Source organism: Streptomyces luteolus (assembly GCF_029968015.1).
Lineage (GTDB): Bacteria > Actinomycetota > Actinomycetes > Streptomycetales > Streptomycetaceae > Streptomyces > Streptomyces luteolus.
Window position 1 is genome coordinate 1 of record NZ_JASCIS010000005.1, and the last position, 57,671, is coordinate 57,671.

Consider the following 57,671-nt stretch of genomic DNA (forward strand, 5'->3'; position numbering starts at 1 on the left):
GACTTTCGGGAAGGGGCGGGTAGGGGACAAGCTCCTCGGCTAGCCCTCGTCCGCCTCAGCCTTGGACGCCGACGACGACGCGCCCTCCGGAACCGCCCCCTCCGGAACCGCCTCCTCCGGGACCTCCACGCCCGCCGTTTCCGCGGCCGCCACCGCCGCGGTCAGCAGGACCGTGTCCTGCGGGGCCTGGTCCTCGGCGTTCTCCGGGTGGTGGCAGGCGACCTGGTGGCCCGTGGCCAGGGAGCGCATCGGGGGCTCGGCCGTCTTGCAGATCTGCGTCGCCTTCCAGCAGCGCGTGTGGAAGCGGCAGCCGCTCGGCGGGGCGATCGGGGACGGCACGTCGCCGCGGAGCAGGATGCGTTCGCTCTTCGCCGCGCGGCGCCGCGGGTCCGGCACCGGCACGGCCGAGAGCAGCGCCTTCGTGTACGGGTGCATCGGCGACTCGTACAGCGACTTGCGGTCCGCCAGCTCGACGATCTTGCCGAGGTACATCACCGCGATCCGGTCCGAGACGTGCCGGATGACCGACAGGTCGTGGGCGATGATCACGTAGGTGAGGCCGAGCTCTTCCTGGAGGTCGTCGAGGAGGTTGACGACCTGCGCCTGGATGGAGACGTCCAGGGCCGAGACCGGCTCGTCGGCGACGACCAGCTTCGGCTTGAGGGCCAACGCCCGTGCGATGCCGATGCGTTGGCGCTGACCGCCGGAGAATTCGTGCGGATAGCGGTTGTAGTGCTCGGGGTTGAGGCCGACCACCTCCAGGAGGCGCTGGACCTCCTTCTTGATGCCGCCCTCGGGCGTGACGCCCTGGAGCTTGAAGGGGGCCGAGACGATCGCGCCCACGGTGTGCCGGGGGTTCAGCGACGAGTACGGGTCCTGGAAGATCATCTGGACGTCGCGGCGCATCGGGCGCATCCCGCGCACGCCGAGGTGCGTGATGTCGCGGCCCTCGAACTCGACCGTGCCCGCGGTGGGTTCGAGCAGCCGCGTGATCAGCCGGCCCATGGTCGACTTGCCGCAGCCGGACTCGCCGACGACGCCCAGGGTTTCGCCCGAGCGGACATCGAAGTCGAGGCCGTCGACGGCCTTGACCGAGCCGACCTGCCGCTTCAGCACGCCCTTGCGGATCGGGAAGTGCTTCTGCAGGCCGGTGACCTTGAGCAGGACCTCGCCCGGCGCGGGATCCTTGCTCAGCACCGCGGAACCGGAACCGGAGTCGGCGCTCTGCTCGGGAATCGTCACGGGCGTGCCCTGCCCCTCGGGACGGTCTTCGCGGTTCTCGCGCATCTCGCGGAGTTCACTGTCTTCGCTTCGCTCTTCGCTTCGCTCTTCGCGTCGCGCTTCGGGTCGCTCTTCGCGTCGGTCTTCGCTCACAGCTTGGGCGCAATCTCTTCGGTCCAGATACGTTCCCGCTGCTCCGGGGAGAGGTGGCAGGCGCTCCAGTGGCCGCTGCCGGTCTCGGCCAGCTCGGGGCGCACCTCGCGGGTCACATTGCCCTTCGGCACGTCCGCGTACGGGCAGCGCGGGTTGAAGGCGCAGCCGGACGGGATGTTGATCAGCGAGGGCGGGGAGCCCTTGACCGGGATCAGACGCTCGGTCTGCTCCTTGTCGATCCGCGGCATCGAGCCCAACAGGCCCCAGGTGTAGGGGTGTTGGGGCTCGTAGAAGACCTTCTCCGCAGGGCCGCGCTCGACGCAGCGGCCGCCGTACATCACCAGGATGTTGTCGGCGAGCTCGGCGACGACGCCCAGGTCGTGGGTGATGACGATGACGGCGGAGCCGAACTCCTTCTGCAGATCGCGGATCAGGTCCAGGATCTGCGCCTGCACCGTCACGTCGAGCGCGGTGGTCGGCTCGTCGGCGATGAGGAGTTCGGGGTTGTTGACCAGCGACATCGCGATCATCGCGCGCTGCCGCATACCGCCGGAGAACTCGTGCGGGTAGGAGTCCACGCGCTTGTCGGGCTGCGGGATGCCGACCCGGTCGAGCATCTCGATCGCCCGCTTGCGCGCGGCCTTCTTGTCGACGTCGTGGTGGACGCGGTACGCCTCCACGATCTGCTTGCCGATCGAGTAGTACGGGTGCAGCGCGGAGAGCGGATCCTGGAAGATCATCGCCATCTCGCGGCCGCGCAGGCGGCGCACCTCGTCCGGGTCGGTGGTGAGCAGCTCCTGGCCGTCCAGCCAGATCTCGCCGGAGATCCGCGCCTTGCGCTTGCCGTACTGACCGGCGGTGTGCAGGCCCATGATGCCGAGCGAGGTGACGGACTTGCCGGAGCCGGACTCGCCCACGATGCCGAGGGTCTGCCCCTTCTCCAGCTGGAAGCTGAGGCCGTCGACGGACTTCACGAGGCCGTCGTCGGTGGGGAAGTGCACCTTCAGGTCGCGTACTTCGAGGAACGCGGAGGGTGCGGGAGAGTCGCTCGCGACCGGCTCGCCGACGGCGGCTCCGGTCTTCTTCAGGTCGCTCATCCGAGCCTCACTCGCGGGTCGATCACGGCGTACATCAGGTCTACGACGAGGTTGGCGAGGGCGATGGCGAGGGCCGTGCACAGCGTGACGCCGAGGATCATCGGCAGGTCCTTGCCCTCGATCGCCTTGACCGCCTCCTGGCCGAGGCCCGGCAGGTTGAAGGTGGTCTCGGTGAGGATGGCGCCGCCGATGAGGATGCCGAGGTCCAGGCCGAAGACGGTGAGGATCGGGGTCATCGTGGAGCGCAGGGCGTGCCGCCGGATGACCACGGGCTCGGTGACGCCCTTGGCGCGGGCGGTACGGATGTAGTCCTCGCCGAGCACTTCGAGCATGGTGGCGCGGGTGAGCCGTGCGTACATGGCGGCCTGGAGGAAGGCGAGCACGATCCAGGGCAGGATCATCGTCTCCACCCAGGTGCCGATCGAGTCGCCCGTGGTGAGCGAGTCGTCGAGGCTGAACCAGCCGAGGCTGTGGACGAAGACGCCCATCGCGATCATGCCGGTGAAGAAGATCGGCATGGAGACACCGCCGAGGGCGGTGATCATCGCGGCGCGGTCCCAGACGGTGCCCCGCTTCAGCGCGGAGACGACGCCGACCGTGACACCGCCGATGAGCCACAGGACGGCCGCACCGCCGGCGAGCGCGAGCGTGACGGGCAGGGCGTCCTTGACGGTCTCCCAGACGGGGAGTTCCGTACGGAACGAGTAGCCGAGGCAGGGCGCGCCACAGTGCGTGACGTCGTCACCGCTGCCGTAGTCCCGGCCGAGCGGGATGCCCTTGACGAACTCCCAGAACTGGACGAGCAGCGGATCGCTCAGGCCCAACTTCTGCCGGATGCCCTCCAGTTGCTCGGCGCCGGAGTTCTTGCCGGCGAAGAGCACGGCGATGTCCTGGCCCGACCACTTGGGCAGCATGTAGAAGATGACGAAGGTCGTCAGGAGGACGACCAGCACCATCACGAGGACGGCGCCCAGGCGCCGGATGAGATAAGCAAGCACTGTGCGCGGCCCGCCGGCGGCCGGATCTCCGGGTCGCGGAGCTCCGGCCGCCGACCGGGGCCATCACCTGCCCTTCGGACTGGCGGGGTTCGGCGGTTGGGAGGTGGTGGCTACTACTTCACGCCGAGCGAAATGTAGTCGTAGCGACCGCTGTAGGCGGCGGAGGTGTAGACGTTGGTCACCCTCGAACCGCGCCAGGTGATGTTCTTCTCCTGGAGGAACGGCATCCACACGGCCTGGTCGATCACGCGGTGGCTCAGGTCGGTGTAGATCTTCGCGGCGTCCTCGGGCGTCTCGGCCGCGATGGCGTCGTCGAACATCTTGTCGATCTTCGGGTCGGCGACCTGCGCCTCGTTGTAGTTGCCGTTCTCGAAGATGAAGCGGCTGTCCCAGAGCGGCTGGCCGAAGCCCTGGCCGGACGGGAAGTCCGGGCCCCAGCCGGCCATGATCATGCCGTAGCCGCGCTTCTCGACGACCGAGGGCGAGCCGGTGATGCTGGAGGACTCGGAGCCGACGATCGTGTCGACCTCCACCTTGATGCCGACCTTCGCGAGGTCCTGCTGCAGCTGCGTGGCCGCTTCCTTCTCGTGCGGCTGGTCGCTGCGCGCGCTGATCTTGGTGGAGAAGCCGTTCGGCTTGCCGCACTTCTTCAGCGCGTCCTTGGCCTTGGCGACGTCCGGCTTGCCCTTGCGCTCCAGGACGCCGTACGGGTCGTAGCTGGGGTCCGAGCCCGGGATCGACTTGGGCAGCGGGCTGACCGCGATCTCACCGGCGGCGAGCTTGCCGCCGCGGGTCTTCTGCAGCGCGGCGAAGTCCGTGCCGTAGAAGACGGCCTTGCGGCACTCCAGCTTGTCGAAGGGCTTCGTCTTCGTGACCAGGGCGACGTACCGGATGAAGTCCGTCTCCATGTTGTCGACGTTGTCCTTGTGGTCCTGCATGGCGCTGATACGGCCCGACTGGGTCATACCGGTGCCGTTCATGTCGATGTCGTACTTGCCCTCCATCAACTTCTTGTCGTTCTCCTCCTTGTTGGTGGAGAACGTCACCGTCACCTTGTCCGGCAGGGCCGGCCGGACCGGGTCGGAGGACTCGTTCCACTCGGCGTTGCGCACGAGCGTCAGGGACTTGCCGGGGCGGTACGACTCGAACTTGTACGGGCCGGAAGAGAACGGCATGTTCGCGTACTTGGCCTTGGTGTCCTTCTCCTGCTTCACGGGGGAGCCGGAGGGCATGGCCAGCATGTTCTCGAAGTCGCTGTTGGGCTTCGGGAGCTTGAAGACGATGGTCTGGTCGTCGGGCGTCTCGATCGCCTTCAGACCGAGCTTGTCCTTCGACTTGTCCTTGTACGGGCCCTCGTACTCACCCTTGGGGTCGAGCACGTTCTTCAGGTACGCGGGACCACCGGTGATGACCTCGGTCGCCCAGATGCGCTCGATGCCGTACTTGATGTCCTTGGAGGTCAGCTTCGAGCCGTCCTCCCAGGTCAGACCATCACGCAGCTTGTACGTGTAGGTCTTGCCGTCCTCGCTGATCTCGGCCTTTTCCTTGGCCAGGTCGGGGACCAGGTTGTTGGACGCCTCGCCCGGCTTGGTGTCGTACGTGACCAGGGTGCGCGTGTAGAAGCGCATGAAGTCCCAGGTCATGCCGTAGTAGGCGCGCTGCGGGTCGGCCGAGTCGATGGGCTGCTTCGCGATGAACCGCAGCGTGCCGCCCTTCTTCTTCGACGGGTTGGCGACCTTGTTGATGCCCGCGTTGTAGCCGGCACCCTTGCTGTCGTCCTCGGTGTCGCCGCCGCCACAGGCCGTGGTGGTCATCAGCGCCGCGACGACCAGGGCCGCACCTGCGGTGAACCTTCGTTTCGTGGAAGCTCTGGGCATTTGTCTCGCATCCTCCGAGATTCTCGGTCCTTGGCTCTGGCGGCCTAGGAGCCTTTGGGAAGAAGCCACCTGACGGTGCGGCAGGGGCAGGTCAGATGAGGGTCAACGGGTTCCCTTGGGGTCCAGGGCGTCGCGCAGCCCGTCGCCGAAGAGGTTGAAGGCAAGCACGGTCAGGAAGATCGCCAGACCGGGGAAGACCATGAACATCGGATCGTGCTCGTAGACCTGGAGCGCGTCCCTGAGCATGCCGCCCCAGGAGGCGGTCGGCGGTCGGACACCCACGCCGAGGAAGCTCAGGGCCGCTTCGGTGAGGATGTTGGTCGGGATCATCAGCGTGGTGTAGACGGTGATCGGCGCGACCAGGTTCGGCAGCAGTTCGCGGAAGAGGATGTGTCGCGATCCGCCGCCCAGGCTGCGCGCGGCCTCCACGTACTCCCGCTCGCGCAGGGACAGCGTCTGACCGCGCACGATGCGCCCGATGTACGGCCAGCCGAAGAGGCCGATCACCATGATCAGGGTGACGATGCGCACGCCGCTGCCGGAGAGGCCGAACAGGTCGTCAGGGAGCACCGAGACGAGGGCGATGATGAAGAGCAGCTGCGGGAAGGAGAGCAGCACGTCCATCACCCGGCTGATCAGGGCGTCCACCCAGCCGCCGAAGTACCCGGCGATGATGCCGAAGAGCGTGCCGAGGACGACGGCGACGAGGGCGGCGAGCACGGCGACCAGCATCGAGATGCGGGCGCCGTAGACGATCCGGCTGAACACGTCGCGGCCGGTGTTGGGTTCGACGCCGAAGAGGAAGTCTCCGCTGATGCCGCCGAGCACGCCCTTGGGCAGGTTGGTGAGGTCTTCCAGCTGATCCAGGTTGCCCTCGTTCGGCGGGTGGCCGAGGAGGCCGACGATCACCGGGGCGAAGACGCTCACCACGACCAGGAGCACGACAACGATGCCACCGGCCAGGGCGACCTTGTCCTGCTTCAGGCGGTTCCAGGCGATCTGCTTGAGGGAGCGCCCTTCGACCTTCTTGGCCCCGGACCCGTCCGCGGCCTCGACGGGCGCGGCCTTCGCCACGTCCGTGGGTGTGTCATGCATTGGCGCCGTCATCGTGGCAGGGACCCCTCTCAACCGGTGGTGACCGGCCCACACTTGCCGCTGTAGCGACTGGTTCGTATGCGTGGCGCAAGCGGCACCGGCCCTCGGGCCGGCTTGGTCTGGCAGCTCGCACACAGGCCCGAAAGGCCGTACATCCGGGGAGTCTTCAATGTGGTCGCGATCACCCGCCAGCCCTGGCCGTGAATGGATGCGCAACCGTGATGTGGCCAGCGGGCTTCCGTTATGCGAACGCGGTGCGCGGCCGCGCGGGGGTGCGAATGAGGGTCAACTTGACGTAAGTGGACGTAAGTTGTGGGCCGTCCCACTACGCGAGCCGACACGGGGGCCAGCCCCCGGGCCCCCCGCTCCTCAATCGCCGGAGGGGCTCAATTTTGAGCCCCTCCGGCGATTGAGGAGGCGTCAGTACGCGCCCTGCTGCGGGTAGCCGTAGCCCGCGCCGCCCGGGGCCACGTGGGCCTCTCTGTCGTAGAACGGGCGGGAGTTGGCGCGGAGCCACATCGCGACCGGGTCGTACTCGTCGGAGAGCGCGACCGTCGAGACGGGCAGGCCCTCCGGCACCGCCGCGATCGACTGCTGCATCATCGCCCGCACCGCGTCGACGGACGCCGCGTCCGTGCCGTACACATCCAGGCCGATCGCCAGATAAGGGGCGCCGAACGCGGGCTGCACCCAGGCCCGGCGCAGCGAGCGGACCACCGGCGTGCGGTGGGCGTTCTGGGTGAGATGGGCGTAGAACTGCGGGATCTCCACGGCCGGTTCGGACAGCCGCAGAGGGCCGGCGGGGGCCTTGTCCAGGCCGGTCGCGACGCGCCGCAGGTCCAGCCACGGAATGCCGACGCCGCCGCCGGGCGCGTGCGGGTTGAGCCAGAGTCCGTACTGGTCGGGGAAGAGCGTGCGAGCCACGTCGACGCCTGCGACGACCTCGTGCGCACGGTTCCAGCCGGAGGCGGCGAGCTCCTGCGCGGAGGTCACACAGGGGGCGTAGCCGAAGCCCTCCACGTCCATGTTCCCGTACTGCGCGTCCGGGGATCCGGCCTGGCCGTGCCAGAGGAGCATCCACACCCGGCCCTCGGCGATCGCGCCGAGCAGCGCTTCGTAGGCGTCGTACCGCCCGGGTGTGACCTGGCGCAGCAGGTGCTCGACATGCCCGACCGCAGCCGTGCCCGACGCACTCACTAGTTGACCGCCCCTTCGCCCCGTACGCATCGACTGCCGTCCCCGACTTCTCCCGACCCGGGCACCCGGGCCGCGCTGGGGACACCCGGGTCATCAAACCAGCTTATGCGGCGCGGTTCGCAGCGGCGCTCCACAGCCGGAAATCCCGCCCACAACCCGCCCACAAGAGGAATACGGTGCTCCGCCCGTCAGTGGCCGTCGGTGTGGAACGGCCGCGTCTTCTCCCGCATCCAGTCCGCCACCGGGTCCTGGGTGACGTCAAGGAGGACCAGGTTCACCGGCCACGCCACCGGCACGCGGCCGAGCGCACGGCCGAGCGCGTCCATCGGCGGATTCCTCCCCCAAGCTCTCGACTCCGCTCGACCAGGGGGGACCCCCATGCTGCCCTCCCAGTTCGACAGCTCGACGCCGACGAACAGCACCGGGCTCCCGCCCTCGATGCTCGCGAGGCAGCGGCGCGCGCTGTGCACCACGCCCGTGGCGGCGAACTCCTCGCCCGCGGCGGCCAGGAAGTCCACCGGGTCGTCCTGCCAGTCCGGCTCGAACAGCCGGACCCGGCCGCCGGTCGTCGGCCCGTCCAGCTCGGTGCGGCCGGTGCGGCACAGCTCCGCCACCGCGGGCGGCGGCAGCGGCACCCCGACCGCGCCCTCGGGGTTCACGGCGATGCCGAGCAGCGGCGGAAGGCCGCGGGCGAACTCCACGGCGGGCGCGACGGTGTACGGCATGTGCTCACCGGCGACCCGGCGCAGCTGTTCCTCGGAGCTGAAGACCGGTACGTAGGCGGCGCCGCCGATGTCCATCGTGGGCAGGTCCAGGTTCGGGCTGTCCTGGCTGCCGCCGTTCGGCAGCGGGACCCAGACGCGGCTGCGGCCGAGCACTTGCAGGATCCGGCCGCCCGCCGACGCGGGACCGGGCTCGGCACCGGCGCCGAGCGAGGCCGCGAGGACCTCCTCCAGCTCGTTCGCGGGCCAGCCTCCGTACGGATGCCCCTGAGGTCCCTGAGGATCCTGCGACCCCTGAGGCCCCTGCGACCCCTGAGGTCCCTGCGCATCCTGTCCCGGAATGTCCATCTCGTACCTCTGCCGCCCTGCTTCACCTGCGCGTCCGCACCTGCGTCCCCGACCCTAGCTGTTCGGGTTGGGGCGGCGCGGAGCCGTCCACGGGCGCTCCCGGCGGTGGTCAGCGCCCGAAGCCGATCCCCCGCAGCCGGTCCGCCGCGTCCCGGTCAAGCAGCACCGCCGAGGCGCAGCCCGCCGGGATACGGCCCCGCTCCGCGTCCCGGACCAGGCGGCCGACGGCTCTGCGGTGCCGCGCGAAGGCGTACCGCGAGACGCCGCGACCGCGCTCGCGCTGGCCGGCTAGGGCCGTGTCCGGGTCGACGTCGAGCAGCAGCAGATGCAGACCGCGGCCGCGGCGCAGCGCCTCGCGGGCGAGCCAGCGGCGCACCCAGGACTGCGTACCGCAGTCGTGCACGACGACGCTCGCGCCGGAGCGCAGGGCGCGGCGCAGACCGGCGTAGTGCGCGATCCGGACCAGGGGGCGGTACAGCGCGTACGGCAGGAAGCCGGGCATGCGGCGGGCCCAGCGGTCGCGGGCGTTCTGGGAGTCGAACCGGGGCGAGGCCACCACGCGGTCGATCAGCGTCGTCTTGCCACTGCCGGGCAGGCCCGAGACCACGACGAGGTCGCCCGCGCCGAAGCACAGCTGCCGCGGCGCCCGCCCCGCGCGGTCCCGCAGGTCACGGACCACGGGCGCGGGACCGAGCGCCTCCGCCGCCGCAGCGCCCGGCTGCTCGGGCACCGCGACACCACTCGTCGCGGTCATCGCCGGATACGCGCTGGCCTTGTGCACCGTGATCGTCCTCCCCGTTCGGTCACGCGACTCTTCCCCGCCCACTGTAAAGAGACGGTAATGCGGCACAAGCGGATTACCCCATTACCTGTGTCACCACCCTCGCCCACCTGTGACCTGGCCGTCGCCGTGCACCGGCCCGGTCACAGATCCGCAGCGGCCCGCTCCGCGCGGCCGCGGGCGTGCAATGATGTGCGGGCCAACTCCATACCGGCCGCTTGAATCCGCGCGGGAGAGCCCCCAGCCAGCATCGGGGCGCCGAAGGAGCAAGATCCTCCCTTGAATCTCTCAGGCCCAGTTACCGCGCGGGCGAGGCAGATCTGAAAAGCGAGCCGCGCTGCGTGGCTCCACCCAAGGTGCAAGCCGGGCTCCCGGCGAACCTCTCAGGTTGTGAATCCCCGGTTGTGAAACCGCGGGTTCCGATGACAGATGGGGAGGACGACCTCGCCAGTCATGCCCCGGGAGCCACACACATGAGCCAATCCGTATCGCCGCGCCGTACGGCGCTCGACGCGCTGCACCGTTCGCTCGGCGCGACCATGACCGACTTCGCGGGCTGGGACATGCCGCTGCGCTACGGAAGCGAGCGCGACGAGCACAACGCCGTCCGCACCGCCGCCGGCCTCTTCGACCTCTCCCACATGGGCGAGATCACCGTCACCGGCGTGCAGGCCGCGGACCTCCTCGACCACGCCCTCGTCGGCAACATGGGCTCCATCAAGCCCGGCCGCGCCCGCTACACCATGATCTGCCGCGAGGACGGCGGCATCCTCGACGACCTGATCGTCTACCGCCTGGAGGCCGACACCTACATGGTCGTCGCCAACGCCTCCAACGCCCAGACCGTCCTGGACGCCCTCGCCGAGCGCGCCGCCGGCTTCGACGCCGAGGTCCGCGACGACCGCGAGGCGTACGCGCTGCTCGCCGTGCAGGGCCCGCACTCCCCCGCGATCCTCAAGTCGGTCACGGACGCCGACCTCGACGGCCTGAAGTACTACGCGGGCCTGCCCGGCACCGTCGCGGGAGCCCCCGCCCTGATCGCCCGCACCGGCTACACCGGCGAGGACGGCTTCGAGCTGTTCCTCGCGCCCGAGCACGCCGAGCAGGTCTGGCTGGCGCTCACCGAGGCCGGCCAGGAGTACGGCCTCGTCCCGGCCGGCCTGTCCTGCCGCGACACCCTGCGCCTGGAGGCGGGCATGCCGCTGTACGGGCACGAGCTCAGCACCGCCCTGACGCCGTTCGACGCCGGGCTCGGCCGCGTCGTGAAGTTCGAGAAGACCGGTGACTTCGTGGGGCGGGGCCCCCTCGCGGAGGCCGCCGAGCGCGCCGAGAAGAACCCGCCGCGCAAGCTCGTCGGCCTGATCGCCGAGGGCCGCCGGGTGCCCCGCGCCGGCATGGCTGTGGTCGCCGACGGCGAGGTCATCGGCGAGGTCACCTCCGGCGCCCCGTCCCCGACCCTCGGCAAGCCGATCGCGATGGCGTACGTCGACGCCGCGCACGCCGAGCCCGGCAGCAAGGGCGTCGGCGTGGACATCCGCGGCACCCACGAGCCGTACGAGGTCGTGGCGCTGCCCTTCTACCAGCGGCAGAAGTGACACACCCGCTCCGCACTCCCCTCCCCTCGTCCCTCAGCACTCCCCCGCGTACAGGAGAATCCAGGCCATGAGCAACCCCAAGGAACTGCGTTACAGCAAGGAACACGAGTGGCTGTCCCCGGCCGCCGACGGTGTGTCCACGATCGGCATCACCGAGCACGCCGCGAACGCCCTCGGCGACGTGGTCTTCGTCGAGCTGCCCGAGGTCGGCGCGACCGTGACCGCCGGCGAGACCTGCGGCGAGCTGGAGTCGACCAAGTCGGTCAGCGAGCTGTACTCGCCGGTCACCGGTGAGGTCGTCGAGGCCAACGAGGACGTCGTGAACGACCCGTCGCTCGTCAACTCGGCCCCGTTCGAGGGCGGTTGGCTCTTCAAGGTCCGCGTCTCCGAGGAGCAGCAGGACCTGATGTCCGCCGACGAGTACACCGAGTTCTCCGGAAGCTGAGGCGCCGTACCCATGTCTGTGCTGAACACCCCTCTCCACGAGCTCGACCCCGACGTCGCCGCCGCCGTCGACGCCGAGCTGCACCGCCAGCAGTCCACCCTCGAAATGATCGCCTCGGAGAACTTCGCTCCGGTCGCCGTCATGGAGGCGCAGGGCACCGTCCTCACCAACAAGTACGCCGAGGGCTACCCGGGCCGCCGCTACTACGGCGGCTGCGAGCACGTCGACGTCACCGAGCAGATCGCGATCGACCGGATCAAGGACCTGTTCGGCGCCGAGTACGCCAACGTCCAGCCGCACTCCGGCGCCTCCGCCAACCAGGCCGCCCTCTTCGCGATCGCCCAGCCCGGCGACACGATCCTCGGCCTCGACCTGGCGCACGGCGGGCACCTCACCCACGGCATGCGCCTGAACTTCTCCGGCAAGCAGTTCAACGTGGTCGCGTACCACGTGGACGAGGCCGGTCTGGTCGACATGGCCGAGGTCGAGCGCCTCGCCAAGGAGAACCGGCCGCAGGTGATCATCGCCGGCTGGTCCGCCTACCCGCGCCACCTCGACTTCGCCGAGTTCCGCCGGATCGCCGACGAGGTCGGCGCGAAGCTGTGGGTCGACATGGCGCACTTCGCCGGTCTCGTCGCCGCCGGACTGCACCCCAACCCGGTGCCGTACGCGGACGTGGTGACCTCCACCACGCACAAGACGCTCGGCGGCCCGCGCGGCGGCGTCATCCTTGCCCGCACCAAGGACTTCGCCAAGAAGCTCAACTCCGCGGTCTTCCCCGGCTTCCAGGGCGGCCCCCTGGAGCACGTGATCGCCGCCAAGGCCGTCTCGTTCAAGGTCGCGGCGAGCGAGGACTTCAAGGAGCGCCAGCAGCGCACCCTGGACGGCGCCCGCATCCTGGCCGAGCGTCTCGTCCAGGACGACGCCAAGGCCGTCGGCGTCGACGTCCTCTCCGGCGGCACCGACGTGCACCTGGTCCTCGTCGACCTGCGCAACTCCGAGCTCGACGGGCAGCAGGCCGAGGACCGCCTCCACGCGGTCGGCATCACGGTCAACCGCAACGCCGTCCCGAACGACCCGCGGCCCCCGATGGTCACCTCCGGCCTGCGGATCGGCACCCCGGCGCTCGCCACGCGCGGCTTCGGGGCCGAGGACTTCCGCGAGGTCGCCGACATCATCGCCGAGGCGCTCAAGCCGGACTTCGACGCCGAGTCGCTCAAGGCCCGCGTGACCGCCCTCGCCGAGAAGCACCCGCTCTACCCCGGCCTGAAGTAAACCGGGACTATTTCGTACCCTTTAGTTCGTACGTACGAAAGGTCGGGGCACCCCGCACACTGGACAGTGGCAGTGAGCGAGGTGCCCCGCACCGCGTCCACGTTCCCCGCACGTCCTGCACCGCCCTTGTTTCTCTGCGTCACCCCGGCAGACAACGGCGTCTACCAAACACCCCTTGGAGTTCCCCGTGGCCATCTCGGTCTTCGACCTGTTCTCGATCGGCATCGGCCCGTCCAGCTCCCACACGGTGGGCCCGATGCGCGCCGCCCGGATGTTCGCCCGCCGCCTCAAGAACGAGGGCCTGCTCGCCCACACCACCGCCGTCCGCGCCGAACTCTTCGGCTCCCTCGGCGCCACCGGCCACGGCCACGGCACCCCCAAGGCCGTCCTCCTCGGCCTGGAGGGCGACTCCCCGCGCACCGTCGACGTGGAGAGCGCCGACGACCGCTTCGAGCACATCAAGCAGAGCGGCCGCATCAACCTCCTCGGCGCCCACGAGATCGGCTTCGACTTCGACGAAGACCTGATCCTGCACCGCCGCAAGGCCCTGCCGTACCACGCCAACGGCATGACGATCCACGCGTACGACAACGAGGGCGCCCTCGTCCTGGAGAAGACGTACTACTCCGTGGGCGGCGGATTCGTCGTCGACGACGATGCCGTGGCGGGCGAGAACCCGATCGTCCCCGAGGACACCGTCCTCAAGTACCCCTTCCGCACCGGCGACGAACTGCTCCGCCTCGCGAACGAGACCGGCCTGTCCATCTCCGCCCTCATGCTGGAGAACGAGAAGGCCTGGCGCACCGAGGACGAGATCCGCGAGGGCCTCCTCGACATCTGGCGCGTCATGCAGTCCTGCGTCTCCCGCGGCATGTCCCGCGAAGGCATCCTCCCCGGCGGCCTCAAGGTCCGCCGCCGCGCCGCGAACAGCGCCCGCAAGCTGCGCTCCGAGGGCGACCCGGCCGCCCTCGCCATGGAGTGGATCACCCTCTACGCCATGGCCGTGAACGAGGAGAACGCCGCGGGCGGCCGCGTCGTCACCGCCCCCACCAACGGCGCCGCCGGCATCATCCCCGCCGTCCTGCACTACTACATGAACTTCGTGCCCGGAGCCGACGAAGAGGGCGTCGTACGCTTCCTCCTCGCCGCCGGCGCCATCGGCATGCTCTTCAAGGAGAACGCCTCCATCTCCGGCGCCGAGGTCGGCTGCCAGGGCGAGGTCGGCTCCGCCTGCTCCATGGCCGCGGGCGCCCTCGCCGAGGTCCTCGGCTGCTCCCCCGAGCAGGTCGAGAACGCCGCCGAGATCGGCATGGAGCACAACCTCGGCCTCACCTGCGACCCCGTCGGCGGCCTCGTCCAGATCCCCTGCATCGAGCGCAACGGCATGGCCGCCGTGAAGGCCGTCACCGCCGCCAAGATGGCCATGCGCGGCGACGGCTCCCACAAGGTCTCCCTCGACAAGGTCATCAAGACCATGCGGGACACCGGCGCCGACATGTCCGTCAAGTACAAGGAGACCGCGCGCGGCGGACTCGCGGTGAACATCATCGAGTGCTGAGACAGCCGGCCGTACGAAGAGGGCGCCGTGGTCGTTCGACCACGGCGCCCTCTTCGTACGTATCGACCCCTCGTCGTACGTACGTCGTACGTATCGACAGGCCCGCTCAGTGCAGCGCCTTGAGGCCGATCACACAGCCCACGATCCCCGCGAGCAGCAGCAGCTTCAGCAACGACACCGGCTCACCGCCGAACACCATCCCGTACACGACGGTCAGCACCGCGCCGATGCCCACCCACACCGCGTACCCCGTGCCCACCGGCAGCGTGCGCAGCGCGAAGGCCAGGCCGGCCATGCTCAGGACGAGACCCACACCGAAGACCACGGTGGGCGCGAGACGACTGAACCCCTCGGACTTGCCGAGCGCGGTCGCCCAGACGGCCTCGAGGACACCGGAGACGACAAGAACGATCCAAGCCATGACGGAACGGCTCCCTTCGGCGCCGTCGTCGATACCGGGTACGGCGCACCTCGTCCGGGAGCCGGTCGGGCTCTGCCTCCAGAATCGCACAACCCGCGCAGGTCAGAGCGGTGACTCCGACCACAGCGCCCCGCTCCGCGCCCGCACACCGGCCCCGATCCCCGCCAGCGCCTCCGCCACCGGCAACGGCTCCAGCCGGCGCCCACCCCGCAACCGCAACGCCACCCGCCCGTCCACCGCCTCCTCGGGCCCGATCACCGCCTGATACGGCACAAGGCGTGCCGCCCTGATCCGCGCCCCCAGACTCCCCCGCTCCGGCCCGACGAGCTCCGCCCGCAGCCCGGCCCGCACGAACCGCTCCACGCACCGCTCCGCCTCGGGCACCTGCGCCTGGGACAGCGGCACCACCGCCACCTGCAACGGCGCCAGCCACGCCGGAAACGCACCCCCGTACACCTCGATCAGCCGCGCCACCAACCGCTCCACGCTCCCGACGACGCTCCGGTGCACCATCACCGGCCGGTGCCGCGCCCCGTCCGCCCCCACGTACTCCAGGCCGAAACGCTCCGGCTGGTGGAAGTCGACCTGCACGGTCGACAGGGTCGACTCCCGCCCCGCGCGGTCCACGATCTGCACATCGATCTTCGGCCCGTAGAACGCCGCCTCCCCCTCGACCGCCTCGTACGGCAGCCCCTCCGCGTCCAGCACCTCGGTCAGCAGCGCCGCCGCCCGCTCCCACATCGCCGGGCCGGCCACGTACTTCCCGCCCGCGCCCGGCAGCGACAGGCGGTACCGCGCCGCCTCGATACCCAGGTCCGCGTACGCCCGCCGGATCAGCCGCAGCGCGGCGCGCGCCTCGTCGGCGGCCTGGTCGAGAGTGCAGAACACATGCGCGTCGTTCAGCTGGATCGCCCGCACCCGGGTGAGCCCGCCGAGCACACCGGACAGCTCCGCGCGGTACATCCCGCCCAACTCGGCCACACGCAGAGGCAGTTCACGGTAGCTGTGGGCGCGGGAGCGGTAGATGAGGGCGTGGTGCGGACAGAGGCTGGGCCGCAGCACGACCTCCTCGCCGTCCGCGCCCGGGCCGAGGTGCATAGGCGGGAACATGTCGTCGCTGTAGTGCGACCAGTGCCCCGAGATCTCGTACAGCTCACGCTTGCCGAGCACGGGCGAGTACACATGCCGATACCCGGCGAGCCGCTCCAACTCCCTCACATACTCCTCCACTTCATGCCGGATCACGGCGCCGTCGGGCAGCCAGTACGGCAGGCCCGCGCCCATCAGCGGGTCGGTGTCGAAGAGGTCGAGGGCGCGGCCGAGGCGCCGGTGGTCGTGCTGTTCGGGGGCGGGGTTCATGGCTGGTCTCCTCGCTGAGACAGGCGAGCGAGTGACCACACGGCGAAGCCCCGGGGCACTCGCCCGGGGCTTGGACTTGCGGTGGTGGATCAGCAGTCAGCGCGCCGGGACGGTGTCCGGCGTCGTCGTGGAACGCATCGCGTGCTGCGGTACGGCTGGCTGCATGTTCCTACGGTAAGCAGCTCGGGCGAGGGCGCCGCAACCGATTATCCGCTGCGCTGACTGCCGTAGCCCGCCTTCCCGTTGTGTCCGGCTTGTGGATGCCATGGGCGGACCTTTCACGCTTTCCGCCCCTGCCGCGCGTACGGGTTTCGCCCCCTCCACGGCCGGGCACGTCACAGACCCCAGATCTCCCGATCACCGGAAGGCGACTTCATGATCCGCGGGATAGACGTCAGTTCCTACCAGTCCGACTTCAGCACCGAGGGCGTCGACTTCGTCATCGTCAAGGCGACAGAGGGCCGCTCCTACGTCAACCCCCGCATGAACGCCCAGGTGAAGAAGGCCCGCGACGCCGGCTGCGTGGTGGGCTTCTACCACTTCCTGTGGCCGGACAACATCAAGGCGCAGGCGGAGTACTTCGTCTCCAAGGCGGTGGAGAGAATGGGGGACATTCTGGCTTGTGACTGGGAGTCAACCGGAGAGGGGACTTACGCGAGTAATGCGCAGAAGGATCAGTTCATCGAGGAAGTGAAACGGCTTCGGCCTTCGAATCGAGCGGGCCTGTACTGTAATCGGAATTTCTGGCTAACTGTCGATAAGACATCCTACGCGGGTGACTTCCTCTGGATTGCCGACTATGTCACGGCCGGAAAGCCCCGAATCCAGGCCAAGTGGCGTATCCACCAATACACTTCGACGCCGCTCGACAAGAACGTGGCTGACTTTTCCAGCCGAGCGGCGATGAAGGACTGGTCAACTATCGACTGAGTTTCCGCCTCAGTCGACCGGCCGGCGGGTCGGCCAGATAGACATTCATCACCTCGAAGGTCTTGAGGTGCGACGGCAGCGTCTCATACCAGGAGATGCCGTTGATGTTGCATTTCCCGCACACCAGGCCACGAACGCATCGCCCACAGGCTCGCGCACCGGGGCAGCACGCGTGATCGTGGTCGATGTGTGGAGTACCGGCCCGCCCCCATGTCCCGAGTCCCGCATATCGCGCACACTCCGTCCTGAAACATCAGGAGTTCATCGACGAACTCCTTCGTCACCTTGTAGTGGCTCAGGCGAAACCGCCCGGCATTGCAGGGCTTGCAGTACGGGCGCGGCATCTTCGTCCTCGCGTCCAGCGTGTATTCGGTCAGCTCCTTTACTTCCCGACAGTCGAGGCATTGGACGAGGCCGCTTTCAACCATGGCGATCACCTGCCCCTGCCCTCACCTTGACCGGAGTGGCTTCAATGGTTTACCCAGGCGCTCCTGTTGATAGTGCGCCCCACAAATCCCTCTGGCGGACGCGAACGCGTGCCGATCTGACCTCCGCCCACAACTCCACCCCTCTCCCCTGGCTGCACAAACCTGCACCGAACCCCGCCGCTCACCACGTGCATCAACGTTCACAAACCGAACAACGACTCGAATCCGTACGGGTTACGCCCGGCTCCATCACCCCCGCAACCGTCCCAACGTCTCCCCCAACTCCCCCCGCAACGCCCGCGCGGCGCCCTCCTGGTCGCCCTGGTCGATCGCGTGGACGAGGGCCTCGTGGGTGTCGTCGCCCGGGTTGGGGTCGGGGGTGCGGAGGGTGAGGAGGGTCAGGAGGTCGATGAGGGCCTGGCGGAGGGCGGGGGCGAACTCGGCGAAGAGGTCGGTGAGTACGGGGTTGTGGGCGGCGGCGACCACGGCGGCGTGCAGGGCGATGTCGGCGTCCACGAAGGCCGCGTCGTCCGCCGCGGCCGCCTCGCGGCGGGCGGCGAGGGCGGTGTGCAGGGCCGCGATGTCGGCGGGGGTGCGGCGTTCCGCGGCGAGGCGGGCCGCTTCGACCTCGACGAGCATGCGGACCTCGTAGACGTCGACGACCGCGGCGCGGCGCAGGCGGGTGGGCCAGTCCTCGGTGGGGTGGAGGGCGGTGACGAAGACCCCGGCGCCCTGGCGGGCCTGGACGAGTCCGGCTCCGGCGAGGGCGCGGAGGGCTTCGCGGAGGGTGGAGCGGCCGATGCCGAGTTCCTTGGCGAGGGTGGTCTCGCCGGGGAGCCGGGTGCCGACGGGCCAGTCCCCCGCGGCGATCCGGGTGCGCAGGCGTTCGGTGGCCTGCTCGACGAGGGGGCTGGGGCGGAGGGGCCCGAGCGAGGGTGTGGGCGAGGGCGTAGGCGGGGGTGTGGGTGTGGGCATGGGGTGGGCCTTCCGAGGGGCCGGGCGCCTCGGGGGGGGCGAGGAGCGCGAGGGGTGCCAGGAGCGCGAGGGACGCACGGCGGAAACAACTTGTCTGAGGAGCGGAGGTGTGTCTAGTGTAACGGGCATGTTCTTCTGCGGAGTTCTTCTTCTCGGCTGCCGCGGCGGGGTCTGACACGACCGGCACCCCGCCGCGGGGTGCCGTGCTGCCGGTCGCCGACCGAGAGGGACGACCGAGAAGGACGACCGTGGAAAAGATCAGCGTGAACTCCGTCGCGTACGACTGGAATCCGCAGGCGGCGAGCGGCATGCCGTTCCACCGCTACCGGCCCGCCCACGCGCGGGTCTCCCTGTCCGAGCCGGTGTCGCGGGACTGGCCCTCCGCGCGGATCGAGCGGGCGCCGCTGTGGGTGCCGGTGGATCTGCGGGACGGGAACCAGGCGCTGGCCGAGCCGATGGGGACGGATCGCAAGCGGCGCCTGTTCGATCTGCAGGTGGCCATGGGGTTCAAGGAGATCGAGGTCGCGTATCCGTCGGCGAGCCGGACGGATTTCGACTTCGTACGGCATCTGGCGGGGGCCGTCGCGCGGGGTGAGGTGCCGGACGATGTGACGGTCGTGGTGTTCACGCCGGCGCGTCGCGATCTGATCGAGCGCACGTTCGCGGCGGTCGAGGGGCTGCCGCGGGTGGTGGTGCATCTGTACGCGGCGACCGCGCCGGTCTGGCGGGACGTGGTGCTCGGCAAGGGGCGGGGCGAGCTGCGGGCGATGGTCGAGGACGCGGCGCGGCTCATGGTGAAGCTGGGCGGCGACCGGGAGGGGCTGCGGTTCCAGTTCTCGCCCGAGGTGTTCAACCTGACCGAGCCGGACTTCGTCCTGGAGCTGTGCGGGGCGGTGACGGAGCTGTGGGACGCCTGCCCTCAGCGTCCGGTGACGCTCAATCTGCCGGCGACGGTGGAGGTGGCGACGCCGAACGTGTACGCGGACCAGATCGAGTACATGCACCGCCATCTGGACCGGCGCGAGTCGGTGATCCTGTCCGTGCATCCGCACAACGACCGCGGTACGGGGGTGGCCTGCGCGGAGCTGGCGGTGCTCGCGGGGGCGCAGCGGGTGGAGGGCTGCCTGTTCGGCAACGGGGAGCGGACGGGCAATGTGGACCTGGTGACGCTGGCGCTGAACCTGTACACGCAGGGTGTGGACCCGATGGTCGACTTCTCGGACATCGACGCGGTGCGGCGGACGGTGGAGCACTGCAACCGGCTGCCGGTGCACCCTCGGCATCCGTACGGCGGTGAGCTGGTGCACACGGCGTTCTCGGGGACGCATCAGGACGCGATCAGCAAGGGGATGGCCCACCATGCGCTGCGGGCGCGGGAGTTGGGGGTGGCGGAGTCGGAGGCTCCGTGGGACGTGCCGTATCTGCCGGTCGATCCGGCGGATCTGGGGCAGACGTACGAGGCCGTGATCCGGGTGAACAGCCAGTCGGGCAAGGGCGGTGTGGCGCATCTGCTGCGGGCGCACCGCGGGGTGGATCTGCCGCGTGAGCTGCGGGCGGAGTTCGCTCGGGTGGTGCAGGCGGCGACGGACGACAGTGGCGGTGAGGCCGACCCCGCGTCGCTGTGGGAGCTGTTCGAGGCGGCGTACGTGACGCCGGGTGCGGCCGGTGAGCAGGTGCGCCTCGCGTCCTGGCGGGTGGACCGGGATCCGTCGGGCGAGTACCGCTTCGTGGGTGCGCTGAGCGTGCACGAGCGGGCGGGTGACTACGAGGGCACGGGCCCCGGTCCGGTGTCGGCGTTCACGCGGGCCCTGGCGGCGGCCGGGGTGGAGGTGGCGGTCCTGGACTTCGTGGAGCACGCGACGGGTCCGGGCGCGGAGGCGTCGGTTGCGGCGTATGTGAAGTGCCGGGTCGGTGAGCGGGTCGTCTGGGGTGCGGGCCTGGCGCCCGCGACGGTGACGGCCGCGGTGTCGGCGGTGCTCGCCGCTGTGAACAGGGGCCTGTGATGGGCGAGTTGGGGTGTCTCGGCGGGCGTGACGCGGTCCTGCGGGTGTCGGACGCCTCGGTCGTACGAGAGGGGCGTGTGCTGCTCGACGGGGTGTCGTTGGCGGTGCGGGCCGGTGAGCACTGGGCGCTGCTCGGGGCGAACGGTGCGGGCAAGACGACGCTGTTGCGGCTGCTGGGGGCGCTGGCGCATCCGACGCGGGGTGCGGTGGAGCTGCTCGGGCACCGGATCGGGCGGGTGGATCTGCGGGAGTTGCGTGCGCTGGTGGGGCACGTGGACCCGCGGCATCCGCTGCGGTCGCCGCTGCGGGTGCGGGAGGTCGTACTGACCGGGCTCACCGGCAGCGTGGAGCCGGTGCCGCGCCGTTCGGTGTCGGCGGAGCAACTCGCGTACGCGGATGAGCTGTTGGAGCTGCTGGGGGTGGCGGGTCTCGCTCAGGCGCGGTGGCCGCAGTTGTCGCAGGGCGAGCGGGGGCGGGTGCTGATCGCGCGGGCGCTGCTGCCGAGGCCTCGGCTGCTGCTCCTGGACGAGCCGGCGACGGGTCTGGACGTGCCGGGTCGTGAGCGACTGCTGCGAGGGCTGGACGCGTTGCGGTCGGCGGATCCGGGGCTTGCGACGGTTCTGGTGACGCATCACCTGGAGGAGTTGCCGGAGGGCACGTCGCACGCGCTGCTGCTGCGTGCGGGCCGGGTCCTCGCGCGGGGGCCGGTGGACGAGGTGCTGACCGGTGACTCGGTCAGCGCGTGCTTCGGTCTGCCGATGGTGCTGACGCGCACGGACGGCCGTTGGCACGTACGGTCCAGGCGGCCGGCGGGGGCGGTGGCGGGCTGAGCACGGCCGTGGGGGGGGGGGGGGGGGGGGGGGGGGGGGGGGGGGGGGGGGGGGGGGGGGGGGGGGGGGGGGGGGGGGGGGGGGGGGGGGGGGGGGGGGGGGGGCCGGGGGGGGGGGGGCGGTGGTGTGGGGGGGGGGGGGGGCGCGGCGCGAGGCATCGGGGGCTCCGCCCCCGGACCCCCGCTCCTCAAACGCCGGAGGGGCTATTTTTTAGGGGCGCGGGGAACTGCGCGACCAGCCACGACGGCGCCGCAGCCGAACGACGGCCGCGAAGCGGGACACAACTCAGCCAAGCCCCAGCGTGACCTCCGCGATCAGCGCCGACACCACGAACGACGCCGCGAACGAGACCAGGCCGACCAGGACGATGCGCCAGCCGACGCGGCGCAGGGTGCCGAAGTCCTTGCCGAGGCCCAGGCCCGCGAGGACCAGGACCGGGGTGGTCAGGGCGAGGAACTCGACCGGCTCCAGGAGGGCCGAGACCTGTTCGCCGACCGGGGACCACGGCGAGCTGAGCAGGATGCCGATCGTCGTGACACCGATGATCGGTGACAGTTTCGTGTACGTGCGCAGCGCCAGCGCCACGAGGACCACGGCCGTCATCAGGGCGTAGCCGGCGAGGATCCTCCCGTCGAAGCCCTTGTTGAAGAGGACGGTCGACAGCAGCATCAGGACGACGACCAGGGGGAGGGCGAAGCGGATTGAGGCGGCCGCGGGTGCCTCCGGGGCGGCGGACTCCTGCCGCGGTTCGGCCGCGGCCTCCTGCGTCGGCTCGGGCTGCTTCCGCCTGCGGGTGAGGAGCCGGTAGAAGCGCTCGGCCATCGGCAGCGCCACGTACATCCCGACGTACAGGCCGAGCAGGCTCGTGATCAGGTTGCTGACCGCGGCCAACGCCAGGATCTGGTCGGCGAGTTGGGGGTACTCGGCCGCGATCGCCGCCGAGGAGGCCGCCATCACGGAGCCGGAGCCGACGCCGGTGCCCATGGCGAGGGCCAGCGGGTCGAAGAGGCCGGTGCCCGCGAGGAACGAGGCGAGCAGGGTGACGTAGAGGCCGCCGACGATGGTGCCGAAGACGTACATCGACAGGACGCCCCGGTACTCGTCGGAGTCGGCGCCGTACCGCTCGGAGACGATGGCGAAGGAGCCCTCGCGGTCGATGGAGAAGCACGCGCCGACCGCGGGGCGGCCCATGCGGAGGAGGACCGCGAGAGGCAGGGAGAACACGACCGTGCCGAAGAGGTGCCCCAACTCCTGGAGCAGCAGGGCGGGTCCGGCGTCGGCGAGCACGGGCAGGTTCTCGCCGACGAGGAAGCTGAGCCGGACGCTGAGCAGCAGGATGCCGACCTGGACGGTCTGCGTGGCGATCTGTTGCAGCCGTACCGGCAGCGGTCTGACCTTCTGGACGCTGACGGCGCCGCCGATGAGGATGCCCCAGACCAGCGGGTGGAGCGTCACTTCGCCGACGCCGAGGTCGAGGGTGTGCGGGCCGATGAGTTCGGCGATCGCGGTGAGCAGCAGGGCCGTGAGGACGAGCGGTGCGTACGAGGCGAGGCGGGCCCTGGTCGCGGCGGCTCTGCGCGAGGCGGGTGTGGTGGTCGTGGTCATCGCCCGCTCCGGTCGGGGGTGTGGGCGGTGCGGCCCCGCTGTTCGGCGAGGAGTTCGCGGCGCAGCGTCTCGTCCTGGGCCACGGAGACCGCGGTGAGGGCCATGGCGGTGGCGCCGTCGACGACGGTGGCGTCGGCCTCCGCGCTGATCACGTCCTGGGCGAAGCCGTGGGTGTGCGGGGCGTTGGTGCTGCCGCGGACGGCGATCATCGGGTGGATGCTGGGCAGCAGGTGGGAGACGTTGCCCATGTCGGTGGAGCCGCCGCTGAGCGGGGAGCGCTCGGCGAGGGGGCGGCCGATGCGGTCCAGGGCGGCGGCATACCGGTTTGCGAGGCGTACGTCCTGTCGGAGGGGCGCGTACTCCGGTTCGGTCTCCTCGAGTTCGAGGGTGCAGCCGGTGGCCAGGGCGCCCGCCTCGAAACAGGCAAGGACGCGGGCGTGCAGCTCGCGCTGGGCATCCAGGTCGAACTCGCGGACCTCGAAGTCGACGACGGTGCGCTCGGGAATGATGTTGGTGGCCCGGCCGCCCTCGCGGACGAACGCGGCGACGCGGGCCGTGGCGGGCAGTTGCTGGCGCAGCAGGCCGAGGGCGACCTGGGTGACGACCGCGGCGTCGGCGGCGTTGACGCCGAGCTGGGGCGCGGCGGCGGCGTGCGAGGCCTTGCCGGTGAAGGTGGCGGCCCAGCGGCCGACGCCCTGCGTGGCGGTGTCGGCGGGGTGGGTGTCGGCGTTGCCGGGGTGGACCATCATCGCGACGGTCAGGTCGTCGAAGAGGCCCGCGTCGATCATCAGGACCTTGCCGCCGCCGTGCTCCTCGGCGGGCGTGCCGAGGACCTTCACGGTGATGCCGAGGCGGTCGGCGACCGGGGCGAGGCCGAGGGCGGCGCCGAGGGCGGTGGTGGCGATGATGTTGTGGCCGCAGGCGTGGCCGACGTCCGGGAGCGCGTCGTACTCGGCGCAGATGCCGACGACGAGGTCGCCCGTCCCGTACGACGCCTTGAAGGCGGTGGGCAGGTCGGCGACGCCGCGCTCGACGTCGAATCCGGCCTCGGCGAGGGCGTCGGCGAGGGCGTCGGCGGCCCGGTGCTCCTCGAAGGAGAGCTCGGCGAATCCGTGGATGTCGTGGCTGAGCCGGACGAGTCGCTCGCGGAGTCCGGCGATCTCGGCGACGACGGCGTCGCCGAGGTCCGGGGTGGTCTCCTGGTCGGCCAGGGTCGTCATGGCGGGCCCCTCCGGTGGTGGCTCGTGCGAGTAGTGGCGACCAGAGTGGGGGGCGTGCCAGATCGAGCGGTCCCGATGCATGATTCCGTCATGGACATGAACAGAGCACCGGATTCCGTCAAGCTCTCGGAGCTGGACCTGGAGATCGTCAACGCCCTGCAGATCAATCCGCGCGCGTCCTGGGCGGCGGTGGGCCGCGCCCTGGACGTGGACGCCTCGACGGCGGCACGGCGCTGGGCTCGGCTGCGGGAGCTCGGGGCGGCGTGGGTGTCGTGTCAGCCGCTGTTCGTGCCCGATCCCGCGATGGCCCTCGTGGAGATCACGGGCGAGCCGGGCCGCAGCCTGGAGGTGGCCGAGGCGCTGGCCGGGGATCCGCAGGCGATGACGATCGACGTGTCGGCGGGTGCGCGCGATCTGCTCGTGACGGTGGTGTGCGACGACGCGGACCAGCTGTCCTGGTATCTCCTGGAGCGCCTCGCCCGGGTGCCGTACGTGCTGCGGGTGCAGAGCCACGTCCTGGTGAACACGTACACGGACGCGAGCCGTTGGCGGCTGCGCGCGCTGAGCCCGGCGCAGGAGCGGACGCTGCGCGCCGGGCTGCCGAAGCCGCCGAAGGACGTCGGTACGTATCTGCCGACGGCGGCGGACCGGGAGCTGGCGGCGGCCCTGTCGGTCGACGGCCGGGTCCCGCTGAGCGACCTCGCACGGCTGAACGGCACCAGCGAGAGCACGACGCGGCGTCGCCTCAACCAGCTGATCGGCGACGGCAGTCTGCGCCTTCGCTGCGAGCTGGCCCGTGCGCTCACCGGCTGGTCGGTCTCGGAGTGGCTGTTCGCGCGCGTGCCATCGGACCGGCTGGACGAGGCGGCGGCCACGCTGTCGACGATCGGTGAGGTGCGGGCGATGCTGTCGGCGGCGGGCCCGTTCAACCTGCTGATCGCGGTGTGGCTGCGCACGATCAGCGACGGGCAGCGCCTGGAGACGTCGATCATGCGCAAGCTGCCGCATATCGATGTGGTGGACCGCAGCGTGGTGATCCGCCCGTACAAACTCGCGGGCCGTCGCCTGGACCGCCGCGGCTTCTCGACGGGGACGGTGCCGCTGGATCTGCATCGGCGGCCGGAGATCTGAGGGGGGCAGGGGGGTGCCTTGTTTTTTTGATGTCACAGTGAGACATCAAAAAAACAAGGCACCCCCGACCCCCGTCTCAAGCAGGCAACCGCTCCAGGATCCCCCCGAAGTCCGTGCCCGGCGCGAGTGTGCCGAAGGCCAGGCCCTGGTCGCCCGCCAGCCGGGACGCGCAGAACGCGTCCGCGACGGCTGCGGGCGCGTGCCGTACGAGGAGGGAGCCCTGGAGGACGAGGGCCGCGCGTTCGATGACGCGGCGGGCGCGCAGCGGGGCGTCCTCGGTGAGGACGAGCTGGTCCCGCAACTCCCGCCAGGCGGCGTCGAGTCGGGCGTCGGCGCCGGTCGCGGACTCGATCTCCGTACGGAACGCCTCCAGGGACTCCGGTTCGCGGGTCATGGCGCGCAGCATGTCGAGCGCGTTGACGTTGCCGGAGCCCTCCCAGATGCCGTTGAGCGGGGCCTCGCGGTAGAGGCGTGGCATGCCGGAGGCCTCGTCGTAGCCGTTGCCGCCGAGGCATTCCAGGGTCTCGGCGACGATCGTGGGCTGGCGCTTGCACACCCAGTACTTGGAGACGGCGGTGGCCAGGCGCAGGAACGCGCGCTCCTGGGCGTCGCCCCGCTGCGCCCGGTCGGCGGCCCCGGCGAGGCGCAGGCCGAGGGTGGTGGCCGCCTCCGACTCCAGGCCGAGGTCGGCGAGGACGTTCCGCATCAGCGGCTGGTCGATGAGCTTGGCGCCGAAGACCGAGCGGTACCGGGTGTGGTGGGCCGCCTGCGCGAGGGCCTCGCGGATATGGCCCGCGGAGCCGAGGACACAGTCGAGCCGGGTCATCGTGACCATCTCGATGATGGAGCGCACGCCCTTGCCCTCGGGCCCGACGAGCCATGCCACGGTGTCGTCGAACTCCGGCTCGCTGGAGGCGTTGGAGCGGTTGCCGAGCTTGTCCTTGAGGCGCTGGATGCGGAAGGTGTTGCGGCTGCCGTCGGGCAGGACGCGCGGCACGAGGAAGCAGGTGAGCCCGCCGGGCGCCTGGGCGAGGACGAGGAACAGGTCGTTCATCGGGGCGCTGGTGAACCACTTGTGGCCGCGCAACCGCCAGGTCCCGTCGGCCTGTTCGGTCGCGGCGGTGGTGTTGGCGCGGACGTCGGTGCCGCCCTGCTTCTCGGTCATGCCCATCCCGGCGAGCAGCCCGCGCTTGCCGGTGGGGGTGCGCAGGCCCGGGTCGTAGACGTTCCTTGTGAGCAGCGGCTCGTACGTCTTGGCGAGGTCGGGGGCGTTGCGCAGGGCGGGGACGACGGCGTACGTCATGGAGACCGGGCACATATGGCCCTGCTCCAGCATGGTGGCCACCATGAACGTGGCCGCCCGCGCGACATGTGCGCCGGGCCGCTCGTCCGCCCACGCGGAACCGGCGGCGCCCGCGCCGACGGTGGCGGTGAGCAGGGAGTGGTACGCGGGGTGGAAGTCGACCTCGTCGACGCGGTTGCCGTAGCGGTCGTGGGTGCGCAGTTCGGGCTCGAAGCGGTTGGCCTGGTCGGCCCAGGTGCGGGCCTCCTCGCTGCCGACGAGCCGGCCGAAGGTGTGCAGGTCGTCGAGGTGCCACGCGGCGCCCTCGCGTCGTACGCCCTCGATCAGGACCGGGTCGTCGGCGGCGTCGTGTCCGGTCAACGGGGGTGCCTGGTTGGTGACTTGGTGGGTCACGGCGGTGGGGTGGCTGCTCGGCGCGGCCGTGGTCATGGTGGCTCCTCCGGTGGGCTTCGGGGTCGGTCAGTCGCGTGGGGCGCCCACGCAGCGCAGTGCCATGGCGGTCAGTTCGGCGATGAAGGTGTCGACGGCACGCTTCTCCGGGTCGCCGAGCGGATAGACGAGGACCTCGCCGATCGCGCCGCTGAGGGCCGCCGCGGTGATCTCGTCGTCCTGCTGGGGCAGCGCTCCCCGCGTCATGCCGTCACGCACGACTTCGGCGAAGAGCACGCGGTAGCGCCGCCGGAACTCCAGGCGCTCGGCGCCGACCGCGGGTTCGGCGGGGGCGGCGAGCAGGGCGTACGCGAGACCGCGGTTCTGCAGGGCGCGGCGGGCGAACACCTCGACGGCGCGGCTGAGGCGCTCGACCGGGTCGCCCGGCGCGTGCAGGACCTCGCCGAGCACCTCGACCTCGCGCCCCGCCGCTCGCCGGAACACCTCGACGGCGAGGGCCGACTTGGACGGGAAGTGCTGGTAGACCGAGCCGGCGGCGATCCCGGCCGCGTCGGCGACCGCGGAGACGGAGGCCTGGGCCCAGCCCACCTCGGTGACGACCTCGGTGGCGCAGCTGACGAGCCGCTCGCGGGTCGCTTCCAGGCGGCGGATCTCGGCAGGGGTCTTGCGGTAGGCCATGAAAGAAGTGAACCATCATTCAGAGCTTCTTGCCAGAGCCTTCCCGCGGCGAGAGCTTCCGCCAAGGCCCCCCTCCCCCTCCCCCGGCTCCGGCGCCCCGCGCCCGCCCGTCAGGAGAACGTGATGCACCTCAGCACCCTGCTGGACAACGCCGTCGGCTCGGCCGGCGACCGGCGAGCCCTCGTCTACGGCGAACAGCGCTGGACCTACCGGGAGTTCGCGGACGCCGCCCGCCGCGCCGCGACCGTGCTGCGGGAGGCAGGCCTGCGCCCGGGCGACCGGCTCGCCGTGATGACGTACAACACCCCCGCGTTCCTGTTCGCCGCGTTCGGCGCCTGGTACGCGGGGGCCACGCTCGTGCCGGTCAACCACAAGCTGCAGACGGCCGAGGTGGGGTACCAACTGCGGCACTGCGGGGCCGAGCTGGCCGTGGTGGACGCGGAGATCGGCGAGCGGGCGACCGCCGCGGACGCTCCGGTGCGCTGGCTGGTCAGCCACCCGGACGCCGCCGCCGAGGAGCGCCCGGCGGACTCCTTCGAGTCCCTCGTCGCGACGGCCGAGCCGTGGCGGGGCGAGCCGCGGCGGGACGAGCCCGGGCGGGGCGAGCCGGGGCGGGGCGAGCCCGGGCGGGGCGAGCCGCGGCGGGACGAGCCGTGGCGGAGCGAGCCCGGGCCGGACGGAGACATCGCGCAGATCCTCTACACGTCCGGCACCTCGGGCCGCCCCAAGGGCTGCGTGCACACCCATCGCGGCATCGCCCTGGCCGCCACGTACACGGCGACTTCCATCCCGCTCCGCCGCGACGACCGCTTCCTGATCTGCATGCCGATCTGGCACGCGTCCCCGCTCAACAACTGGACGCTGAGCACTCTGCTGCTCGGCGCGACCGTGGTGCTGCAGCGCGAGTACGAGCCGCGCGCGATGCTGGAGATCGTCCAACGCGAGCGGATCACCGCCCTGTTCGGCGCCCCGATCGCCCTGATCGCGCCGGTCCAAGCGGTCCCGGAGTTCGCCGACTTCGACGTGTCCTCCGTACGCGCGTGGATCTACGGAGCGGGCCCCCTGGACGCGGACACGGCGCGCAGCCTGATGAAGGCCTACGGCTCGGACGACTTCCACCAGGTGTACGGGATGAGCGAGATGGGGCCCGTCGGCTCGTCCCTCTCCCCCGCCGAGCAGGTCGAGAAGGCGGGCTCGATCGGCCGCGGCGGGATGCCCGGGGTGGCACTGCGGGTGGTGCAGCCGGACGGCACCGACGCCGAGGCGGGGCGGACCGGCGAGATCTGGCTGCGCGCGGACACCCGCATGGTCGGCTACCTGGACGACGAGGCGGCCACGGCCGAGGCGTTCGCCGGAGACTGGTACCGCAGCGGTGACCTGGGGCGGATCGACGCGGACGGGTTCGTCACCGTCGTCGACCGGATGAAGGACGTGATCATCACCGGCGGCGAGAACGTCGCCTCGCAGGAGGTCGAGGGCGCACTGCGCGGCCACCCCGACGTCCTCGACGTCGCCGTGGTGGGGCGCCCGCACGCGCAGTGGGGCGAGACCGTGGTCGCCGTCGTGGTGCCGCGCGCGGGCGCCGGGCTCGACCTCGCGGGGCTGCGGGCCTGGCTGGAGAGCCGCATCGCCCGCTACAAGCTGCCGCGCGAGCTGATCCTCCGCACCGAGCTCCCGCGCACTCCGTCGGGGAAGATCACCAAGCATGTCCTGCGCGCCGAACTGGCGGCGTCGGCGGGGGCGGTTAGCGGTTAGCGGTTAGCGGTTAGCGGTTAGAGCCCGCCTCCCCGATCTGTGCGTGCCAGGCGTCGCGGGCCCGCACGGATCGGGGAGACGAGCCCTGGGCCCTCGCACTCCACGTCGACGCCTCCGCGTAGGGTCACGGCATGGAGCGAGCACAGCAGGTACGGCGGGGCCCGGGGCGGCCGCGTGAGGAGCGGGTCACCCGGTCCGTGCTCGACGCCGTGGCGGAGCTGGTCGCGGAGCGCGGCATGGGCGCGCTGACCATGGACGCCGTCGCGGCCCGTGCCGGTGTCGGCAAGCCCGCGATCTACCGGCGCTGGCCCACCAAGCAGGACCTGGTGATCGCCACCGCCGAGTCCCGGATCGGCCCGCTGACGGTGCCCGACATGGGCGACTTCCGTGCCGAGCTGCGTGCCGTCCTGACCGCGCGCATGGAGGCGTACCGACAGCCCGGCGTCGGCCGACTGCTCGCCGGGGTGATCGGCTCGGCGGCGGAGGCGGGCTCGGAGCCCGCCGGGTACCGCGCCTACACGGCGCGGGTGATGAGCGAGACCCGGCATCTGCTGGACCGCGGGGTCGCGCGCGGGGACGTGCGCGCGGACGCCGACCTCGGGGCGGCGGCGACGCTGGTCGCGGCGTCCCTGGTGTTCCGGCTCGTCGGCGAGCACGCGCTGCCGGACGAGGCCCTGGTCGAGTCCCTGGTGGACCTGATCGGACGGTCGGTCGCGCCCGAGGCGTGAACTGACCGACGCGCCAGGCGCGACCGGCCTCAGAGCGACGGGGCCGGCACCGAATCGCAGCGCCAACTCCCCTACGCGTACGGCCCGTTGATGGCCCACGCGCACCCGCCCATGCCTGCGGCCGTCCCCGTACCCCGCTCCGCGGACTCCTCCCGGCACGCGCGAAATCCACTCGCTCCACCCCCTTGCCCCGCCGCATCTCAATATCGATACTGCCGGTTACGTAATCAGCGTTTCGTCGTCGGGAGGACCCATGAACGCCGTCACGACCACGCCTGTCGCCCAGCCCGCCCCCGTCCTGGACAAGCCCCTGATGCACTACGGGCGCCGCGTCCTCGACCGGCTCGCGCCCGAGGCCGAGCCGTTCACGTACCGGCGGCTTGAGATCAGCCCGCTCACCCCGCACTTCGGCGCCGTGCTGTCCGGCGTGGACCTGACGCGGGCGATCGGGGACGAGCTCGCCGAGGAGCTGCGGCAGGCCCTGCTGGAGTGGAAGGTCATCTTCTTCCGCGGCCAGACCGGCTTCGACGCCGACCACCAGCTGGCGCTGTCCCGGGTGTGGGGCGACGTCGAGGCCAACCCGTTCTTCCCGAAGACCGGTACCGCCGGGATCTCCCGGCTCGCCAAGGACGCCAGGGCCGTCGGCAACAAGAACATCTGGCACAGCGACCACTCGTTCATGGCCAACCCCTCGCTCGGCGCCGTGCTGCGCGCCGTCGAGGTGCCCGCGGCGGGCGGCGACACCATGTGGGCGGACATGGGCGCCGCGTACGACAACCTGCCCGCCGACCTCCAGGAACGGATCGAGTCGCTCGTCGCCGTGCACGACTGGGAGGCCAGTTGGGGCGCGCTGATGAACGACGAGCAGAAGGCGGCGTTCCGGGCCGACTGGCCGCGGGTCGAGCACCCGGTCGTGGTCCGCCACCCGCGCAGCGGCCGCAGGACGCTGTACGTCAACGAGCCCTTCACCCGGTTCATCAAGGGCCTGTCCGAGGCGGAGAACCGCGAGCTGCTCGACATCCTCGTGCTCCAGGCGCGCATCCCCGAGTTCCAGATCCGCTTCCACTGGGAGCCGGACTCGATCGCCGTCTGGGACAACATCGCCACCCAGCACTACGCGGTCAACGACTACTTCCCGCAGCGGCGCGTGATGGAGCGCATCGCCATCGCCGGGGTTCCGCTGTCCTGAGCGCCCTTCGCCTTCTCCCACCCTCTCTCACCCTGGAGCACAGATGAGCGCGGTACCGACCGTGGCCCGTAAGGCAGTGGGGGCCATCGAGCACGACAGCAGGCGCGCCTGGACGGTGACCGCGCTGCTCGTGGTGTTCATGATGATCAACTTCGCGGACAAGTCCGTCCTCGGGCTCGCCGCCGACGAGATCCGTGCCGATCTGCACCTGAGCGCCACCGAGTTCGGCCTTGCCAACAGCGCGTTCTTCCTGCTGTTCTCGGTCGCCGCGGTGGTCGTCGGGCTCGCCGCCGACCGGGTCTCGCCGAAGCTGCTGATCCTCGTGATGGCCGTGCTGTGGGCCGTGGCCCAGGTGCCCGCGGCGATCGGCGGCGGCCTCGCCGTGCTGATCGCCTCCCGGGTCTTCCTCGGGGCTGCCGAGGGCCCGGCGTTCCCGGTGGCCCAACAGGCCACGCTCGCCTGGTTCCCGAACCACCGGCGGAACCTCCCCGGCGCCCTGATCACCCTCGGCGTCACCCTCGGCGTGATCGTCTCGGCGCCGGGCCTCTCCTGGGTGATCCAGCACCACGGCTGGCGGGCCGCGCTCTGGGTGCTCGTCGCCATCGGCGTCGTCTGGTCGGTGGCCTGGGCGGCGCTCGGCGCGGACGGACAGCACCGAACCGGCCCGGAGCCACCGGCCGCAGACTCGACAGCCGACCCCCAACTCCCCTCGTACCGCGAGATCTTCGGCAGCCGTACGTGGATCGGCACCACCCTCGCCTACTTCACCAGCTACTGGTCCGTGGCCCTGATGCTGGTCTGGCTGCCGTCGTATCTCCGGGGCGCCCTCGGCCACTCCGCGCACGCGGCGGGCACGCTCGTCGCCGCTCCGTGGGCGGTCGGCGCCGTCGTACTGCTCGCGCAGGCCGGGGTGACGGGGCGGCTGATGCGGCGCGGGGTCGGCAGCCGGATCGCCCGCGGCTGGGTCGGCGGCGGGCTGCTCGTGTTCGGCGCCGCCTGCTGCCTGGCGCTGCCGCTGGTCGACGGTGCGGGCGCGAAGACCGCCCTGGTCGCGCTCGGCTTCGGCGTCGGCGGCTCGTACGCGACGATCGCCGCGACCACGGTCGCCGAACTCGCCACGCCCGCGCGCAGCGGCGGTGCCCTCGGCGTGATGAACGCCGTCGTGACCCTGGCCGGGCTCGCCGCTCCGGCCGTCGTCGGCGCGCTGGTCGACGCGCAGGGCACCGGCGGCTACCAGAGCGCGATCGTCCTGGCCGGACTGCTTCTCGCCGTCGGCGCCGCAGCGTCCTTCCTCCTGGTCGACCCGGACCGCGACGCAACCCGCCCGCTCACCCACTGACTCCCCCAACCCCCTCCCTTTGCACAGGAGTTGCTGCCCTATGACACCCGTACCGGACCTCGACCTCGACCTCGCTCCGCTCGACCAGGCCGTCGCCGACCTGCGCGCGCACGCCGCGTCCTGGACCGCGACCGCGCTGCCGGAACGCATCGCCCTGCTGGAACGGATGCTGCCGCGCATCGCCGCCGAGGCCCCCGGCATGGTCGCCGACGCCGCCCACGCCAAGGGGTACGACGCCGACTCGCCCTGGGCGGCGGAGGACTGGACGACGGCTCCGTGGGCGCTCGCGCAGGGCGTGCGGGCGTATCTGCACGTGCTGCGGCGCCTGGCCGCCGGGCACGACCCGCTGCCGGATGCGGCGGTACGCTCCCACGGCGGCCGTACCGTCGTCGACGTCTTCCCCGCCACCCCCACGGACCGGCTGCTCCTGAACGGCTTCACCGCCGAGGTGTGGACGCTGCCGGGCACGACCCGCGAGGAGGTACGGCGCCGGGCGGCCGGCGAGTACCGCGGCCGGGCAGGCGCACCCGCGGTCGCCCTTGTGCTCGGCGCCGGGAACGTGCACGCGATCACCCCGCTCGACGTGCTGCACAAGCTGTACGCCGAGGGCGAGGTCGTCCTCGCCAAGATGAACCCCGTCAACGCCTACCTGCGGCCGCACTTCGAGAAGGTCTTCCACGAGTTCGTGGCACACGGCTGGGTCCGGTTCGTCGACGGCGGCGGCGCCGAGGGCGCGTATCTCACCGAGCACGAGGGCGTCGACACCATCCACGTCACCGGCAGCGAGCGCACGCACGACGCCATCGTCTGGGGCACCGACGACCGGGCCGAGCAGCGCCGCCGTACGGACACGCCGCTCAACGACAAGCCGTTCACCAGCGAGTTGGGCGGCGTCAGCCCCTGCATCGTCACCCCCGGGCCGTGGAGCGACGCCGACTTCCGGTTCCAGGCCGAGCACATCGTCACCAGCAAGCTGAACAACTCCGGGCACAATTGCGTGGCCAGCCAAGTGCTCCTCGTACCGCAGGACTGGGACGGCACCGAGCGGCTGCTCGTCGAGGTGCGGCGGCTGCTCCGGGACCTGCCGCCACGCGCCGACTACTACCCGGGGGCGCTCGAGCGGCTGCGCGCGACGGCCGACGCCCACCCGCAGGCGGAGGCCCTCGGCGAGGACTGCGGCCGCCTGTTCCTGTCCGACCTCACCGACCCGGACGACCCGATGGTCACCGACGAGGTGTTCGCCTCCGCCCTCGGCGTGGTCCGACTCCCCGGCGACGACGCGCCCCAATTCCTGCGCAGCGCCGTCGCGTTCGCCAACGACCGGCTGCCCGGCACGCTCGGCGCCACCCTCCTCGTCCATCCCCGCACCGAGCGCGACCACCGCGCGGCCGTCGACGAGGCCGTGGCCGCGCTGCGCTACGGCACCCTCGGCGTCAACTGCTGGTCGGCGTTCGGCTTCCTGCTCGGGTACACGCCGTGGGGCGCGTTCCCCGGCCACACCCGGCAGGACATCGGCAGCGGCATCGGCTTCGTGCACAACGCGTTCCAGCTGACGGACGTCGAGAAGACGGTGCTGCGCGCACCGTTCGCGCCCGCGCCGCGCGGCCTGTTCACCGGCTCCCCCTCGCTCTCGCCGCGCCCGCCGTACTTCGTCACCAACCGCACCGCCCGTACGACGATGGAACGCCTCACCGCCTTCACCACCTCGGGCGGTCTGCGGCGGCTGCCGGGAATCTTCCTTTCGGCACTGCGGGGTTGAGGGGACTTCGGGTGGGGGGTGGCGTCGCCCCCGGTTCTTCGGCCGCGACCCGGAGGTCGGCCATGAGACCGCCGCCTCGCCGCCGAAATCCGGAGCGCGACGCCATAGCCACCCTCCGAACTATGGGGTCCCACCTCCACCACCTCCAACCTCAAGCGCATCGTCGCCGCGAGCCTGATCGGCACCACGATCGAGGGGTACGACTTCTTCCTCTACGGCCCGGCCGCCGCCCTGGTCTTCAACCAGTTGTTCTTCCCCGAGTCCGACCCGCTCGTCGGCACCCTCCTCTCCTTCCTCACGTACGCCGTCGGCTTCGCCGCACGCCCGCTCGGCGCCCTGGTCTTCGGGCACTACGGCGACCGGCTCGGCCGCAAGAAGCTGCTCGTGCTCAGCCTGCTGATGATGGGCGGCGCCACGTTCGCCATCGGTCTGCTGCCCACCCACGCGACCATCGGCACCGCCGCGCCGGTCCTCCTGACCGTGCTGCGTCTGGTCCAGGGCTTCGCGCTCGGCGGCGAATGGGGCGGCGCCGTGCTCCTCGTCTCCGAACACGGGGACGCCCGCCGCCGCGGCTTCTGGGCCTCGTGGCCCCAGACCGGCGCCCCCGCAGGGCAGTTGCTCGCCACCGGTGTCCTCTCCGCGCTCACCGCGCTCTCCGCGCTCCTCTCCGAATCGGCCTTCACCTCATGGGGCTGGCGCGTCCCGTTCCTGCTCTCCGGTGTGCTGGTCATCGTCGGCCTGTGGATCCGTCTCTCGGTGGACGAGTCCCCGGTGTTCAAGGAGGCGCCCTGGCGCGCGCCGAGGCCAAGAAGGCCACCGCCGAGGGCGAGCGGCAGGTGGAGAAGATGCCGCTGGTCGCCGTCATGCGCCACCACTGGCGTGACGTCCTGATCGCCATGGGCGCCCGCACGGCGGAGAACATCAGCTACTAGGTCATCACCGCCTTCATCCTCGTGTACGCCACCACCTCCGCCGGTGTGTCCAAGCAGTCCGCCCTGAACGCCGTGCTCATCGCCTCCGCCGTGCACTTCGCGGTCATCCCCGCCTGGGGCGCCCTCTCTGCGGGCGTTCCCCTCCCTCTGTCAGCGGGTCAGCGGGTCAGCGGGCGTTCGGCGTCGCGTCCCACGGTTCGACCGCAGCGCCCCACGGTTCATCCGAAGCGCCCTACCGCTCGACCGCGGCGCCCAACCGGTGCAGCCGCAGCGCCAGTTGGATCTCCAGTGCTCTGGACGGGCTCTGCCAGTCCTCCCCCAGGAGGCGCCCGATGCGTTCCAGGCGCTGCGCCACCGTGTTCACGTGGACGTGGAGCTCGTCCTTCGTACGGGCCGGGCTCATGCCGGCGGAGAAGTACGCGTCGAGGGTGTTGACGAGGTCCGTGCCCCGGCGTGCGTCGTACGAGACGACCTCGCCGATCGTGCGGCTCACGAAGCCCGCGACGTCCCGGCCGTCCGAGAGCAGCAGCCCCAGGAACCCGAAGTCCTCGGTGGCCGCGCCCTGTCCCGTACGTCCGAGGAGGCGCAGGGCTTCCACGCATCTGTGCGCCTCCGCGCACCCCACGGACACCGCCTCGGGGTCGGCCGCCGGGGCGCTCACCGGGCCGGAGGCGCCCACGGTGACCGGCTCCTGTGCGGCACCGCTCAGGCATTTGGCCGCCTCCTGCGCCAACTCGGCCTCGGCGCGGGGCTGTTCGACGGGGAGCAGCAGGACCGTACCGCCGTCGCGTTCCGCGGCCAGGCCGTGCCGGGTGGCCGCCAGGTGCGAGGCCGCCGCCCAGAGCCGGCCGCGGGCCGCGCCCTCACGGTCACCGGCCGTCCCACCGGAGCCCAGGTGGGCGGCGAGCACCACGTGCGGGGAGTCCAGATCGGCCTGCAGGCGTGCGGCGCGTTCGCGGAGCAGGCGGGGGTCGTGGTCCCGGCCGTCGAGCAGGTCGTCGAGGAGTTCGCCGCGCACCCGCCGCTCGGCCTCGCCCGCCGAGCGGCGGGCCAGGAGCAGCAGCGACGTGACCATCGCGGCGCGCTCCAGGGTGCGTTGGTCGACCGGGTCAAGGGCGGGGTGGCCGCGCATGACGAGGGCGCCGAGCAGTTCGCCGCCGGCTGCGACCGCCGCGATCCAGTCGTCGCCGTGCGGCACGGCGTGGCCGTCGGCGCGGGAGCGTTCCAGTGCCTGGGCGGGGGCGGTCGCGCTGTCCCTGAACTCGACCGTGCCGTCGAGGACTTCGGACACCGCGTCCGCCACGTCCTGCACTCCGCCGCCGCGCAGTACGAGCTGGGCCAGGCGGTCGTGCACGTCCGAGGCGCGCTCGATGACGCCGCTGCGGTCCTGGATGATCTCGCTGGCGTGCTCCAGGTCGGCGAGGGCCGTACGCGTCTCGGCCAGCAGGTTCGCCGAGTCGATGGCCGCGGCGGCGAGTGCGGCGAAGGAGCGGACGAGGGCGATCTGCTCCCGCTCGAAGACCCGTGCGCGGCGGTCGGCGGCGAAGAGCACGCCGATCACTTCCGTGCCGAGCAGCAGGGGCACCCCGAGGATCGCGACGAGGCCTTCGTCCTCCACCGCCGTGTCGATGGACCGGGTGTGGCGGAAGCGTTCGTCCCGGAAGTAGTCGTCCGTGACGTAGGGACGGGCGGTCTGGGCGACGAGGCCGCCGAGCCCCTCCCCCATGCCGAGCCGCACCTGCTGGAACCTGGCGGAGACCGAGCCTTCGGTGACCCGCATGTAGGTGTCGCCCTCGGCCGGGTCGTTGAGGGACAGGTACGCGATGTCCGTACCGAGCAGGGAACGGGCGCGGTGGACGATGGCCTGCAGCACCTCGTCGAGATCGCGCAGCCCCGCCAGGTCATGGGCCGTCTCGAACAGCGCCGACAGCTCCGCCTCCCGCCGTCTGCGGCCTTCGAGCTCCGCGCGCACCCGCAGCGCGAGGAGCTTGGCGTGATCGAGCGCGGCGATGCGGTCGGCGGACGCGCCCTCGGCTCGGGCGCGGCGCACCGGCTGCTCGTACGCCTCGGCGTCGGCGTCCCGCGCGAGCAGCTCGAGGAAGGGTGCCTCCGCACTCACGGCGGTCGGCGGGTGATCGATGGACATGAGGACAGCATGACCGACACGGCCGACATCGCCGCCAGGCCTGTGGATAACTCCTTCCCGACGTGTGAGCGGGGGAGCGTTGTGAGCGGGTGGCCAGTGGACTGTCCGGCGGATCAGGCCCCCTGCAGGTCAGTGCGCCGTCCATCCCCCCGTCGACGACCATCGACGTGTCGGTGATGAACGAGGACTGCGGGGCGCACAGGTACGCCACGGCCTCGGCGACCTCCGCCGGTTCGATCAGCCGCTTCACCGCGCTGTCGCGCAGCATCACGTCCCTGAGCACCTGCTCCTCGGGAATGCCGTGCGCGGCCGCCTGGTCGGCGAGCTGCTTCTCGCGCGCCCCGCAGGCGGAACGGCGCATCGAGCATCACCGTGAGCACGGCGTGGAAGACCTCGGGCGGGAACTCCCCGATGGGGCGCACCAGTTGGAGCCCGGCGTTGTTGACCAGGATGTCTCTGCCCACGCCGGCCCGCTCGGCGGCGTCGAGGTCGGTGAGGTCAAGTGCGTACGCCTCGATGCCGCCCGCGCCGTCGCCCCGACTGTACGGGCGGCCTGCTCCTCGGCGACGCGATCGGAGGCCGGTGCGGACCGGCCGGCAGCGTCGGCGCCGCCGACCGGTCCTTCGGACGGGGTGCGGGGCACGGGTGAGGCGCTCATGCAGGCACCCACCCTAGGCAGCACATCTGACCGCCCTCATATGGTCAGAACCCACACTTCAAGGCTGAGATCTGGGGTCGAACCACGTGGGTTCATCGACCATTGCGGCTCGCGACCCCCGCCAGGAGGCGGCTCCGCTGTTCCTCCGTGGCCGCGAGTTCGGCCCCGACCAGGGCGAGTGCGGTGGCGCCGTCGAGGACGGCGCGGTCGGCTCCGGGGGTCTTGCCGTGGGCGGTGAACTCCGGGGTGTGCTGCAGGGCGCCGTCGGTCTCGTAGCCGATGGTCGGGTGGATCGTGGGCACGAGGCGCGAGACGTTGCCCATGTCCGTCGAGGCCAGCGTCTCGCCCTGGCAGTCGGCCACCGTGCGGCCGAGCGCCCGGGCGGCCCTGACGTACGTCTCCGTCATGTACGGATCCTGCCGCAGCTCGGCGAAGTCCCGCCCGTGCACGTGCAGTTCGAGCTCCGCTCCGGTGGCGAGGGCGCCCGCCTCGAAGCAGGCCCGGACCCGGTCGCGTACGGCGGAGAGCGCCTCCAGGGAGGGTGCCCGGACCTCGTAGCGCGCGGCGGTCCGCGCGGGGATGACGTTCACGGCCTGGCCGCCCTCCGTGACGATGCCGTGGACCAGCGCGCCGGGCGGGAGTTGCTGGCGGAGCAGGCCGATCGCGGTGTGGGCGAGGGCCATGGCGTCGAGGGCGTTGACGCCTTCCCAGGGGGCGACGGCCGCGTGCGAGGGGGTGCCGGTGTACGCGATGTCCCAGGCGCCGATGGCGAGGGAGGACGCGCCGACGCTGTCGTACGGGGCGGCGTGCACCATCATCGCGGCGGCGACGTCGTCGAAGACCCCTTCGTCCAGGAGCAGCACCTTGCCCCCGATGTCCTCCTCGGCGGGCGTGCCGACCAGCTTGACGGTCAGGCCGAGCCGGTCCGCCACCGCGGCCAGACCGAGGGCCGCGCCGACCGCCGCCGCACCGTTGACGTTGTGGCCGCAGGCATGGCCGATGCCGGGCAGCGCGTCGTACTCGGCGCAGAAGGCGAGGACCAGGTCTCCGGTGCCGTATGTGGCGACGAGGGCGGTGGGCAGTTCGCCCACACCGCGGGTCACGGTGAAACCGGCGTCCGCCATCAGGTCGGCGATCTTCGCCGCCGAACGGTGCTCCTGGAGCGCGGTCTCGGGCTCGTCGTGGAGGCTGTGGCTGAGTCCGACCAGCCGGTCGGCGTAGGCGCGTACGGCGGACTCCACGGTCCCCGACACCTCGTCGGCGGCGGTGGGGTTGTCGCGTACGTAGTCGCGTACGTAGTCGCGTACGTAGGGGGTGTAGTCGCGTGCGTAGTGGGTGTGCGTCGTCATGCCAGTCCTCCGGTCTCCACCGCCTGCTCGGACGGTCGTACGGCGGGGGTGTGAGCCCCCTGGGGTGTGCGGTAGCGCAGGGCGAGGGCCGAACCGAGGACGGCGACGGCCGCGCAGGCGCCCCAGCCCCACAGGAAGCCGGACTCCCCGATGTGTCCGCCGCCGGGCGCGGGGTGCGCGGCGAAGCACGCGCCGATGACTGCGGCGCCGATGGCCGCGCCGAGGGACAGGGCCAGCTCGTTGAGGCCGACCGCGAGCGCGGTCTCGTGCTCCGGGACGACCTCGGCGGAGAGCGTGCGCGTGATCGACTCGAAGAGGCCGGTGGCGAATCCGACGACGAGTGCGGCGGCCAGGTACTGGCCGAGGGTGTCGTGGAACAGCGCCATCCCCACGAAGCCAAGCGCGATCAGGCCGCCGCCCGCTGCGAGCACCGCGCGGTCTCCCACGCCGCGGGCGATGCGGGGCGTGAGCGTCGAACCGACGAACCCGGCGATCACCATGGCGAGCGAGACGGTGGCGATCGTCCGCGGGCCGAGGCCCATGCCGTAGCCCGCGTCCGCCGGGGACGCGCCCAGGAACAGGGCGTTGGCGCCGAGGAAGCCGATCGTGCCGAACGCGGCGCAGAACGTGTGGCCGCTGACCACCGCGAGCCGCGGGTTGGCCAGCATCCGCACGCTGACCAGCGGATGCTCCGCCCGCCGCTCGACCACCACCCAGGCCGCGAGCAGCACGACGGCCACCGCGGCGAGGCCGAGGGTCGACGGCGCGGCCCACCCCCAGGAGCTGCCCTGCGCGAGGACCAGGACGAGCGCGATGAGCCCGCCGGTCAGCAGCGTGGCCGCGCCGTAGTGGAAGCGACCGCCGCGCGGTGCGTCGCTGTCCGGCAGCACCGCTCCGGCGAGCAGGGCGAGCGCCGCCACGGGAACGGCCGCCCACAGTCCCGCCGACGCGTGCTGCTCGCTGAGCGCGCCCGCGACCAGGCCGCCGACACCGATGGAGATGAGGAGGACACCGACGAGCAGGGAGATCCCGGTACGGTTCCGCTCCGGCGCCCGGGACCGCAGGATCCCGACGAGCAGCGGGAAGAAGCCGACGAGGGCACCCTGAAGCACCACTCCGACGGCGAGGGTGAGGGCCGTCGGCCACACGGCCATCAGGAGCGAGCCGCCCGCGACCATCACGAGGGCGATACGCAGCAGCCTGCGGTGGCCGTAGAGGTCGCCGAGGCGTGAGATCAGCGGCGTCATCACGGCGAACGCCAGCTGGGACAGCAGGTAGATGTTGTTCTGGCCTACGCCGCCGATGTGCAGCTGCGCCCCGAGCTCGGGCAGCAGGGGCGTGAGATAGCCCTGCACGATGCCGCTGAACAGCACGACGACGGCCATGGCCGGGAGCATGCGGAACCCCGATGCGCGCCTGGACAATGCCTCACCCCTTGTGGTGGCCGGAACCGGAAGTGGTGGCTACTGTGCGGGTCGGGGCGCGAGTGCCCTCGTAGATCGAAGAATTCGTGCGTAGGCAGCCGGTCCGGTGCGAGAAACGGTCACCGAGGCGTCACCGCAGCGCCGGTTGGGCGAGGAACCGCGGACAAGGGAGTGAAGGTGGGGGGAACGGCCCACGGCGGCGGCGACGGTTCAGCGGTCGCCGTCAGCGAGCTCGACCTCGCCCTCGTGAACGCCCTGCAACTGCGCCCGCGCGCCTCCTGGTCCGAGCTGGCGCCGCTGCTCGGTGTCACCGCGAGCACCCTGGCCCGCCGCTGGGAACGGCTCTGCGGCACCGGGCTCGCCTGGGTGTACGCGGTGCCGGGCCGTGAGTTCACCCGCAGCCGGTGCACCGCGTTCGTCCTGCTGCGCTGCGAGCCGGGCGCCCGCTCCGGGCTGGTCGAACGGCTCAGCGCGTACACGGAGGCCGCCACGATCGAGGTGACGGCACCCGGCACCGCCGACCTGTTCCTCGACGTCCTCGCCCCCGACCTGAACTCGCTCGGCCGTTTCGTCACGGAGACCCTCGACCGGCTGCCCGGCATCACGTCGGTCGCCTGCCTCTTCGCGACCTCGCTGTACGTCGAGGGAAGCCGCTGGCGGCTGCGTTCGCTCGACCCCGCCCAGCTCTCGGCGCTCGGCAACTCCGCGTCGACGGCGGCCGATCAGGTCCGCACGCTCGACCTGGACACCGTGGACCGCGCCCTTATCGACCCTCTCGTGCGCGACGGCCGGCTCAGCCTGGCCGAGCTCGCCGAGCGCACCGGCACCAGCCCCGCCACGGTCCGCCGCAGGCTGCGCCGCCTGACCGACGCGGGCGTGCTGGCCTTCCGCTGCGACGTGGCCGCCCCGCTGGCCGGCCATCCCGTGCCGGTGACGCTCCTCGCGCAGACCCCGGCGCGCGACATGGGCGCCGTCCACCGCACGCTCGCGGCCCTTCCCGAGTGCCGGCTCGTCGCGGGCGTCACGGGGCCGGCCAATGTCCTCGCCACCCTCTGGGTCCACGACATGGCCGACATCCAGCGCCGCGAGACGGCTCTCTGCTCCCGCCTGCCCACGCTGACGATCACGGATCGCATCGTCGGCCTGCACACGGTCAAGCGCATGGGCCACCTCCTGGACGCCGAGGGCCTGCGGACCGGGGTCCAGCCCATCTCGCCCTGGTGAACAGGCCCTGCCGGGCGCTAAGTTGCCCGCCATGCCCGGACTCGGATCGGCCGACTGGCCTCCTGCCCCCATACGAACCGAACGGCTCGCGCTCCGTGAGTCGGAGGCTCGCGACCGGACGGCGTTCATCGAGCTGTTCGCCTCGTCAGAGGTCCACGCCCACCTCGGCGGTCCCCGGTCGCGTGCCGAGCTGGAGCGCGTCGTACCTCTCGTGCCCGGGCGGCGGCCCGGGCTCTTCGTCGTGGAGCTCGACGGGGCGGTGATCGGCACGGTCACGCTCGACCGGCGCGCCCCGGAGCGTCCGGGGCATGTCCGTCCTGACGCAGGGGAAGCCGAGCTCGGCTTCCTGCTCCTGCCTCAGGCGTGGGGACACGGGTACGCCGCCGAGGCGTGCGCGGCCGTACTGGACTGGTGCGCCGAAGCGCTTCCCGACGAGCCCGTCGTGCTGTGCACCCGGACCGCCAACGACCCCGCGATGCGGCTCGCGCTGAGGCTGGGGTTCACCGAGGTGGCGCGGTTCGAGGAGTACGGCGCGGAGCAGTGGTTCGGCGTGCGGCGCTGATCGCCCTTCAGGCCTGGGCACGGCACGGCAGGCCTGAGCACGGCAGACCTCGGCACGGCAGACCTGGGCACGGCAGACCTGGGCACGGCAGACCTGGGCGGGCTTCGAGCCGTGCGGCTCGGAGCCCGCCTCCCGGTCGATGACGCGAACGGCCTTCAGGAAGGCGCCCGGGAAGGCGTCAGCGGATCTCAAGCAGCAGGTCTCCGCCCTCCACCTGCTGGATGGAGCCGATCGCCAGGCGGGCGACCTTGCCGCCGCGTTGGGCGGTGATCGTGGCCTCCATCTTCATGGCCTCGATCGTGGCGACGGTCTGTCCGGCCTCGACGGACGCCCCCTCTTCGACCTGCAGCGTGACGACACCGGCGAAGGGCGCGGCGACATGACCGTCGTTGCCGCGTTCGGCCTTCTCCGCGACCTTCACATCGGTCGCGATGGAGGTGTCGCGCACGGCGACGGGCCGGAGTTGGCCGTTGAGCGTGGCGAGGACGGTGCGGAAGCCGCGCTCGTCGGCCTCCGAGATGGCCTCCAGCTCGATCAGGAGGTTCACGCCCTGCTCCAGCGTGACGGTGTGCTCGATCTCGGGTTCGAGGCCGTAGAAGAAGTCCTTGGTGGAGAGCACCGAGGTGTCGCCGTACGTCTCGCGGTGGGCGTCGAACGCCTTGGTCGGGCCCGGGAAGAGCAGCCGGTTCAGGGTCGCGCGGCGGGCCTCGCGCAGGCCCTTCCTGTCCTCGTCGGAGAGGTGCGCTGCCTCGGCCTTCTCGGGGCGGCCTTCCAGGGCGCGGGTGCGGAAGGGCTCGGGCCAGCCGCCGGGCGGGTCGCCAAGTTCGCCGCGCAGGAAGCCGATCACCGAGTCCGGCAGGTCGAACTTCGCGGGGTCGGTCTCGAAGTCACGCGCTTCGACCCCGGCCCCCACCAGGTGCAGGGCGAGGTCGCCCACGACCTTGGAGGACGGGGTGACCTTCACGAGGCGGCCCAGCATCGCGTCGGCCGCGGCGTAGCAGTCCTCGATCAGCTCGAAGCGGTCGCCGAGCCCGAGCGCGATCGCCTGCTGGCGCAGGTTGGACAGCTGTCCACCGGGGATCTCGTGGTGGTAGACGCGTCCGGTGGGCGAGGCCAGGCCGGACTCGAAGGGGGCGTAGACCTTGCGTACGGCCTCCCAGTACGGCTCCAGGTCACCGACTGCCTGCAGGGAGAGGCCTGTTGCGCGGTCGGTGTGGTCGGTGGCGGCGACCAGGGCGGACAGGGAGGGCTGGCTGGTGGTGCCCGCCATGGACGCGACGGCCGCGTCGACGGCGTCGACCCCGGCGTCGACCGCTGCGATCAGTGTGGCCAGCTGGCCGCCCGCCGTGTCGTGGGTGTGCAGGTGCACGGGCAGGTCGAAGCGCTCCCGCAACGCGGTGACCAGCTTCCTGGCCGCCGGGGGACGCAGCAGCCCGGCCATGTCCTTGATCGCCAGGACGTGCGCCCCGGCCTCGACGATCTCCTCGGCGAGGCGCAGGTAGTAGTCCAAGGTGTAGAGCTGCTCACCGGGGTCGTTGAGGTCGCCGGTGTAGCAGAGGGCGACCTCGGCGACCGCGGTGCCCGTCGCGCGGACGGCGTCGATGGCCGGGCGCATCTGCGAGACGTCGTTGAGCGCGTCGAAGATGCGGAAGATGTCCATGCCGGTGGCGGCCGCCTCGGCGACGAACGCGTCGGTCACCTCGGTCGGGTACGGGGTGTAGCCGACGGTGTTGCGGCCGCGCAGCAGCATCTGGGTGCAGAGGTTCGGCGCCGCTTCACGCAGCAGGGCGAGCCGCTCCCACGGGTCCTCCGCGAGGAACCGCAGCGCCACGTCGTAGGTGGCGCCGCCCCAGCACTCCAGGCTGAGCAGCTCGGGCGCGGTGCGGGCGATGTGCGGGGCCACGGCGAGCAGGTCGCGGGTGCGTACGCGGGTGGCGAGGAGGGACTGGTGGGCGTCGCGGAACGTGGTGTCGGTGACCGCCACCGCGCGCTGCGCGCGCAGGTCCGCCGCGAACGCCTCGGGGCCGAGCTGGGCCAGCCGCTGCCGCGAACCGGACGGCGGCGCGGTGGTGAGGTCGGTGACGGGAAGTTTGTCGACGGGCTCGACGACGAGGGGCCGCAGTCCGTGCGGCTTGTTCACGGTGGTCTCGGCGAGGTGGTGCAGGATGCGGCTGCCCCGGTCGGCCGAGGGGCGGGCCCGCAGCAGCTCGGGCCGTTCGTCGATGAAGCTGGTGGTGACGTGCCCGGCCTGGAAGTCGGGGTCGTCGAGGACGGCGGCCAGGAACGGCAGGTTGGTCGACACCCCGCGGATGCGGAACTCGGCGATGGCACGGCGGGCCCGGCGGGCGGCGTTGGCGAAGTTGTGGCCGTGGCAGGTCAGTTTGACCAGCATCGAGTCGAAGTGGGCGCTGACCTGGGCGCCGGTGTGCACGGTGCCGCCGTCGAGCCGGACGCCGGGGCCGCCGGGTGAGCGGTACGCGGAGATGGTTCCGGTGTCGGGCCGGAAGCCGTTGGCGGGATCCTCGGTGGTGATGCGGCACTGCAGGGCCGCGCCGTTGAGAACGATGTCGTCCTGGGTGAGCCGGAGCTCGGGCAGGGTGGCTCCGGCGGCGATCCGCAACTGGGCGATCACCAGGTCCCGTCCGGTGACCTGCTCGGTCACCGTGTGCTCCACCTGGATCCGCGGGTTCATCTCGATGAAGACGTGGTTGCCGCGCTCGTCGACCAGGAACTCGACGGTGCCCGCGTTGACGTACCCGATGTGCCGGGCGAAGGCGACGGCGTCGGCGCAGATCCGCTCGCGCAGCCGCGGGTCGAGGTTCGGGGCGGGCGCGATCTCGACGACCTTCTGGTGCCGGCGCTGTACCGAGCAGTCCCGTTCGTAGAGGTGGACGACGTTGCCGTCCGCGTCGGCGAGGATCTGCACCTCGATGTGGCGCGGGTTCACCACGGCCTGCTCCAGGAAGACCGTGCCGTCGCCGAACGCGGACTCCGCCTCCCGGCTGGCCGCGACGATCGACTCGCGCAGTTCGTCCGGTCCGGCCACGCGCCGCATGCCCCGGCCTCCGCCGCCCGCGACGGCCTTGACGAACAGCGGGAAGTTCATGTCGTCGGCCGCCGCGAGCAGCGCCTCCACATCCGTGGTCGGCTCGGACGACGCCAGGACCGGCACACCGGCCTCGCGGGCCGCCGCGACCGCGCGTGACTTGTTGCCCGTCAGGTGCAGGACGTCCGCGGGCGGGCCGATGAAGGTGATGCCCGCCTCGGCGCACGCGGCGGCCAGGTGCGGGTTCTCGGAGAGGAAGCCGTAACCGGGATAGACGGCGTCCGCGCCCGCCTTGCGCGCGGCCTTGATCACCTCGTCGACCGACAGGTACGCCCGTACGGGATGGCCGCGCTCTCCCACGAGATACGACTCGTCGGCCTTCGCCCGGTGCAGTGAGTTGCGGTCCTCGTGCGGGAACACCGCCACCGTCGAGATCCCCAGCTCGAACGCTGCCCGGAACGCCCGGATCGCGATCTCTCCACGGTTGGCCACGAGCACTTTGGTGAACATCCGAATCCTCAACGTCAGGGGAAAGCACAGTGGTTGGGAAGTGCAGGAGCTTGCGTACCCGCCACCCGCCGCAGACAGCCCTGTCCGCACACGTGAGCATGGTCACCGGACGCGGTCGGCGCCGGTGAGGTCATCCTGACCCCTCGCGCGTGCCGACAGCGACCGGAGGCGAAAAACGGTCCCCTCTGTCAGGGCATCAACTTGCCGACCTGGTGCCGAGGTGGTGCGGACCTTCGCCCGCACGGACGGCGTCGCCGTGTGACGCGGGTGGTGGGTGAAGGCCCGCACCCTGGCACCCGGAGGGCTTCACCCCTCCGTGCGCCGGGCCCTCGCGGCGTCCGCCGCGGCGGTCCGACCGCGGCCCCCACCCTGTGCTTCGGCGGGGGCCGTCGGCCACGTGCTGGTGCGGGGTCAGGCCGCGGGTGCGCCGTTCAGACGGAAGCGGACCTTCTCGACCTTCGAGGCAACGCCCAGGGCCTTGAGGTCCTTTCCGTCGACGCGCCCGTCACCGTTCAGGTCCTTCACGACGTCCGGGGCGTCGTCGTACACCCCGTTGTGGTCGAGGTCGTCGACCACTGCGACGGTCAGGACGGTGTCGGCGTCCTTGCCCATGATGGAGTCGCCGACGATCCAGGTGTCCCACAGCCTGGTCGCGTCGGCGGACCGGTCGCTGATGCCCGTCACGTTGAACAGGTCGGCCAGGTTGGTGCCGGGGCCGGCGAACTTGCGGTCCGGGTCGTCGATCGTCGTGGAACCGAGGACGACCAGGCCGGGAAGGCGGTCGTCCTGACCCGGGGAGAACGTGCCGGGCAGCGGCGGCACGTTGTTGTGCCCGGCCGGGCCGGTGAGCTGTGCCCCGCTGAACCCGGCCCGGCGCAGTCCGTCGGGGCCGCCGGGGTAGGACACCTCCAGGTCCACGAACCAGCCCTTGCCCTCGGCTCCGGCGACATCGCCGTCGGCGGGGGCGAGCACCTCGACCTCGACGGGCCTGTCCTCGTTCGGCTCGCGCCCGGCCGCGGAGCCGGACTCGGGGGCGGCCACGGCGGCCGCGACCGCGGTGACCGCGGCGACCACCCCGGCGGTGGCGGCGGCGAACAGGGTGCGCTTGGACGGCTTGCGACGCATGTCTACTCCTCGTGTGCTGATGGGGTTACTGGATGTGCGGTCAGGGCTGTGCTGGGTGGGTGGGTGGCTGTTGGGAGCGATACGGAAGGGGCGGGGCGGTGGGGCGGCGGGGCCGCGATCCGGAAGGGGCGGGGCGGCGGAGCGGAGCGGCGGGGCGGGGCGGGGCGGGGCGTCAACAGGCGTCGTGCCCGTGCGCCTCCCGGTCTCCGTGGCCCGCGTGGCCCGCGTGGCCCGCGCGGTCTCCGTTTCCCGCGTCGGCGAACGTTCCGGTGGCGCGCGCGACGACCAGACGGTCGTCGTACACGCCGGTGAAGCGGGCGAAGACAAGGACCTGTGGTGCGGCGCCCTCGACGTCGGTGGTGAAGTCGACCAGCGGCACGCGATCGCCCTCCCGGCGGGCGTAGAGGATGTACGCGGTCGAGGGCTCAAGTGACGTTGCGGAGAGCTGGAGTTGGCCGAGTCCGTCGACGGGGCGTGCGGTCACCTCGACATCGGCGTCCCCCGGTGCGTCGACCGGGACGTCGTGGGTGGCGGCAGACAGGCCCTGGCGTCCGAGTCCGGCGTTCCCCGCGGGCGCGCCGACCGCGCCACGTACACCAGGGCCTGGGGATCCTGGCCGACGTCGAGGGACTTGGTCCGCCGTTTAGACCGGTCGGACGGGGAGACCGCCTCGGCCCCCCGGCAGCGCCGGAGCCTGGACCGGGGCTTTCGTGCGGCCTGCCGCGGGGGCCTGTCGGACGACCGCGGTGCTGTCGCACCGCCGCGGTCCGCCCACGCCATCCCGACCCCTCCCGCGACCAGGACCGCCGCGACCGCGGACGCCGCGGCCACGCTCCCGCGGAACTTCCTCGTTCCCACTGCGCCCTCCTCCGATGACCGGTTCCGGGGCGTGTACGCCGAGCGGCACCGTCCGGTTCACCGGACGACGGACAGATCTCGCGCCGCTTCGTTCCGGATGGGGTGACGTTGCGGATGGGGTGAGGGGAGGGTGAGCCGAGAGCCGTCCGCGCCTCGGGCCCCGGACTCTGGGCCCCGGGCTCCGGATCGAGGCGCGGGTCGTCCCGATTCCTCGGCCCGGGCTCCGGTCGTCAGGGCTCCGCGACGCGGGGGGGCAGCACGGGGACTCCGAGCCCGGGCGGGCCCCTGGCCTCGCGTCCGCTCCAGGCCGAGAACCGCCCGGTCCCCGAGAACCGCCCGGTCCCCGAGCCCCGGCCACGGAGTGCCCACGCTTCACACCGAGCAGCGCCCGCCCCACCCCGAGCCGACGTTCAGGACCGCATCTCCAGCAAGGGCTTGCCGTCGCGGGTGGCCACTCGGAGGGTCGCGACCTGGTCGCGCGGGATCGAGGAGGCGCCGCGCAGCCGGGCGCTGCCGTTCGGCGTGGACATCCAGACGGCGGCCTGCTCCCGGCGCCCGTCGCGGTCGACCACCCAGGCGACGAAGTGCTCGCCCGCCGGCAAGTCCTCGACATGCAGGGCGACTTCGGTGCCCCAGGCCCGCGCCTCCAGGCTGCCGTGCCCACTGGCGGGGCTGCCCGCGAGGGCGGTCAGCGGCTCGCCGTCACGCCCTGGCCCTGCGGGCGTGGCGCGGTCGTCGCTGGTGAGGCCGACGACGCCGACGGTGCCGCCGCCGATGACCAGGCCCGCTGCCGCCGCGGCGGCCGCCAGGGCCAGGCGCGATCGCCGACCCCAACGGCCGCGACGCCCGCCGGACCGCTCGGCGCGAGCCGTGGCGACCAGCCCCTCCCACGTGGACTGCGACGGCGGAACGGCCTCCGGCGGTGGCCCTCCTTGATGGAGCAGGCCGGGCAGGACCGCGTACGCGGACAGCTCCTCCCGGCAGGAGTCGCACCACGCCAGATGTGATTCGAGGCGCTCCCGGTCCGCCGCGCCCAGGCCGCCGAGCACGTAGGCCCCGAGCAGCGTGCGCAGCTCCTCGTGCTGCTGCCGACTCTGCTCCTTCACCGCACCACTCCCATTTCCTCCAGCACCGTCCGCAGCGACCGCACGGCGTAGTACGCACGGGACTTCACGGTCCCGGCGGGAATCCCGAGCTTCGCGGCGGCCTCGGCGACGCTGCGCCCCCCGTAGTACAGCTCGACGATCGTCGCACGGTGCTCGGGTGAGAGCCGGGTCAGCGCCTCGGTCACCAGCCAGCCGTCGAGCATCCGCTCCAGGTCGTCGGCGGCCGCCGCGGACTCGATCGCCTCGTCGTTCTGGACCAGGCGCGGCCTGCGCTGCTCGGCGCGCCACTGGTCGGTCAGGACGTTGCGCGCGACCGAGAACAGATAGGAGCGCGGATTGCCCTGGTGCGGGTCGATGGCGTCCAGATTCCGCCAGGCCCGCAGCAGCGTCTCCTGCACCACGTCCTCCGCGCGCTGCCGGTCGGGCACATAGCGCAGCACGAAGGCGTGCAGGACGCCCGCATGCTCGTCGTACAGCGCGCGCAGCAGCTGTTCATCCGCCGTCATGACCCACTTCCGCTCCGCCGTCCTCTGCTCACCACGGGTGGTGTACGACAGGTCGGCGCCCGCGGTTCACCGACTCGGGGCGACAGGACCCGGGGTGTGCCTCCAGCCGCGTGCTCGGGTCAGAAGTTCCGCGGGGTCTCCGACCAGACGCAGACGGCCGGGACATCGCCCGGATTGTGGTAGCGGTGCGGAGTGGTGGACTCGAAGCTGACGCAGTCGCCGGGTCGCAGGTGGTAGTGCGCTCCGTCGACCCAGTAGTCCAGCTCACCGCTCAGCAGGAGACCGACTTCTTCTCCCGTATGGGTGTGCGGGTGGTCGCCGGAGGAGGCTCCGGGCGCAACCTCCAGGATCATCATTTCCAGCCTGCCCGCCGGGCCGGGATTGAGGAGGCTGTAGGTGATCCCCTCCACTCCCGCCCGAGTGAGTTCCACCCGTTGATCGGGGCGCGTCAGTACGCGGCGTTCGCGGTCGACCGCTTGGAACAGGCGGCTGAGTGTGGTGCCGAGGGCTTCGACGATCGTGCGCAAGGTGTTGATGGTCGGACTGTTGACGTCACGTTCGACGTTGCTGAGGTAACTGCGGGACAAGCCCGTCTTCTCGGCGAGCTTCTCCAGGGTCAAGCCCCTGTCGAGACGTTCCCGGCGGAGGAGTCGGCCGATCCCGTCGTTGTGCGGGGGGCCCGATGCGGCGGAACGGGGTGGGTCAGCGGACACGGTCGCACCCTTCGTCCAGGAAACAGTACGCGGCGTCGATCATAGTGGTTGCCCGCGCCGTCCTGAATACCGTACGTTCCGTCTTGGATAGAGGTCACGCGCGACTGCTGTGGCCGATGGAGGAGCTATGAACCACGACGGCGCGACACCCACCGGCCTGCCTGCGCGTGAGCTGCCCGCACTCCGCCTCAACCTGCCGGCGCTGGAGCACAATGTGCGGCTCATGGCGGAGTGGTGCCGGAAGCGGCAGGTCGAACTGTGCCCGCACATCAAGACCACCATGACGCGCCCTGTCGTCGACCGGCAGATGGCCGCCGGCGCGTGGGGCGTCACGGTCGCCACCGTCAGGCAGGCGGGCATCGCCTTGGGCTGGGGGCCGCGTCGCCTCATCATCGCCAACCAGGTGATCCACCGCTCCGACCTCGCCGTCGTCCGGCGATGGCTCGAACAGGATCCCGAGCTCGAGCTGTACTGCTTCGTGGACTCGACGACAGGGCTGGACCTCGCACGGTCGGCCATGGAGGGCGTGCGCAATCCCCTGCGCGTCCTCATCGACGTCGGTGCGCAAGGAGGCCGAACCGGGGTACGGGAGGTCGCAGCGGCATACGAACTCGGCGTGGCCGCCGCCAAGGCATCGCCAGGACTGCTCCTGGCCGGAGTCGCGGGGTACGAAGGCATCCGGCCCAACCGCCGGGACGCCGCGACGACGGCGGACGTCGACGCCCACTGCCGGAGCGCGATCGAAGTCTTCCGAAAGCTGACACCGGCGTTCGAGACAGATCGGCCCCTCTTCAGCATGGGCGGCTCCGCCTTCCCGGACCGGGTGGTCCACTCTCTCCAAGGGCTCCCGGAGCGAGCTGACGGCCGGTCAGTGGTCCCCGTTCTGCGGTCGGGCTGCTACGTCACCCACGACCACGGCACGTACGAGCACGTCTCACCGCTGCCAGGGCTGAGGGCCGCGCTGACCGTCCGGGCGGTCGTACTCTCCACCCCTGAACCGGGACGGGCCGTCGTCGGCGCCGGGAAGCGTGAACTCCCCTATGACGCAGGACTGCCCGTCCTCGTCGGCGCCCACGACGCACAGGGAGCGCCGCGACCGGCAGCCGAGGCCACCGCGCGTCAGATCTTCGACCATCACCTGGTACTCACCGACACCCACGGCCTGCGCGTGGGCGACGAGGTCGACCTCGGCATCTCCCACCCGTGCTCGGCCTTCGACCGGTGGCCCGACATCGCCGTGGTCGACGACGAAGGCCACCTCCTGGACGTGTGGCATCCGCGATTCCGGTGACCCCGCCGGGTCCACTCGAACGACGACCGGTCAACCACGCGGCACGACAGCGCCGTTGCGGCACAGCCGACCAGCCCCGCGTCGCCCTCGACGCCGGCGAAGACAATGAGTCAGCCGAAGTCCGCGACGTCTACCGACCGACGGAGGACTCGCGCGCGGCCCGGTACTCTAGCGACCGCGCGGTCCCAGTACGGTAGCGGCCGCGCGGTCGGTGTTGGTCTTGGCCGGCGACACGGAGCGAGGAGGAGGGCCACGGCTTGGCACGCAAACGGACACAGGACCTTCCTGACCTGTCCGGGCTGCTCCTGCCCCGTGACCAACGGATGGCGGCCGTGGAGCAGTCGGTGCTCAGGCACCGCTCCAGCGCGCAGGTGGCGGTCTCCCTGCCCGAACAGATCGCCGCCCGGCTGGCCTGCGCCATCACCTTCGACCTCTTCCACGCCGGCCAGCGCCTGCTCGAACAGGACATCTGCAAGATTCTCGGCGTCAGCCGGGCGCCGGTCCGTGAAGCGCTGCGCATCCTCGAACGGGATCGGCTCATCGAGTTCCAGGCACGGCGGGGCGCGCTCGTCACCGCGCCGACAGCGGAGGAGATCCGCAACGTCTTCGACGTCCGGATCGCGTTGTACGGCATCCTCCTTCGGGAGGAGATGACCCGGGACCCGAAGCGGCTGCTCGCGGTACTCGACGCCCATATGCCCGCGGTCGAGAGGTCGGTCACCGAGTCCGCCGACGACTATGCGACGGCGACCTTCCTTCTCAACTCGTCGATCGCGGCGGCGGCCGGCAACCAGACCCTCGCGGACCTGCTGCAGTCCGTCTCCCTGCAAACGCTCCGGTATGTGCGCTTGGGATTGGCGCACCACCCCGGGAACATCTCCCGGTCCCTCGAGAGCTGGCACGCCCTTCACGCCGCGGTGTCGGCGGGCAAGCCCGCCCCAGTGGTGCGGATCGCCAAGGCACGTATCGAGCAAGTCCGCGACGCGGCGCTGGAAGCCCTCGAAGACACCGGCACATCGGACTGAACAGGTTCGCCCCGTCGGACTGAACGGGTTCGACGCATCGGGCTGACCGCAGCCCTCCCTTCCTCAGCGGTCACAACTCCCTTCCGTGACGCGGCCCTTGCGGGACCTCGTACGCCCCGACTCCTCGTACGCCCCGGCGCATGGAACCGGAGGGCGTTCGCCCCAGCGCGGTGACAGCTGTCGCACCTTCCTGTCGCGACGCGGTCCCGGCGCCCCTCGAACACGCCAACTCATCGCACTGAACCAGCTTCTACGCACAGGGTTGACAGCGATCACGCCGTCCTTATTCTTGTCGACATCAATCAGCTAACGGGGTTGAGACCGTCCCTGTCGACATCGATCGCGGAGGAAACCATGCCCCTCAAGATCACACCGCTCACCGGGTCGATCGGTGCGTCGGTCGAAGGGCTCCACCTGAGGGAGGACCTCGACGAAGCGACGCTCACCACGCTCAGGGAGGCGTTCCTGGAGTACTGCATGCTCGTGTTCCGGGGGCAGCACCTCGAGCCGCCGGCGCATGCGGAGTTCGCCCGCCACTGGGGAGAGCCGGTCGTCACAGCCATGCTCGACCAACTCCCGGGCGCTCCGGGCGTCGTCCAGATCACCGACGTCAAGAAGGAGACGACGGCCACCGAGGCCTGGCACTACGACGCCACCTTCGAGGCGGTCCCGCCGAAGATCTCGATCCTGTCGGCCGTCACCATTCCGGTGGGCGGCGACACTCTCTGGTCGAACCAGTACCTCGCCTTCGAGCGGCTCTCGCCCGATCTGCGGCGTGTCCTGGAGACCCTGCGCGTACGGTTCCGCGGCATCCGACTCGGCCGGATGATGGGCATTCCCGAGGCGGAGCAGCCCCAGGCGGTGCACCCCCTCGTCCGTACACACCCGGAGACCGGGCGCCAAGCCCTCTATGTCGGCCACCTCGAGAACAGCTGCATCGAGGGGTGGACCAAGGAGGAGAGCGACCCGCTCATGGAATTCCTGTACACCCAGTCCGTCACCCCGGACAACGTGTACCGGCACAGCTGGCAGCCCGGCGACCTCGTGATGTGGGACAACCGCTGCACGATGCACTACGCCGTCCACGACTACGGCGACCAGCCGCGGGCTCTCAACCGGATCACGCTCCACGGCGAGGTCCCGGCCTGAGCGATCGGGCGTCGTGACCCCTTGATGCTTTCCCCGAGACGGAGACTCCATGACCTCCAGCAAGACCAAGTCACCTGTTCCCAGGGGGGTAACCGAAGCCGCCGAAGGGCAAGGCCGCCGTTCGTCCGCTCCTCGCAGGCGTGGACGGCTCACCGTGCGCGCATGGCAGGTGATCCTGCTGCTCGTCTGGTTCGGCCTGTGGCACTGGACCACCAGCGCGAGCGTCTTGGACCCCGTTCTCTCCAAGACCCCTGAGCAGTCGTGGAACTACCTCACGACCGCGGCGGAGTCCGGGGAGTTGTGGTCCAACACCAAGGCGACGATGGCGGCGGTTCTGCTGGCCTGGGTCCTGGCGGGGATCGCCGGCGTCATCGCCGGGCTCGCGTTGGGCCTCCTGCCCACGACCGAGCGGATCCTCACGCCTTACCTGGAAGCCATGAACTCCATGCCGCGCATCGCCCTGGCACCGCTGTTCATCGTGGCGTTCGGCATCGGGCTGTGGGCCAAGGTCGCCCTCGCCTCCACCCTCGTCTTCTTCATTGTCATGTCCGGGGCACGAGCGGGCGTGCGGTCCGCCGATGCGGAGTGGCTCCGACTGTCGGCGGTGCTCGGCGTCAACAGCTTCCAGCTGTTCACGAAGATCTTCGTCCCTGTCGCGACGCCGGCCATTTTCGCGTCCCTGCGTCTCGGCCTCATCTACTCATTGCTCGGTGTCGTGGGATCCGAGCTGATCTCCGCCGAGAACGGTCTGGGCCAACTGATCGCGAACTACTCCAACATCTTTCAGATGGAAGCGGTGTACGCGATCCTCATCCTGCTGGCCTTGATCGCCGTCATTCTCAACCAACTCATGGGTGCCGTCGAGGCACGGCTGCTCAGTTGGCAGCCCCCGGAAGAGCGGTGAACGTATGCCAGCCCGAGCGCACACATCCGAGACAGATCCCGCGATGACTGACCCGCCGGCAGTGCAGTGCGGCGCGAGCCCAGCCGACGCGGTGACGTTCGACAACGTGACCGTCGCCTTCCCGGACGGCGACGGCGGACTCCGTACGATCCTCGAGGAACTCGACCTGACGATACCCGCGGGGCAGTTCCTGGCCGTCGTCGGCCGGAGCGGCTGCGGCAAGACGACCATGCTCAACATGGCGGCCGGTCTCGTCGAAACCTCCGGCGGCGCGGTGACGGTCCTGGGGTCCACTCCCAAGTCCGCCCGCAAGCGGATGGGTTTCATGCTCGCTCGCGATGCCCTGCTCCCCTGGCGCACGGCGGCGGGCAACGTCCAATACGGCCTGGAATTGCGGGGGTTGAAGCCCGCCGCCGCACGCAAGGAGGTCGCTTCCCACTGGCTCTCGACCGTCCACCTCGCCGACCATGAGAAGCATTTCCCCTGGCAGCTCTCCCAGGGGATGCGGCAGCGGGTCGCACTGGCCCGAACCTGGGCTCTCGACCCGGAACTGCTCCTCATGGACGAGCCGTTCGCCGCGCTGGACGTCAACACGCGGCGTTCGGCGCAGAACGAGTTCCTCGACCTGTGGCAGCGGGAGGAACACCGCACGGTCATGTTCGTCACGCACGATCTCGGCGAGGCCGTCGCACTCGCCGATCGCGTCGTGCTCATGGGAGAGGGCGGCGTCCTCGACGACGTCATGGTCGACATCGAGCGGCCCCGGGACCTGACACACATCGCGATGGACTCCACGTACCAGGACATCCTCGAGCGGCTCCGTGTTCACCTGCGCCGGTGAACCCCGGCGGCGCACGCGACCGATCCGCCGTCACCTTCTCGCGGTCCACACACCACCGAACAGCAGAAGTGCGGTCCACACACCACCGAACAGCAGAAGTAGAGGAGGCCCAGGATGAACAAGGCCAGTAAGCCGGCTGCGGCCGGGCTCGGTCTCGCACTCGTAGCGCTGACTGCCTGCTCCGGTGGCAGCCAGGGCGCCTCCGGTGACCAAGGCACGGCCAACGGTACGAAGGTCACCCTCGGCAGCTTCAAGCAGAACTCCATCACCTTCCCCGCGATCATCGCCGACGAGCAGGGCTTCTTCGAGAAGGAGGGGCTGAACGTCCAACCCTCGATCGCGAAGTCGGGCCCTGAGCTCGCGGCGCAGCTCATCGGCGGATCGACGCAGATCACGGCCGTGAGCCCGGACAACATCATCCCGTCGATCAAGCAGGGTCAGCCGATCACGCTGCTGCCGCCCTACGGCAGGATGGACATGCAGTTCATCGCCCCCAAGTCCAGCGGGATCACGGACGTGAAGGACCTGGACGGCAAGCGGATCGGCGTCCTCTCACGCGGGTCCGCGACGGAGAAATACGCGCGAGCGATCTTCAAGGAGAGGGGGGTGGACCCCGGCTCCGTCACCTTCGTGGCCGTCGGCGGGGTCGTCACGATGGAGCCCGCCCTGCGGAACGGCAAGGTCGATGCCGTGATCGGCTCGACGTCCAGTTACATCACCATGGCTTCGCACGGGCTTGACCTCGTGCCGTTCTCGGACGCTCTCGACGGCGAAGCCGGTGAGCTCAGCCGGGACGGCCTTCAGGTCCTCTGGGCGACCACGAAGGACTTCAAAGCGCAGAACCCCGGCACCGTCGACAAGTTCTGCAGGGCGCTCGACTCCGCAGTGAAGTGGATCAACGACGGCGCGAACCGGGACGCCGGGGTGAAGTCGCTGTCGAAGCTGCTCGGGCTGGAGCCGGATGCCGCCGGCCGGCTCTGGGACAAGGTCCACAAGTCGTTCGTCACGTCGACCGACGCCGCCGCCTGGAAGACGAATGTGGCGTTCTCCGCCGGGACGCCGAACGCCGTGCCGTTCAGCGCGGTCGACAACGGCTGCGGGCGGTGAGGACCGGCACGAACTCCTCCTCCACGCCCAGTCGTTCAGGCCCCGCCCCGACCGACGCCACCGCGAACACCTGGGTGGCGAAGGCCGGGGCGGGGCCCTTCGCGGTGTGGGGTGGTGTGCCTGCGCACGAAAGCGACGAAGCCGCCGTCGAACGACCCCCCGCCGGCCGGTCAGGCCTTGGTTCGGGGGCCGCTCGACAGCGGCTTCGGTGAGGGAAACGCCCCCGGTCAGTCCTTGATGAGGTGCTCCTGATACTGCTCCCGCAAGGCCGACTTGAGGATCTTGCCCGTCGCCCCCACGGGCAAGCTGTCGACGAAGACAGCGTCGTCGGGGACACACCACTTGGCGATCTTGCCGGTGAACGACCCGAGGAGTTCCTTCGCCGTCAGCGCGGAGCCCGGTCGCGGGACGGCCACGAGGATCGGGCGCTCATCCCACTTCGCGTGCCTGACGCCGATGCAGGCGGCCGTCTCGACCTCGGGGTGGTCCATGGCAAGGTTCTCGATCTCGATCGAACTGATCCACTCCCCACCGGACTTGATGAGGTCCTTGCTCCGGTCCGTGATCTGCATGAACCCTTCGGGATCCATGGTCGCGACGTCGCCGGTCGGGAACCAGCCGTCGACGAGGGGGCTCGGGCGGCCCGGGGGGTAGTACCCGCTGGTGACCCAGTGCCCCCGCACCATGAGGTGGCCCGACGTCCGGCCGTCCCACGGCAGTTCGGCGCCCTCGTCGTCGATGATCTTCAGGTCGATGCCGAACAGGGTGCGGCCCTGCTTCGCCAGCACGG

47 protein-coding genes, 2 pseudogenes and 2 riboswitches (1 of these 51 running past the window's edge) are annotated in these 57,671 nt (G+C 71.2%); of the genes and pseudogenes, 22 read left to right on the top strand and 27 right to left on the bottom strand.

From position 1 onward, the window contains the following. Positions 1-39: 39 nt before the first annotated feature. The 8 genes from QIT00_RS06015 to QIT00_RS06050 form a co-directional block, all read right to left on the bottom strand. Positions 40-1,287 (bottom strand): ABC transporter ATP-binding protein, encoded by a 1,248-nt coding sequence (locus tag QIT00_RS06015; RefSeq protein ID WP_282534045.1) that lies wholly within the window; start codon positions 1,285-1,287, stop codon positions 40-42. A gap of 83 nt (positions 1,288-1,370) precedes the next feature. Continuing rightward, positions 1,371-2,471: an ABC transporter ATP-binding protein gene (locus QIT00_RS06020; RefSeq protein WP_282534046.1), complete on the bottom strand. Its 1,101-nt coding sequence runs from the start codon at positions 2,469-2,471 to the stop codon at positions 1,371-1,373. Next, complete coding sequence (locus QIT00_RS06025) at positions 2,468-3,469, bottom strand: ABC transporter permease (protein ID WP_282534047.1); 1,002 nt, start codon at positions 3,467-3,469, stop codon at positions 2,468-2,470. The genes QIT00_RS06020 and QIT00_RS06025 overlap by 4 nt, the downstream gene beginning before the upstream one ends. A gap of 113 nt (positions 3,470-3,582) precedes the next feature. Next, the gene (locus QIT00_RS06030) at positions 3,583-5,346 is read right to left on the bottom strand and encodes an ABC transporter substrate-binding protein (RefSeq protein ID WP_282534048.1); all 1,764 of its coding nucleotides are present in this window, start codon (positions 5,344-5,346) and stop codon (positions 3,583-3,585) included. Positions 5,347-5,448: 102 nt separating this feature from the next. Further along, positions 5,449-6,453 (bottom strand): ABC transporter permease, encoded by a 1,005-nt coding sequence (locus QIT00_RS06035; protein ID WP_282534049.1) that lies wholly within the window; start codon positions 6,451-6,453, stop codon positions 5,449-5,451. Between the two features lie 408 nt (positions 6,454-6,861). Beyond that, on the bottom strand, positions 6,862-7,638 hold the full coding sequence (locus tag QIT00_RS06040; RefSeq protein ID WP_282534050.1) for an enhanced serine sensitivity protein SseB C-terminal domain-containing protein: 777 nt from the start codon (positions 7,636-7,638) through the stop codon (positions 6,862-6,864). A gap of 188 nt (positions 7,639-7,826) precedes the next feature. Next, a complete protein-coding gene (locus tag QIT00_RS06045) occupies positions 7,827-8,708 on the bottom strand; it encodes an enhanced serine sensitivity protein SseB (RefSeq protein WP_282534051.1) in 882 nt (293 codons plus the stop codon). A gap of 109 nt (positions 8,709-8,817) precedes the next feature. Then, complete coding sequence (locus QIT00_RS06050; protein ID WP_408909732.1) at positions 8,818-9,462, bottom strand: AAA family ATPase; 645 nt, start codon at positions 9,460-9,462, stop codon at positions 8,818-8,820. Positions 9,463-9,708: 246 nt separating this feature from the next. Beyond that, positions 9,709-9,803, top strand: a riboswitch (glycine riboswitch). A 159-nt stretch (positions 9,804-9,962) separates the two neighbouring features. On the opposite strand from QIT00_RS06050, the gene gcvT reads away from it, so the two are divergent. The 4 genes from gcvT to QIT00_RS06070 all read left to right on the top strand — a co-directional run bounded on the left by gcvT (position 9,963) and on the right by QIT00_RS06070 (position 14,362). Further along, the gene (gene gcvT / locus QIT00_RS06055; protein ID WP_282534053.1) at positions 9,963-11,084 is read left to right on the top strand and encodes a glycine cleavage system aminomethyltransferase GcvT; all 1,122 of its coding nucleotides are present in this window, start codon (positions 9,963-9,965) and stop codon (positions 11,082-11,084) included. 67 nt (positions 11,085-11,151) lie between these two features. Beyond that, on the top strand, positions 11,152-11,529 hold the full coding sequence (gene gcvH, locus QIT00_RS06060; RefSeq protein ID WP_282534054.1) for a glycine cleavage system protein GcvH: 378 nt from the start codon (positions 11,152-11,154) through the stop codon (positions 11,527-11,529). A 12-nt stretch (positions 11,530-11,541) separates the two neighbouring features. Next, entirely contained in the window at positions 11,542-12,804 is a 1,263-nt protein-coding gene (gene glyA, locus QIT00_RS06065) for a serine hydroxymethyltransferase (protein WP_282534055.1), read from the top strand. 187 nt (positions 12,805-12,991) lie between these two features. Next, positions 12,992-14,362, top strand: coding sequence for an L-serine ammonia-lyase (locus QIT00_RS06070; RefSeq protein WP_282534291.1), 1,371 nt, complete (start codon positions 12,992-12,994; stop codon positions 14,360-14,362). Between the two features lie 106 nt (positions 14,363-14,468). Here the strand turns inward: QIT00_RS06070 and QIT00_RS06075 are convergent, their stop codons facing one another. Then, on the bottom strand, positions 14,469-14,783 hold the full coding sequence (locus QIT00_RS06075) for a DMT family transporter (RefSeq protein WP_282534056.1): 315 nt from the start codon (positions 14,781-14,783) through the stop codon (positions 14,469-14,471). A 16-nt stretch (positions 14,784-14,799) separates the two neighbouring features. Further along, a riboswitch (guanidine-III (ykkC-III) riboswitch) is annotated at positions 14,800-14,859 on the bottom strand. Between the two features lie 26 nt (positions 14,860-14,885). Beyond that, complete coding sequence (gene thrS / locus QIT00_RS06080; RefSeq protein ID WP_282534057.1) at positions 14,886-16,142, bottom strand: threonine--tRNA ligase; 1,257 nt, start codon at positions 16,140-16,142, stop codon at positions 14,886-14,888. Positions 16,143-16,517: 375 nt separating this feature from the next. Here thrS and QIT00_RS06085 point away from each other — a divergent pair, with 375 nt between their 5' ends. After that, a complete protein-coding gene (locus QIT00_RS06085; protein ID WP_282534058.1) occupies positions 16,518-17,072 on the top strand; it encodes a glycoside hydrolase family 25 protein in 555 nt (184 codons plus the stop codon). Here QIT00_RS06085 and QIT00_RS38900 read toward each other — a convergent pair. After that, a complete protein-coding gene (locus QIT00_RS38900; RefSeq protein WP_408909733.1) occupies positions 17,062-17,259 on the bottom strand; it encodes an endonuclease domain-containing protein in 198 nt (65 codons plus the stop codon). The two genes, QIT00_RS06085 and QIT00_RS38900, sit on opposite strands and share 11 nt — an antisense overlap. A 490-nt stretch (positions 17,260-17,749) precedes the next feature. Further along, positions 17,750-18,475, bottom strand: coding sequence for a FadR/GntR family transcriptional regulator (locus QIT00_RS06090; protein ID WP_282534059.1), 726 nt, complete (start codon positions 18,473-18,475; stop codon positions 17,750-17,752). A gap of 308 nt (positions 18,476-18,783) precedes the next feature. Here QIT00_RS06090 and QIT00_RS06095 point away from each other — a divergent pair, with 308 nt between their 5' ends. Then, complete coding sequence (locus QIT00_RS06095; protein ID WP_282534292.1) at positions 18,784-20,478, top strand: 2-isopropylmalate synthase; 1,695 nt, start codon at positions 18,784-18,786, stop codon at positions 20,476-20,478. Beyond that, entirely contained in the window at positions 20,478-21,308 is an 831-nt protein-coding gene (locus tag QIT00_RS06100; RefSeq protein WP_282534060.1) for an ABC transporter ATP-binding protein, read from the top strand. Before QIT00_RS06095 ends, QIT00_RS06100 begins: the two co-directional genes overlap by 1 nt. Before the next feature lie 285 nt (positions 21,309-21,593). Here QIT00_RS06100 and QIT00_RS06105 read toward each other — a convergent pair whose 3' ends face one another. Beyond that, positions 21,594-22,913, bottom strand: coding sequence for a DUF3100 domain-containing protein (locus QIT00_RS06105; RefSeq protein ID WP_282534061.1), 1,320 nt, complete (start codon positions 22,911-22,913; stop codon positions 21,594-21,596). Continuing rightward, complete coding sequence (locus QIT00_RS06110) at positions 22,910-24,133, bottom strand: M20 family metallopeptidase (RefSeq protein ID WP_282534062.1); 1,224 nt, start codon at positions 24,131-24,133, stop codon at positions 22,910-22,912. The genes QIT00_RS06105 and QIT00_RS06110 overlap by 4 nt, the downstream gene beginning before the upstream one ends. Positions 24,134-24,223: 90 nt before the next feature. Between QIT00_RS06110 and QIT00_RS06115 the strand changes: the two genes are divergently transcribed. Continuing rightward, complete coding sequence (locus tag QIT00_RS06115) at positions 24,224-25,264, top strand: Lrp/AsnC family transcriptional regulator (RefSeq protein ID WP_282534063.1); 1,041 nt, start codon at positions 24,224-24,226, stop codon at positions 25,262-25,264. A 76-nt stretch (positions 25,265-25,340) separates the two neighbouring features. Here the strand turns inward: QIT00_RS06115 and QIT00_RS06120 are convergent, their stop codons facing one another. Then, the gene (locus QIT00_RS06120; protein ID WP_282534064.1) at positions 25,341-26,996 is read right to left on the bottom strand and encodes an acyl-CoA dehydrogenase family protein; all 1,656 of its coding nucleotides are present in this window, start codon (positions 26,994-26,996) and stop codon (positions 25,341-25,343) included. Positions 26,997-27,026: 30 nt separating this feature from the next. Further along, complete coding sequence (locus tag QIT00_RS06125) at positions 27,027-27,635, bottom strand: TetR/AcrR family transcriptional regulator (protein WP_282534065.1); 609 nt, start codon at positions 27,633-27,635, stop codon at positions 27,027-27,029. Positions 27,636-27,758: 123 nt separating this feature from the next. Here QIT00_RS06125 and QIT00_RS06130 point away from each other — a divergent pair, with 123 nt between their 5' ends. The 6 genes and pseudogenes from QIT00_RS06130 to QIT00_RS06155 form a co-directional block, all read left to right on the top strand. Continuing rightward, positions 27,759-29,390, top strand: coding sequence for a class I adenylate-forming enzyme family protein (locus QIT00_RS06130; protein ID WP_282534066.1), 1,632 nt, complete (start codon positions 27,759-27,761; stop codon positions 29,388-29,390). Positions 29,391-29,521: 131 nt separating this feature from the next. After that, positions 29,522-30,118, top strand: a complete 597-nt coding sequence (locus QIT00_RS06135) for a TetR/AcrR family transcriptional regulator (protein ID WP_282534067.1) — start codon at positions 29,522-29,524, stop codon at positions 30,116-30,118. A 253-nt stretch (positions 30,119-30,371) separates the two neighbouring features. Continuing rightward, entirely contained in the window at positions 30,372-31,307 is a 936-nt protein-coding gene (locus tag QIT00_RS06140) for a TauD/TfdA dioxygenase family protein (RefSeq protein WP_282534068.1), read from the top strand. 43 nt (positions 31,308-31,350) lie between these two features. Continuing rightward, on the top strand, positions 31,351-32,646 hold the full coding sequence (locus QIT00_RS06145) for an MFS transporter (RefSeq protein ID WP_282534069.1): 1,296 nt from the start codon (positions 31,351-31,353) through the stop codon (positions 32,644-32,646). A 40-nt stretch (positions 32,647-32,686) separates the two neighbouring features. Continuing rightward, positions 32,687-34,405 (top strand): aldehyde dehydrogenase family protein, encoded by a 1,719-nt coding sequence (locus QIT00_RS06150; protein WP_282534070.1) that lies wholly within the window; start codon positions 32,687-32,689, stop codon positions 34,403-34,405. A gap of 159 nt (positions 34,406-34,564) precedes the next feature. Then, positions 34,565-35,466: pseudogene (locus QIT00_RS06155) on the top strand (MFS transporter); the annotation flags it as partial. A gap of 103 nt (positions 35,467-35,569) precedes the next feature. Here QIT00_RS06155 and QIT00_RS06160 read toward each other — a convergent pair. The 4 genes and pseudogenes from QIT00_RS06160 to QIT00_RS06175 form a co-directional block, all read right to left on the bottom strand. Continuing rightward, positions 35,570-37,483 (bottom strand): helix-turn-helix domain-containing protein, encoded by a 1,914-nt coding sequence (locus tag QIT00_RS06160; RefSeq protein ID WP_282534071.1) that lies wholly within the window; start codon positions 37,481-37,483, stop codon positions 35,570-35,572. A 129-nt stretch (positions 37,484-37,612) separates the two neighbouring features. After that, a pseudogene (locus tag QIT00_RS06165) lies at positions 37,613-38,145 on the bottom strand (SDR family oxidoreductase). Positions 38,146-38,233: 88 nt separating this feature from the next. Next, complete coding sequence (locus QIT00_RS06170) at positions 38,234-39,490, bottom strand: amidohydrolase (protein WP_282534072.1); 1,257 nt, start codon at positions 39,488-39,490, stop codon at positions 38,234-38,236. Further along, a complete protein-coding gene (locus QIT00_RS06175) occupies positions 39,487-40,875 on the bottom strand; it encodes an MFS transporter (protein WP_282534073.1) in 1,389 nt (462 codons plus the stop codon). The genes QIT00_RS06170 and QIT00_RS06175 overlap by 4 nt, the downstream gene beginning before the upstream one ends. A gap of 216 nt (positions 40,876-41,091) precedes the next feature. Between QIT00_RS06175 and QIT00_RS06180 the strand changes: the two genes are divergently transcribed. Together QIT00_RS06180 and QIT00_RS06185 are read left to right on the top strand one after the other, a co-directional pair. After that, positions 41,092-42,138, top strand: coding sequence for an Lrp/AsnC family transcriptional regulator (locus QIT00_RS06180; protein ID WP_282534074.1), 1,047 nt, complete (start codon positions 41,092-41,094; stop codon positions 42,136-42,138). A 31-nt stretch (positions 42,139-42,169) separates the two neighbouring features. Then, positions 42,170-42,700: a GNAT family N-acetyltransferase gene (locus QIT00_RS06185; protein ID WP_282534075.1), complete on the top strand. Its 531-nt coding sequence runs from the start codon at positions 42,170-42,172 to the stop codon at positions 42,698-42,700. Positions 42,701-42,878: 178 nt separating this feature from the next. On the opposite strand, the gene QIT00_RS06190 is transcribed toward QIT00_RS06185, so the two are convergent. From QIT00_RS06190 to QIT00_RS06215, 6 genes are all read right to left on the bottom strand, one after another. Next, the gene (locus QIT00_RS06190) at positions 42,879-46,256 is read right to left on the bottom strand and encodes a pyruvate carboxylase (protein WP_282534076.1); all 3,378 of its coding nucleotides are present in this window, start codon (positions 46,254-46,256) and stop codon (positions 42,879-42,881) included. 411 nt (positions 46,257-46,667) lie between these two features. Further along, positions 46,668-47,381 (bottom strand): hypothetical protein, encoded by a 714-nt coding sequence (locus tag QIT00_RS06195; RefSeq protein WP_282534077.1) that lies wholly within the window; start codon positions 47,379-47,381, stop codon positions 46,668-46,670. Positions 47,382-47,553: 172 nt separating this feature from the next. Then, entirely contained in the window at positions 47,554-47,865 is a 312-nt protein-coding gene (locus QIT00_RS06200) for a hypothetical protein (RefSeq protein WP_282534078.1), read from the bottom strand. 784 nt (positions 47,866-48,649) lie between these two features. Next, a complete protein-coding gene (locus QIT00_RS06205) occupies positions 48,650-49,345 on the bottom strand; it encodes an anti-sigma factor family protein (RefSeq protein ID WP_282534079.1) in 696 nt (231 codons plus the stop codon). Then, complete coding sequence (locus tag QIT00_RS06210) at positions 49,342-49,851, bottom strand: sigma-70 family RNA polymerase sigma factor (protein ID WP_282534080.1); 510 nt, start codon at positions 49,849-49,851, stop codon at positions 49,342-49,344. The genes QIT00_RS06205 and QIT00_RS06210 overlap by 4 nt, the downstream gene beginning before the upstream one ends. A 119-nt stretch (positions 49,852-49,970) precedes the next feature. Next, a complete protein-coding gene (locus tag QIT00_RS06215) occupies positions 49,971-50,564 on the bottom strand; it encodes a helix-turn-helix domain-containing protein (protein WP_282534081.1) in 594 nt (197 codons plus the stop codon). 127 nt (positions 50,565-50,691) lie between these two features. Between QIT00_RS06215 and QIT00_RS06220 the strand changes: the two genes are divergently transcribed. The 6 genes from QIT00_RS06220 to QIT00_RS06245 all read left to right on the top strand — a co-directional run bounded on the left by QIT00_RS06220 (position 50,692) and on the right by QIT00_RS06245 (position 56,881). Then, entirely contained in the window at positions 50,692-51,855 is a 1,164-nt protein-coding gene (locus QIT00_RS06220; RefSeq protein WP_282534082.1) for an alanine racemase, read from the top strand. A 257-nt stretch (positions 51,856-52,112) separates the two neighbouring features. Continuing rightward, positions 52,113-52,880, top strand: coding sequence for a GntR family transcriptional regulator (locus QIT00_RS06225; protein WP_282534083.1), 768 nt, complete (start codon positions 52,113-52,115; stop codon positions 52,878-52,880). 354 nt (positions 52,881-53,234) lie between these two features. Continuing rightward, positions 53,235-54,029: a TauD/TfdA dioxygenase family protein gene (locus tag QIT00_RS06230; RefSeq protein ID WP_282534084.1), complete on the top strand. Its 795-nt coding sequence runs from the start codon at positions 53,235-53,237 to the stop codon at positions 54,027-54,029. 49 nt (positions 54,030-54,078) lie between these two features. After that, positions 54,079-54,933 (top strand): ABC transporter permease, encoded by an 855-nt coding sequence (locus QIT00_RS06235; RefSeq protein WP_282534085.1) that lies wholly within the window; start codon positions 54,079-54,081, stop codon positions 54,931-54,933. 43 nt (positions 54,934-54,976) lie between these two features. Then, positions 54,977-55,774: an ABC transporter ATP-binding protein gene (locus QIT00_RS06240; RefSeq protein WP_282534086.1), complete on the top strand. Its 798-nt coding sequence runs from the start codon at positions 54,977-54,979 to the stop codon at positions 55,772-55,774. 114 nt (positions 55,775-55,888) lie between these two features. Beyond that, positions 55,889-56,881, top strand: coding sequence for an ABC transporter substrate-binding protein (locus QIT00_RS06245; protein WP_282534087.1), 993 nt, complete (start codon positions 55,889-55,891; stop codon positions 56,879-56,881). A 227-nt stretch (positions 56,882-57,108) separates the two neighbouring features. On the opposite strand, the gene QIT00_RS06250 is transcribed toward QIT00_RS06245, so the two are convergent. Further along, on the bottom strand, positions 57,109-57,671 hold the 3' portion of the coding sequence (locus QIT00_RS06250) for a 3-(methylthio)propionyl-CoA ligase (protein WP_282534088.1). The gene runs 1,072 nt beyond the window's last position; the window shows 563 of its 1,635 coding nt (coding positions 1,073-1,635); its start codon lies off the right edge, out of view — the gene reads right to left on this strand; its stop codon occupies positions 57,109-57,111.

Coding starts and splice junctions, on each gene's coding strand:
- QIT00_RS06245 (WP_282534087.1), top strand. CDS start 55,889: ATGAACAAGGCCAGTAAGCCGGCTGCGGCCGGGCTCGGTCTCGCACTC.
- QIT00_RS06190 (WP_282534076.1), bottom strand. CDS start 46,256: ATGTTCACCAAAGTGCTCGTGGCCAACCGTGGAGAGATCGCGATCCGG.
- QIT00_RS06160 (WP_282534071.1), bottom strand. CDS start 37,483: ATGTCCATCGATCACCCGCCGACCGCCGTGAGTGCGGAGGCACCCTTC.
- QIT00_RS06185 (WP_282534075.1), top strand. CDS start 42,170: ATGCCCGGACTCGGATCGGCCGACTGGCCTCCTGCCCCCATACGAACC.
- QIT00_RS06110 (WP_282534062.1), bottom strand. CDS start 24,133: ATGACGACCCTGGCCGACCAGGAGACCACCCCGGACCTCGGCGACGCC.
- QIT00_RS06075 (WP_282534056.1), bottom strand. CDS start 14,783: ATGGCTTGGATCGTTCTTGTCGTCTCCGGTGTCCTCGAGGCCGTCTGG.
- gcvH (WP_282534054.1), top strand. CDS start 11,152: ATGAGCAACCCCAAGGAACTGCGTTACAGCAAGGAACACGAGTGGCTG.
- QIT00_RS06115 (WP_282534063.1), top strand. CDS start 24,224: ATGGACATGAACAGAGCACCGGATTCCGTCAAGCTCTCGGAGCTGGAC.
- QIT00_RS06020 (WP_282534046.1), bottom strand. CDS start 2,471: ATGAGCGACCTGAAGAAGACCGGAGCCGCCGTCGGCGAGCCGGTCGCG.
- QIT00_RS06175 (WP_282534073.1), bottom strand. CDS start 40,875: ATGGCCGTCGTCGTGCTGTTCAGCGGCATCGTGCAGGGCTATCTCACG.
- QIT00_RS06100 (WP_282534060.1), top strand. CDS start 20,478: ATGGGCGAGTTGGGGTGTCTCGGCGGGCGTGACGCGGTCCTGCGGGTG.
- QIT00_RS06220 (WP_282534082.1), top strand. CDS start 50,692: ATGAACCACGACGGCGCGACACCCACCGGCCTGCCTGCGCGTGAGCTG.
- QIT00_RS06240 (WP_282534086.1), top strand. CDS start 54,977: ATGACTGACCCGCCGGCAGTGCAGTGCGGCGCGAGCCCAGCCGACGCG.
- QIT00_RS06195 (WP_282534077.1), bottom strand. CDS start 47,381: ATGCGTCGCAAGCCGTCCAAGCGCACCCTGTTCGCCGCCGCCACCGCC.
- QIT00_RS06230 (WP_282534084.1), top strand. CDS start 53,235: ATGCCCCTCAAGATCACACCGCTCACCGGGTCGATCGGTGCGTCGGTC.
- QIT00_RS06120 (WP_282534064.1), bottom strand. CDS start 26,996: ATGACCACGGCCGCGCCGAGCAGCCACCCCACCGCCGTGACCCACCAA.
- QIT00_RS06145 (WP_282534069.1), top strand. CDS start 31,351: ATGAGCGCGGTACCGACCGTGGCCCGTAAGGCAGTGGGGGCCATCGAG.
- QIT00_RS06130 (WP_282534066.1), top strand. CDS start 27,759: ATGCACCTCAGCACCCTGCTGGACAACGCCGTCGGCTCGGCCGGCGAC.
- QIT00_RS06135 (WP_282534067.1), top strand. CDS start 29,522: ATGGAGCGAGCACAGCAGGTACGGCGGGGCCCGGGGCGGCCGCGTGAG.
- QIT00_RS06045 (WP_282534051.1), bottom strand. CDS start 8,708: ATGGACATTCCGGGACAGGATGCGCAGGGACCTCAGGGGTCGCAGGGG.
- gcvT (WP_282534053.1), top strand. CDS start 9,963: ATGAGCCAATCCGTATCGCCGCGCCGTACGGCGCTCGACGCGCTGCAC.
- QIT00_RS06150 (WP_282534070.1), top strand. CDS start 32,687: ATGACACCCGTACCGGACCTCGACCTCGACCTCGCTCCGCTCGACCAG.
- QIT00_RS06030 (WP_282534048.1), bottom strand. CDS start 5,346: ATGCCCAGAGCTTCCACGAAACGAAGGTTCACCGCAGGTGCGGCCCTG.
- QIT00_RS06210 (WP_282534080.1), bottom strand. CDS start 49,851: ATGACGGCGGATGAACAGCTGCTGCGCGCGCTGTACGACGAGCATGCG.
- QIT00_RS06235 (WP_282534085.1), top strand. CDS start 54,079: ATGACCTCCAGCAAGACCAAGTCACCTGTTCCCAGGGGGGTAACCGAA.
- QIT00_RS06105 (WP_282534061.1), bottom strand. CDS start 22,913: ATGACCACGACCACCACACCCGCCTCGCGCAGAGCCGCCGCGACCAGG.
- QIT00_RS06085 (WP_282534058.1), top strand. CDS start 16,518: ATGATCCGCGGGATAGACGTCAGTTCCTACCAGTCCGACTTCAGCACC.
- QIT00_RS06015 (WP_282534045.1), bottom strand. CDS start 1,287: ATGCGCGAGAACCGCGAAGACCGTCCCGAGGGGCAGGGCACGCCCGTG.
- QIT00_RS06170 (WP_282534072.1), bottom strand. CDS start 39,490: ATGACGACGCACACCCACTACGCACGCGACTACACCCCCTACGTACGC.
- glyA (WP_282534055.1), top strand. CDS start 11,542: ATGTCTGTGCTGAACACCCCTCTCCACGAGCTCGACCCCGACGTCGCC.
- QIT00_RS06125 (WP_282534065.1), bottom strand. CDS start 27,635: ATGGCCTACCGCAAGACCCCTGCCGAGATCCGCCGCCTGGAAGCGACC.
- QIT00_RS06095 (WP_282534292.1), top strand. CDS start 18,784: ATGCCGTTCCACCGCTACCGGCCCGCCCACGCGCGGGTCTCCCTGTCC.
- thrS (WP_282534057.1), bottom strand. CDS start 16,142: ATGAACCCCGCCCCCGAACAGCACGACCACCGGCGCCTCGGCCGCGCC.
- QIT00_RS06090 (WP_282534059.1), bottom strand. CDS start 18,475: ATGCCCACACCCACACCCCCGCCTACGCCCTCGCCCACACCCTCGCTC.
- QIT00_RS06035 (WP_282534049.1), bottom strand. CDS start 6,453: ATGACGGCGCCAATGCATGACACACCCACGGACGTGGCGAAGGCCGCG.
- QIT00_RS06140 (WP_282534068.1), top strand. CDS start 30,372: ATGAACGCCGTCACGACCACGCCTGTCGCCCAGCCCGCCCCCGTCCTG.
- QIT00_RS06050 (WP_408909732.1), bottom strand. CDS start 9,462: ATGACCGCGACGAGTGGTGTCGCGGTGCCCGAGCAGCCGGGCGCTGCG.